Here is a 57,671-nt window from a genome sequence, read left to right as displayed (position 1 = left end):
TTCGGCAAAGCGCTCGCGGATGCCACCCTTGACGATATCCTTCAGATGCACGATGCCGAGCAATTTGCCGTCTTTGGCGACCGCCAGCGGCGTGCCGCCGGCTTTCGAGACCTCGTCGGAAATCGCTTGGATCTCGCGGGCCTCCTCCGAGAGGACGCCCGACACGGCGCGTGCCGCATTCCCGGAAGCGACCGCGCGGATCGCGCCGCCACCATCGACGTAATTCAGGATCGCATCCACCGCGCCCTTGCGCACCGACGATGACCCGGCGTCGATGCCGCTCATGCGCGTCTGCGCGGTGAAGGGAATGAAGCTCGCGTTGAGCTCCTTCATGTCGCGGCCGCGAATGCCGTATTTCTCCTTCGCCAGCACGACGATCGAGCGGCCTTCCGGGGTTTCGTCGGCGAGCGAGGCGAGCTGCGCCGCATCGGCCAGTTCCTGTTCGGTGACACCGCGCAAGGGACGAAACGCCGTGGCCTGCCGGTTGCCGAGCGTGATGGTGCCGGTCTTGTCCAGCAGCAGGGTGTCGACGTCGCCGGCGGCCTCGACCGCGCGGCCGGACATGGCGAGCACGTTGAAACGCACCAGCCGGTCCATGCCGGCGATACCGATCGCCGACAGCAGCGCGCCGATGGTGGTCGGAATCAGCGTGACGAACAGCGCCACCAGCACCACCACCGAAATCGAGCCGCCGGCATAGGCCGCGTAGCTCGGAATCGTCACGGTGGCGAACACGAAGATGATGGTCAGGCCTGCGAGCAGAAAATTGAGCGCGATCTCGTTCGGTGTTTTTTGCCGTTCCGCTCCTTCCACCAGCTTGATCATGCGATCGATGAAGGTCGAGCCTTGCGCCGCCGTGATCCGAACGCGGATCCAGTCCGACAGCACTCGCGTTCCGCCAGTCACCGCCGAACGGTCACCGCCGGATTCGCGGATTACCGGCGCGGATTCACCCGTGATCGCGGCCTCGTTCACGGAAGCCACCCCCTCGATCACCTCGCCATCAGAGGGGATGTTGTCGCCGGCCTCGACCAGGACGATGTCACCCACCTTCAGGCTGGTGCCGGGTACCAGACGATAGTTCTTGCCGGGACCTTCCAGCAATTTTGCCTGGCTCTCGGTGCGGGTCTTCTTCAGCGACTCAGCCTGCGCCTTGCCACGGCCCTCGGCAACGGCCTCGGCGAAATTGGCGAACAGCACGGTGAACCACAGCCACAGGATGATCTGGAAGGTGAAGGCGAGGCTCTCGCCGCCGGTCACCAGATTGCGCAGGAATATCACGGTCGTGAGCGCGGCCACGATTTCGACCACGAACATCACGGGGTTCTTCACCATTAGCCGCGGATCGAGTTTTGCAAAGGCCGCGCGGATTGCCGGGAGCACAATGCTCGGATCGAACATTGCCGACGCCGTCGCCTTTTTCTGCAGTTTCATGGTTTCCATGGACGTAACTCCCGACGGCTTCGATCAGAACAAGGTGTTGGCGTTCATCGCGAGGTGCTCGACGATCGGCCCAAGCGCCAGCGCCGGGAAGAAGGTGAGCCCGCCGATGATCAGGATGACGCCGACGACGAGGCCGACGAACAGGCCGCCGGTGGTCGGCAGCGTGCCGGCCGAGGGCGGGATCGATTTCTTGGCCGCAAGCGATCCCGCCAGCGCCATTGCCGGCACGATCATGAAGAAGCGGCCGACAAACATCGAACTGGCGAGTGTCAGATTGTAGAAGAAGGTGTTGCCGGTCAGGCCGCCGAAGGCCGAGCCGTTATTGCCGGTCGCCGAGGTGAAGGCATAGAGCACCTCGGTAAAGCCATGCGGACCGGCATTGGCCATCGACGCCACCGCCGGAGGGAAGACGACCGCAACGGCCGTCCAGCCCAAAATCATCAGCGGCAGGATCAGGATCGCAAGCATTGCCATCTTGACCTCGCGCGCCTCGATCTTCTTGCCGACGAATTCCGGCGTGCGGCCGACCATCAGGCCGGCGACGAAGATCGCCAGAACGACGAACAACAGCATGCCGTACATGCCGGCGCCGACGCCGCCGACGATGATTTCGCCGAGCTGGATGTTGAGCAGCGGGATCATGCCGCCGAGCGCGGTGAAGGAGTCATGCATGGCATTGACGGCGCCGCAGGAGGCTGCGGTGGTAATGACCGCGAAGAGTGAGGAGGCGACGATGCCGAAGCGGACTTCCTTGCCTTCCATGTTGCCGCCGGAGAGTCCCAGCGCGCTCAGCGTCGAGGTGCCGTTGGCTTCGGCCCAATAGGTGACGGCGACGCCGGACAGGAAGAGAACGCCCATCACGGCGAGGATCGCCCACCCCTGCCGCTGGTTGCCGACCATGCGGCCGAACACGTTGGTGAGCGCCGCGCCGAGCGCAAAGATCGAGATCATCTGCACGAGGTTCGACAGCGCGGTGGGGTTTTCAAATGGATGCGAGGCATTGGCATTGAAGAAGCCTCCGCCATTGGTGCCCAGCATCTTGATCGCGACCTGCGACGCCACGGGACCGACCGCGATGGTCTGCTTGGCGCCTTCCAGCGTGGTGGCCTCGACATAGGCGCCGAGCGTCTGCGGCATGCCCTGCCACACCAGGAACAGCGTATAGACGATGCAGATCGGCAGCAGCACGTAAAGCGTGCAGCGCGTGACGTCGACCCAGAAATTGCCGATCGTGCGCATCGAGGAACGGGAGAAGCCGCGGATCAGCGCCACTGCGAGCGCGATACCGGTCGCGGCCGACAGGAAGTTCTGAGGCGTCAGGCCCAGCATCTGCGTCAGGTACGACAGCGTGCTTTCGCCGCCGTAATTCTGCCAGTTGGTGTTGGTGATGAAGGACATCGCGGTATTGAAGGACAAATCCTGGGCGACGGCGGATTGTCCCGCGGGGTTGAACGGCAGCAGCGCCTGCAGCCGCATCAGGCCGTAGATGATGAGGAAGCCGCCGACATGGAACAGCAACATCGCGACCGTGTAGGTCAGCCAATGCTGCTCGCGCTTTTCATCGACGCCGCCGATCCAGTACAGCCCAGCCTCGACCGGCCGCAGGATCGGCGTGAGGGGTGTGCGCTCGCCGCTGAAGACGCGCGTCATGTACCAGCCGAGCGGCTTTACGAGCGCGACCACGATCGCGCAGTACAATAGAATTTGAATCCAGCCGATGACGGTCATGGGATTACCTCTGGATGTGAGATCAGAACCGCTCGGGGCGCAGCAGCGCGTAGGTCAGGTAAAACAGCAGACCGAGAGAAACGAGACCGGCGAGCGAGTAATCGAAGATCATGGCGCTCTCCCTCACAACCGTTCGCAGACATAGGCATAACCAATGCCCGCCACGAAGAGGCCGAGAGCGAGCGCCAGCATCACAATGTCCAGCATGGGATGTTCCTCTGCAACGTTACCCACGCAGCCGAAGATACGGCTATGCGTTCCGGGCCTGAGGTGCCACCGGGCGCATAGGTTTTCGAGACGGGAAGGATGGCGACGTTATAGGAATCTCATAAAGACGCCTTCCGTCGTCCCTGCGAACGCAGGCGCTGATCGATCTCGAGTTGCCGCAATGGCCGATTCGGCGGATCGCCTATGATGAGGGTGAATGGTACTGCGCACTATCCCGGCAGCGCGAGCTGCCGGACTGCCTCGACCAATCCGCTAGAGCATGATGAAAATTAGATTTGATCGCGACCACGAAGAAGGTGCGCTCCCTCTCCCGCATGCGGGGGAGGGTTGGGGTGGGGGTGTCTCCGCGGGCGACACTGCCCGAGTGGAGAGCCCCCCACCCGGCGCTCCGCGCCGACCTCCCCCGCAAGCGGGAGAGGTGAAGCAAGTCTGCGGCCAATCGATCTAACCAAGAGTCATCATGCTCTAGTCCGATGCGGCAACAGTGTTGGTGAAGTCCCGGATGTCGCTTCGCTCATCCGGGCTACAGGCCGCCTACTCCGCCGCCGACTGTAGCGCCAGCTTTTCTGCGCGCACGGCGCAGAACTTGAATTCGGGGATCTTGCCGAACGGATCAAGCGCCGGGTTGGTCAGCAAGTTCGCCGCCGCTTCCGCGTAGCAGAACGGCATGAACACCATGTTCTCCGGCACGTCGCGGTCGGAGCGAACCTTGACCTCGACGGCGCCGCGGCGGGTTTCCAGCTTGATGAAATCGCCGGGCCAGACGCTGAGCTTGCGCATATCCTTCGGCGACATGAACGCCACCGCCTCGGGTTCTAGCTGATCGAGCACGGATGCGCGGCGGGTCATCGAACCGGTGTGCCAGTGCTCGAGCACGCGCCCCGTGGAGAGCACCATCGGATACTCGGCGTCGGGTATCTCATCCGGCGCGATCACCTTGGCCGGCACGATCTTGCCGCGGCCGCTCTCGGTCGGAAAACCGGTGGTGAAGATGATCTCGTTTCCGGGCTTGTTCGGGTCGTCAACCGGGTAGGTCACCGCGCCCTCGCGCACCAGCCGGTCCCAGGTGATGTTGTTCAGCGACGGCATCACCTGCGTCATTTCGGTGAAGACATCGGCCGGGCCGTTGTAGTTCCAGGGCAGGCCCATGCGCTTGCCGATCTCCTGGATGATCCAGAGATCCTGCCGCGCATCGCCCGGCGGACGGATCACTTCGCGCGCAAGCTGCACGCGGCGGTCGGTATTGGTGAAGGTGCCGCTCTTTTCGGCGAACGCAGACGCCGGCAGGATTACGTCGGCGTGGAACGCGGTTTCCGTGACGAAGAGATCCTGCACCACCAGATGATCGAGCTTGGCCAGCGCCTCGCGCGCGTGCTGCAGGTCGGGATCCGACATCGCGGGGTTTTCGCCCTCGATATACATGCCGTTGATCTGGCCTGCATGGATAGCATTCATGATCTCGACCACGGTGAGGCCGCGCACAGGATCGAGGTCCTGATCCCAGAGCTTCTCGAAAGGCTCGCGCAGATCGGTGCGTCCGACCGGCTGATAATCCGGCAGGAACATCGGGATCAAACCGGCGTCGGAAGCACCCTGCACGTTGTTCTGGCCGCGCAGCGGATGCAGGCCGGTGCCGGGACGGCCGACCTGGCCTGTCGTTAGCGCCAGCGCGATCAGGCAGCGCGCATTGTCGGTGCCATGGATGTGCTGGCTGATGCCCATGCCCCAGAAAATGATCGAGGCCTGCGAGCGCGCGTAAGTTCGCGCCACCTCCTTCAGCGTCTCCGCGGGGATACCGCAGATCGCCTCCATCTTCTCCGGCGGGAATTCCTTGATGCGCTCGGCGAGCTCGTCAAAGCCTTCGGTATAGCCCGCAATATATTGCTGGTCGGTCAGCCCTTCGGTGATGATGGTGTGGAGCATCGCGTTCAGCATCGCGACGTCGCTGCCGGGCTTGAAGGCGAGATGCTTCCACGCGTGGCGCGAGAGCGCCTGCCGGCGCGGGTCCATCACGATCAGCTTGGCACCACGCTTGGCCGCGTTCTTGAGATAGGTCGCGGCGACCGGATGGTTCACGGTCGGATTGGCGCCGATCACGATGATGACTTCGGCATCCATCGCCGCAGCAAACGGCGCGGACACCGCACCGGAATTCAACCCTTCCATCAGCGCCGCGACCGATGAAGCGTGGCAGAGCCGCGTGCAGTGGTCGACATTGTTCGAGCCGAAGCCGGTGCGCACCAGCTTCTGGAACAGATAGGCCTCCTCGTTCGAACCCTTGGCCGAGCCGAAGCCGGCCAGCGCCTTGACGCCCTTCTCGTCGCGAATCTTGACGAGGCCTTTTGCAGCGATATCCAGCGCCTCTTCCCACGTAGCTTCGCGGAAATGGGTGAACGGATTGGCCGGATCGACCTGGTCGTTGGCATCCTTTTTCGCGTTCGGCAGCCGCACCAGCGGCTTTGTCAGCCGATGCGGATGATGGATGTAATCAAAACCAAAACGACCCTTGACGCAGAGCCGGTTATGGTTGGCCGGGCCGTCACGGCCCTCGGCGTAAATGACCTTCTCGTCCTTGACCTGATAGGTGACCTGGCAGCCGACGCCACAGAACGGGCAGAGCGAATCCACCTTCTTGTCGGCATAGGTGACGCGGGTCTGGTTCTCGTCCAGCATCACAGAGGGCATAAGTGCACCGGTCGGACAGGCTTGCACGCACTCGCCGCAGGCGACGCAGGTCGATTCACCCATGGGGTCGTCGAAGTCGAACACGATCTTGGCGCCGGCATTGCGATAGGCCATGCCGATGACGTCGTTGACCTGGACCTCGCGGCAGGCACGCACGCACAGGCCGCACTGGATGCAGGCATCGAGATTGACGCTCATCGCGGGATGGCTGGTATCGCCCTGCCACCGCTCGGCCGCCGGGAAACGGCTCTCGGTCACCTCGACCTTTTCGGCCCAGTGCCAGAATTTCGAATCGGGATCGTGCGAGGTCTCGCGCGCCGGCTGGTCGGCGACCAGCAATTCCATCACCATCTTCTGCGCCGCGACGGCGCGCGCGCTTTCGGTCTTCACCTTCATGCCGACGCTCGGCGTGCGCTTGCAGGATGCGGCCAGCACGCGCTCGCCCTCGATCTCGACCATGCAGGCGCGGCAATTGCCGTCAGGCCGGTAGTCCGGCTCCGGCGAATAACAGAGGTGCGGGATTTCCTTCTGGTGGCGTTTTGCCACCTGCCAGATGGTCTCGCCCGCGTTGGCCTCGACCTGTTGGCCGTCGAGTTCGAACTTGATCTTGGTCATTCCGCGGCCTCTTTCGGCACGAATTCTTCCGGAAAATATTTAATCACTGACGTCAGCGGGTTCGAGGCGGCTTGTCCAAGCCCGCAGATCGAGGCGTCGCGCATCGCCTGGCTCAATTGGTCCAGCAATTCGCGGTTCCAGACCGGCTGCTGCATCAAGAGCGCCGCCTTCTGGGTTCCAACGCGGCACGGCGTGCACTGGCCGCAGCTTTCATCCTCGAAGAATTTCATCAGGTTCAACGCCGCGCCCTTCACACTGTCCTGCTCGGACAGGATGACGACAGCGGCGGAGCCGATGAAGCAGCCGTATTTTTCCAGCGTGCCGAAATCGAGCGGGATGTTGTCCATCGATGCCGGCAGGATGCCGCCCGACGCGCCGCCCGGCAGATAGGCGTGGAAGGTGTGGCCGTCGGCCATGCCGCCGCAGAACTCATCGATCAGTTCGCGCACGGTGACGCCAGCCGGCGCCAGCTTCATGCCGGGATTTTTCACGCGGCCCGAGACCGAATAGCTGCGCAAGCCATGGCGGTCGTTGCGGCCGTGGCTCTTCCACCAGTCGGCGCCTTTCTCGACGATGTCGCGCACCCACCACAGCGTCTCGATATTATTGATCAGCGTCGGCAGGCCGAACAGGCCGACCTGGAACGGATAGGGCGGCTTGTGCCTGGGCAGACCACGCTTGCCCTCGATCGATTCGAGCAGCGAGGATTCCTCGCCGCAGATATAGGCGCCCGCACCGCGGCGCATATGCAGGACAGGACCGCCCGGCGGCAATTTTGCGATTTCGCGCGTGAGGATTTCGCGCGACGCCGGATATTCGTCGCGCAGATAGATATAGACGTCGGTCGCTTCGACGACATGCGCGCCGATCAGCATGCCCTCTATGAAGCGATGCGGATCGGTTTCGAGATAGAAGCGGTCCTTGAACGTGCCGGGTTCGCCCTCGTCGCCGTTGATCGCCATCAGCCGCGGGCCGGGCTCACCCAGCACCGCGCGCCATTTGCGCCCGGTCGGAAAGCCCGCGCCGCCGAGCCCGCGCAGCGAAGCGTCGTCGAGCGACTTCAGGAGATCTTCTTTCGTCATGGCGCCGGAGCGCAGCCGGTTCAGCAGGTTGTAGCCGCCGCCGGCGACGTAGGCGTCATAGCCGGTATATCTGGGTAGATGCGCGTGAGTGTCGCCGGCCTTGGCGGCGGCGAGCACATTCGTCACCGTGGCATGATCGACGAAGTGATGGCCGACTTCGGCGGCGGGCGCGGTGTCGCAGCGGCCAACGCAGGGCGCGCGCACCACGCGGATGCCGGGGCCGGCACTGTCCTGCAGTTCGTGCAGCAGCTTCTCCGCGCCCATCATGGCGCAGGTCAGCGAATCGCAGACCCGGATGGTCAGCGGCGCGATATCGGGCGCACCCTCCTTCACCACGTCGAAATGCGCGTAGAAGGTCGCGGTCTCGAACACTTCCGCAAACGACAGCTTCATTTCGTCGGCAAGCGCTGCAAGATGCGCCGCGGAGATCTGGTGATACTTGTCCTGGATCAGGTGCAGATGCTCGATCAGCAGGTCGCGGCGCCGCGGCCGGCCGCCGAGCAGGAGCTCGATCTCATGGGCTGCGGTGGGGTCGACCTGGCGGCCCTTCGGCGTCGCCTTGGCTCGCTTCCGTCCCGCGCCCGGATGATCGAACGAGCGGACTTTTTGTAGGTCGTGTACGTCGTGATCCATTGAAACGTCTCGTTCCCTGCCAGTCTGCCAGCCAACTCTAGTCAGTGGCATGCCAGATGCCAAGAGATTTATCAGATGTTTAGGGCAACACAGGCCGCGAGCTTTCGATCCTGTCCCGCGCCCGGAACAACCACGTTTGCTTTGCCTGATCACCGGATGAGAACGCGAATTTGGTCGGGAGATCAATAAAGCCGTCTCATGCTGCGATTGCGAAAGCGGATTGATCTGGATTTCCGATTGCTCGATTTCAATTCGACATCGCACCTGAAATGCCGTCGCGGAACGCTCGCCCCGCGACGGCAGAAGAGTCAGAGGATCTTGACGGCGCTTTCCAGCGTCTTCCAGACGCCCCAGGCCAGGGGAATGCCGACGAACGCCCAAAACAGCGCAGCCTTGGCGTCGAGCCCACCGAATCCGATGCCGTAGGATCCTGACGGCCCCGAGCTGCCCGCGCTCGCTGTCGCTGCCTGCAGCTTGGCAACCTCGGCGTCGCTCATGTGCCACTTCGCGTCGACCGGCTTGATCAGGTAGTTGCAGATCAGGCCCGCGATCAGCATCGCGCACAGGATGTACATCGTCGTGTTGTAGAGCTGGTCGCGCGGCACGCCGGCGGCAAGCTGGAACTCGCGGATGTAGTTCACGACTACGGGACCGATGATGCCCGCTGTCGACCACGCCGTCAGCAGACGGCCATGGATGGCGCCGACGAACTGTGTGCCGAACATATCGGCGAGATAGGCCGGCACGGTGGCGAAGCCGCCGCCATACATCGACAGGATGATGCCGAAGCCGAGCACGAACAGAAGTTTTGAGCCCATCGCCGCAAATGTCGGCGCCAGCGCATAGAGCACGATGCCCAGGATGAAGAACGTATAGTAGGTGTTCTTGCGGCCCATCTTGTCCGACAGCGAGGCCCAGAAGAACCGGCCGCCGATGTTGAACAGCGAGAGCAGTCCGGCGAAGCCGGCCGCAATCCCCGCAATGGTCGCCTTCTGCGTGGCGTCAAGTTGGTTGAAGCCGACGTCGGGCAATCCGATCAGCTTGCCGGCGAAGATTTCCTGCAGCATCGGCGAAGCCATGCCGATCACGCCGATGCCCGCGGAGACGTTGAGGCACAGCACCCACCAGATCAGCCAGAACTGCGGTGTCTTGTGCGCGTCCTTCAGGTGGACGTGGTTCTGCGAGATCATCGCATTGGCCTTCGCCGGCGGCGTCCAACCCTCGGGCCGCCAGCCCGCCGGCGGGATGCGATAGCGGAAGGCGCCGATCATCATGAATACGAAATAGATGGCACCCATCGCGATGAAGGTTTCCCAGGCGCCGACCGAGGTCGGGGACTTGAAATAGTTCATCAACAGGTTCGCCAGCGGCGCGCCGATCATGGCGCCGCCGCCAAAACCCATGATGGCCATGCCGGTCGCCATCCCGCGGCGGTCCGGAAACCATTTCACCAGGGTCGACACCGGCGAGATGTAGCCGAGGCCGAGTCCGATGCCGCCGATGACGCCGCTTCCCAGCCACAACAGCCACAATTGATGGGTGATGATGCCGATCGCGCCGAGCACGAGACCACCGCACCAGCACAGCGCCGACACAAAACCCGCCTTGCGCGGTCCGACGCGCTCCAGCCAGCCGCCCCAGATCGCGGCGGAGACGCCGAGCAACACGAAGAACAGCGTGTACATCCAGCCCATGCTGGCGACTTTCCAGTCGCAGGTGGTGGTGAACAACTCCTGTACCAGCGTCATGTCCGGGCAGGCCTTCGGCGCGGTCACGCCGATCGCGCGCGACAGCGGCAGCCAGAACACGCTGAAGCCATAGGCCATGCCGATGCATAGATGAATGCAGAGTGCGGCCGGCGGCACCAGCCAGCGATTGAAGCCGGCGGCCGCAATCGTTCGCTCCTTGTCGAGAATCCCGATCGCACCCGATGGTGCGAGCGTGGCATCGGCTGTCGTCATAGGCGTTTCTCCATTCGCGGCCTTACCGGGCACGTTTGTTGAGAGGTTGGGGGTGTTGGATGGGGACCACGCAGCGCCGACCGTATGCGCGGACGTGCGATGTCCGCGCGACAGATCGGAGTTCAAGTCGAGGCAAAATCATTTTGAGGTTCGGCATGGGCACGTCATGAAGACGGCAAGCGCGCGCAGTCGCCCAGCTTGCGACCGAATATCCGATCATCGCGCCCTCCCCACTCCAACCCTTGAGTGAGAAGTCAGCAATCCGCGTGCCAAATCGCGCGATGCAGAAAATCAATCACTTAACCAAATGCCTGCCGGTGCATCGGACAAAATGTCCTGATAGCCGCTGGACAAAATGTCCGGTCAGGTCACTTCGGGCAGCCACACCCGGAATGTACTCCCGGAGCCGATCCGGCTTTCCACCGTGATCTGGCCACGCTGGCGCTTCACCAACGTCTGACTGATGGAAAGGCCAAGGCCTGTCCCGTCCCTGCGTTTCGTGGTGAAGAAGGGATCGAAGACCTTGTCCAGGACGTCAGCGCTCATGCCGATGCCGGTGTCGGCCACGTCTATTGAGATGCCCGGGTGGCCGTCACGATCGGCGTCAAACGAGCGCAGCGTCAAGGTGCCGCCGTCCGGCATGGCGTGGATCGCGTTGACGATGAGGTTGATCACGACCTGCTGCAGCTCGGTGCGGTTCATCAGGACCAGGCGGCTCGCCCGATCTTCCCGCGCAACCCTGATTTCGGTCTTGTTCAGGAGATGCTGCACCAGCGGCAGGCAGTCCGCCACGACGCTTCCGGGCGCATGACGCTCGACATAGCCGGCATACTCTTCCGGCCGCGCAAACTGCAAGAGCTTGGTGACGATCTGGCTGATGCGATGGATCTGTTCATCGACAAGCCGAAACTCGACCTTGGCTTTCTCGGTGTCAGCGCCGATCACGCTGCGGATGACATCGAGATTGCCCTGCATCACCGCGATCGGGTTGTTGATCTCATGCGCAACGCCCGCGGTGATCTCGCCGATCGCGGCGAGCTTTTCGGACATGATGAGCTGCTTGGTGGTCGCCTCAAGCTTCAGATTGGCAAGTTCGAGGTCCCGGGTGCGCTCGCGCACGCGCGTGTTCAACTCCTCGTTCCACTCGCGCAACTGACGATCGCGCTCCTGGATCTGGTCCAGCAAGGTATCGAGGTGAACCGCCACCCGGCCGATCTCGTCACCCGATGCCGGCAATTTGGTCCGCGCGGAGAGGTTACCGCTCTCGACTTCACCGATCGTCGCCGTGACGCGTTCGAGCGGCATGAAGATCGATTGCGCCCAGCGCAGGAAGATCGGTACGCTTGCCGCCGTGATCGCGATGAACGCAACCGCAATGATCAGAATCGTCTCAAGCTTTGCGTCATTGAACGGCTTCTGCAGAAATCCGACATAAAGCATGCCGACGCGCTTGCCGTAGGTGTCGACGAGCGGCTCGTAGGCCGAGATGTACCAGTCGTTGACGACGAAGGCGCTGTCCAGCCAGGTGCGCCCCTCCCCCATCACCGCAGAGCGCACCGCCGCCGACACCCGCGTTCCCAGCGCACGCCGTCCCTCGAACAGGCGGACATTGGTCGAGATACGCACGTCGTCGAGAAACAGCGTCGCCGTTCCCTGGCTGCCTTCGGGCAGGCTTGCCGCCCGATAGACGAGATCGTTGATCGTGTCGATGAATTCCAGATTCTGGTTCAGCAGTATCCCGCCAACCAGCGCGGCCGGCCCGCCTCCGGGAGCCGTTGCGCGGCTGGCCGCATGCACCACCATGCCATGGGTTTCCGTGCTGCGATCGGTCGGCACTGCGTTTGGCGTCGGCACCAGATCGAGACGCGCACGCTGGGCAAGCGCCGGCGAAATCGTCGCAAGTTCGTCGTTGGTGAAGATATCGATCCCCGTCGACGGGGATTCGCCTGACAACGCCGACGTGATGATCGGCCAATCGGCCCTCGGCGCTCCCTCAAGCGCGGGTGACGAGGCGATGATTTTCCCACCGGCATCCATCAAATAGAGGAAGTCGAGACCCATCTCCTTGCGGGACTGTTCGAGCAAAGTCTCCACCGCAGAGATCGTTTCCCGCTCTTCGACCTCCCGGAAGCGGAACGAAAGGCTCAGGCCGCGGATCTGAACGCCGGTCTTTTCCAGAATGCGGGCCAGGTATTGGTGGGCGATGGTGAGGTCGCCGTTCACCTTGGAGATCAGCGTAGCGTCAAACCGCGCATTCCAGCGATAGATGGCGACCCCAAGCAGAAGCGGCAGGATGACCAGCATCGGCAACAGCGCAATCGCGAGCAGCCGGAAGCGGACGGATGCCCCGCGCACCGGCTCCTCGATGCGGCCTGCCCGGTCAGCCATTCCATAACACGAGTTTGCGGTCGATGGTCTTGCGCGAGATGCCGAGCCGCCGCGCTGCTTCTTCGCGGTTGCCGCCGGTCTCCTTCAAGACCGAAAGAATGTGCCGGCGCTCCAGGTCCGCGAGACTGTCGGCACTGGCGACCTGCCCGTCGTTCCGTGGGCCTGCGAAATCGTCCGGGAACGCGCCGAGGATCAACGTGCGCTCGATCAAATTGCGCAGCTCGCGCACATTGCCGGGCCAGTCGTAACTCGCGAGTGCGGCCCGCACTGCGCTATCGATCGGAACCGGCGGCATGCCGAGCTGGATCGAGAGCTTGTTCATGAAGATGGTGGCGAGTTCCTGCACGTCGTCGCCGCGGTCCTTCAATAGCGGCAGATGTATCTGCATGACGTTCAGGCGGTAATAGAGATCGGCGCGAAAGCGTCCCTTCTCCACTTGCTTCTGCAGATCGGCATTGGTCGCAAAGATGAGACGAAGATCGACCGGTACTTCACGCTCGGAGCCGACGGGACGAACGCGGCGGTCCTCCAGAATACGCAGCAGCTTGCTCTGCATCGGCAACGGCAGTTCGCCGATTTCATCGAGGAACAGCGTGCCGCCATGCGCATAGAGGAACAGGCCCTCGCGGCCGCTATCCGCACCTGTAAAAGCGCCCTTGATGTGCCCGAACAGCTCGGCCTCGATCATATCAGGCGGAATGGCGGCGCAGTTCACCGGCACAAAAGGCTTGTCGGCGCGATCGGAGAGGGAGTGAATCGAGCGCGCCGCGACTTCCTTGCCGGTGCCGGATTCCCCGGTGAGCAGGATCGAGGTCGGCAGGCGGGCGACGCGGGCAATGGTTTCGCGCACGCTGCGGGCCGCGGGCGACTCCCCGATCAGATTGTCGCGCAGGAAGGTGCGATCGGATGAAGCGCGCAGCGCATAACGCAAAACGTAGTTCTCGCGCTGCAGCCGGACCCGGTCGAGGCAGCGTGCAACCGCATTGAGGATCTGGTTAGAGCGGAACGGTTTCAGCACGAAGTCGACTGCGCCGGCGCGCAGCGCCTGGATCGCCGTGTCGAGATCGGCATAGGCTGTAATCAGGATGGCGTCGGCGAAGAAGCCGACGGCCCGCTGCTCCGCCAGCCAGTCGACGCCGTTCTTGCCCGGCATGATGTTGTCGAGAATGACGACGTCGAACCGGCTCTTGTCGAGCTTGCGTGAGGCGTCGTCGGTGTCGGCGGCCTCTTCCACGTGCTTGCAATGCGGCCCCAGCGTGCGCACGAGAAAATTGCGCATCCCTGGCTCGTCATCGACGATCAGGATCGAGGCCTGCGCCAGCGCGCTGAACTCGGGACCGCCGGCCGGCTTGCCTGGTTTGGCCGCCGGTTCATTGACCGTTGCAGGGGATATCGCCGCGCTCGCCTTCGATGTCGGGAAGTTCATGCCGGGATTTGTAGGACCGATTGTCGCACCCGGCAATCGGACGCTGTCGTGAACTCGTCTAATTAACGCGCGAGGGTTTACTCGCGGGACCGCCCAAGCATTCGGCTTTTATATCGTCCCATTTGCTTTTTCTATCAGAAACACGATGCGGCTTGGGCTGCGCTCGGTGATTTCGACCTTGTCGCCGGTCTCCCGAATGAGGTTCGGAATGTCAATCACGGACAGCGGATCGGTGCAGAGCACCTCCAGCCTGTCGCCGGGCGGCAGCGTCTTCAGCGCCTTGCGTGTCTTCAACGCCGGCAACGGACATTTCAGGCCAGCGAGATCGAGTTTTGTCGTCGTCATGCGCCGACCATGGCGAAAAGGGCCTGCATCGTCAACGGACATCAGTTGATCAGGCTTGCATAGGACAGGAACCCGACTGTCTGGCCGGGCGACACCTGCGTGACGTCCTCGCCGAGTTCGACGAGCCCATCGGTGTCCGCCAACGACGACAGCAGCCCAGCGCCTTCGCGCGGGAATTTTACCGCTTCGAGCGCGCCATCGGCACCCTTGCGCAAGCTGACGCGGACATATTCGCGGCGCGAGATCTTCTTCTTATAGCTGAAGGCGGCGCGAACCGGCATCGGCCGAAGCGGCTCCGGCCGGGCACCGGACAGCGCCAGAATGGTCGGCCGCACCACGTGAACGAAAGTGACGAAACTCGCCACCGGATTGCCCGGCAATCCGATGAACGGCGTGCCGCCGATGATGCCCATCGCGACGGGGCGTCCCGGCTTGATTGCCATCCGCCACAGCACCAGCCTGCCGACACTTTCGACGCTTGCCTTGACGTGGTCCTCCTCGCCGGTCGAAACGCCGCCCGTCGTGAGGATCAAATCATGACCGCCGGCGACCTCCTGCAGCGCGCGGGCCAGCGAGGCGCGATCATCCCTGATAATACCGAGATCGCTGACCTCGCAGCCGAGCCGCGACAACATCGCCATCAGCATGAAACGGTTGGAATCGAACAATTGCGCCGCGGCGCGCGCTTCGCCCGGCGAGGCCAGTTCGTTGCCGGTAGAGAACACGGCGACGCGAATCCGCCTTGTGACATCGAGTTGTGTCAGGCCAAAGGCTGCGGCGAGCGCAACGTCCTGCGGCCGCAGCCGCTGGCCGGCCTGCAGCGCCGCAAAACCTGAAGCGATGTCTTCGCCCGCGGGGCGTACATTGGCGCCCGGCTTGAGGCCTGCGGGAAGCACCACCTTGTCGCCCTCGACGCGCACGTCTTCCTGCATGAACACGGTATCTGCGCCTTCGGGCATCGGCGCACCGGTGAAGATGCGCATTGCCTGCCCCGGCTCGAGCGGCGCAGATGCGGAACTGCCCGCCTGAACGCGGCCGGTGACCGGAAACGCTTGCGCTTCCTGCTGCGGCAGGTCGCGGCTCGCAACCGCATAACCGTCGACGGCGGAATTGGTGAAGGGCGGCAACGGCAGCGGAGCCAGGATCTCGTGCGCCAGAATGCGGCCATCGGCGCGGGCGAGCGTAACCGTCTCGATATCCACGACCGGCGTCACACGCGTGGCAATGAGGCCGACGGCCTCATCGACCGACATCATCGGGCCGCCGAAGGCAAAGCAATCGTCGGACAATTGCGCCATGTGCCTGTTCAGCCCTCAGCTTCGCATTTCGCCAGCACGTCTTCGAGCGATATCGCAGACCGCAACATCATCGCCGCCACGGCCTCGATATCGTCGAGATGGGCAGTCGGCAACCTGGTTTCAACCGCCGTATCGGTCGCTAGCCCGACGATACCGGGATCGTCGGGGAACAGCAGCGGTTTTTCATTCGCGGCGCGATAGACCTCGATCTTGCGGTGCGGCTCGCGCTTGAAACCCTCGACCACGACGAGATCGACCGCCGACATCTTCGCCAGCAGTTCCGCCAGACGCGGCTCATGCGCCCCGCGCAGCTCATGCATCAAGGCCCAGCGCCGCCCCGATGACACCAGAACTTCGGCCGCACCAGCCTCGCGGTGCCGCCAGGAATCCTTGCCGGGTACGTCGACGTCGAAGGCGTGGTGGGCGTGCTTGATCACGGACACGCGCAGGCCCTGTTTTGAGAATTGCGGGATCGCCCGCGTCAGCAAGGTGGTCTTGCCGGCACCGCTCCATCCCGCGAGGCCTATCACTTTCATTGCGTTCTCCGGGGCGGCCCCTCCACCGTCATTGCGAGGAGCGAAGCGACGAAGCAATCTATGCTTCCCCCGCTGCAGTATGGATTGCTTCGCTTCGCTCGCAATGACGGCTTGTGGCCGCATTGTTCATGCCCGGAAATGCTTTATATCGGCTGGAAGCCGTTGTCATGCTAACCTGCGTCCTATGATGAAGATGGAAAAAGCCCCGGCACCCCTGATCGTGCCGAACCCCGAGGATCCGCGGCTGACCGAGCGCGTTGCCGGGACCGATCAGACCGGCGCGACGGTCGAGATCCGGGTGCCGGTGGAACGGCCGCTGACGCTGTACCTGAACGCGCAGGAGATCGTCACCATGATGACGATCGGCGACTATCCGGAATATCTGGCGCTCGGCTATCTCCTGAACCAGAACATGCTGAAATACGACGACGTCGTCACCGAGGTCGAATATGACGACGACCTTCAGGTGGTGGTGGTGCGCACCGAGCACCACACCAATTTCGAAGCCAAGCTGAAGAAACGCACGCAGACATCCGGCTGCGCGCAAGGCACTGCGTTCGGCGACCTGCTTGAAGCGGTGGAAAACGTGGCGCTGCCGAAGGCGAAGTTGCGCACGTCCTGGCTCTACGAGATGACGCGCACGATCAACACCATGCCCTCGCTCTATCTGGAGGCCGGCGCGATCCATGGCTGCGTGCTGTGCAAGGAAGGCACGCCCGTCTGCTACACCGAGGACGTCGGCCGTCACAACGCGGTCGACAAGATCGCCGGCTGGATCTATCGCCACGGCGTCGATCCCGCCGACAAGATCCTCTACACCACGGGCCGGCTCACCTCGGAGATGGTGATCAAGACGGTACGGATGGGCATTCCCATCCTGGTCTCGCGCTCCGGCTTCACCGCATGGGGCGTCGAACTGGCGCGGCAGGTCGGGCTGACGCTGGTTGGCCGCACGCGCGGCAAGCGCTTCATTGCGCTGTCAGGACAGGAGCGGATCGTGTTCGACCAGGACCTCGACTATGTCGAGGAAGAATCCGCGCGGCACAAGCGCAAGGGCGAAGAGCGTGACGAGTAAAATTCCTGGCGTTCTGCTCGCCGGCGGATTGGCGCGGCGGATGGGTGGCGGCGACAAGCCGATGCGCACGATCGCCGGCCGCACCATCCTCGACCGCGTGATCGCGCGCCTTGCGCCGCAATGCGACGGCCTGATCCTCAACGCCAATGGTGACCCGGCACGCTTCGCAGCATTCGGCCTTCCCGTCGTTGCCGACAGCGTCGCCGATTTTCCTGGCCCGCTCGCCGGTATTCTCGCAGCGCTCGACTGGGCTGCGGCCAACCGGCCCGATGTTTCGTTTGTGCTTAGCGCCGCGGCCGATTGCCCATTCCTGCCGCGCGATCTGGTGTCGCGGCTCTATGGCGCGGTGGAAGCGGAGAATGCCGAGCTGGCCGTTGCCGCCTCCGATGGCCAATCACATCCGGTAGTCGGACTCTGGAGCGTCAGCTTGCGCGAACAACTGCGCCACGCGCTGGTCGTCGAGGACATCAGGAAGATCGACCGCTGGACGGCGCGCTACAGGCTCGCCACGGTGACATGGCCGGTCACGCCGCTCGATCCGTTCTTCAATGCCAACACCATGGACGACATCGCGGAAGCGGAACGGCTGGCGGCGCTGGATGGGGGGTAGGTTTCGTGCCCCGGACGCAGCGCAGCATGCAATGCTGCGCTGCTGAGCCGGGGCCCATGCCTCCTGGACGAACATTGGGTCCCGGCTCTGCGGAGCAGCGTTACACGCTGCACCGCGTCCGGGACACGCGCCATCATCGAAAGTTTACGCCGCCAGCGGCACGGTCCAGGCGTCATAACCTTCAGGCCGGCCGGAAACCTGCCTGCAGCAGTGCCGCGCGCGCCCCGTCCGATGCGAGCGCGTCGAGAAACGCCTGCACCGCCGGGCGCTGCTTGCGCGCCGTCACCAGCGCGAAATCATAATGCTCTTCGGCAAAGGGAATGAAACCCAGGTTTGACGCAAGCGCGACCGGCGCAATGGTCATGCCCCAGTCGGCACGGTGCTGCGCGACGGCCGCAGCCACCGCATTGTGCGAGCGCGGCTGATTCCAGTAGCCGTCCGGGCGCGCACCGCCGAGCAGCCGGTCGATCAGGATGCGCGTGCCGGCGCCCTGGTTGCGATTGACCATGATGCAGGCTGGGTCGGCCAGCGCGGCGCGCACCGCCTCCTCCGCGCTCAGGCCCTCGAAGCGCTTGTCACCTTTGCGGAAGACGATGCCTTGCATGCGACGCCATCCCGGCACCAGTTCGAGCCCGTCGCTGAGATACGGCGTGTTGTAGGTCTCGGTCTTCTCGTCGAACAAATGAATTGGGGCAAAGTCGCATTCGCCGCGCTTGGCGGCCGAGAGGCCGCCGAGGCTGCCGACGGCGATCGAGCGCACGGTGAGCCCGGCATGTGCCAGCGGCGCCGTAACGAGATCTAGCCCGGTGCAATGGCTGCCGACGATGACGAGATCGGGCACCCGCACATGCGGCGTGAACAGCGTCACCTCGGCCTCGCTGCCCGCCGGCATCTGGTCCGCCAGCGCATCGATGCGCAGAAAGCCATCGGCCTGGGCAAAGGAGGTGATGGCGCCGGAGCCCTTGCCTGTAGGATACGCGATCAGCCCATCCGCGCCTTCAACCAGCGACACCATGACGAATTCGGCGCGGCCGAGTTCGGACGGGATCCGCACCGGAACGCGCGCGGCCACCTTGGCGTCCGAACGCGGCGGCAGGCCGGCCATCCGCCGCAGCACCGGCACGATCATGTCGTGGAAGGTGAACATCGCCGAGGTCGGAAATCCCGGCAGGATGATCACAGGCTTGCCGTCGCATACCGCAAGGCACAGCGGCTTGCCGGGCTTCAGCGCGACGCCATGGGCGATGATGCCGGGCTTGCCGAGCCGGCCGATGATGCGGTGAGACACGTCGCCCGCGCCCTTAGACGTTCCGCCTGACAGCACCAGCATGTCGCTGCTCGCGAGTGCCTCACGCATCGCGGATTCGAGTTGCGCCTCATCATCGGCGATGGCGCCGAGAAACCTCGCCTCGCTGCCATTCTCCGTGATCGCCGCCGTGACGATCGCGCCGTTGGTGTCGTAGATCGCGGCCGGCCGCAGGGAATGACCAGGCTGCACCAGTTCATCGCCGGTGGAAATGATCGCAACGCGCGGCCGCCGCGCGACGGTCACCTCCGCGATGCCGCAGGCCGCCAGCATGCCGATCTCGCGCGAGCCGATGATGGTCCCGGCGCGCAGCAGCGCCTCGCCACGGGCGATATCGGAGCCGGCATAGGATACGAACTGCCCGGGCGAAGCGGCGCGGCGGATGTCGATCGCACGATGCCCCGCCGGCTGGGTATGCTCGACCATGACGACGGCGTCCGCCCCGCGCGGCACCGGACCGCCGGTCGCGATCGGCGTGGCTGTTCCCGACAGCACCGGCCGCGTCGGGGCGGTGCCGCACGCGATCACTTCGTCGTTCAGCATCACGCGCACCGGCGAAGCCTCGCCGGCCGAAGCAAGGTCGGTGGAACGCACCGCAAAGCCATCGACATTGGAGCGATCGAATGGCGGCACGTCGATCGGCGCCACGACGTCCTCGGCGAGCGCGCAGCCGAGCGCGTCCGCAAGCGAGCGTTTCTCGCTCGCGACCGCACGCGGAAACAACGCGGCTTCAAATCGTGCCAGCGCATCCTCACGCGACAGGATGGTCAGGAATTGATCCTGATCGATATTGTCGCGGCCTTTCGGCGAGGGCGTCTTCGTCATTCCCGAACCCATATCACTCCCGCAGCATATAGGCATCGACCGGGGTGCCCGCCGCAAATCCTTCCGAGCCGGCGGGCACCGCGAGCCAGGCTTCGGCGCGCGCGATCGCATCGAGCGACAATTCGCCCACCGCCAGCGGGACCCAGGCATCCTGCTTTCGTTCCAGCAGCACGATCTCGGCAATGCCGACGCTTGAAGCAATCTTGCGCGCCAGCGGCAGATTGAGCGTCCTGCGCTGCCGGCGGCCCGATAAACGATCGAGCGCGGGAAGGGCCAGCGTCCACCACGCCGCCAAGGCCTGGTCGGGCGCGCCTGGCAACACCACGACCGGCGTCTTGCCTGCACGACCAACGGCCGAAGTGCGGCCTGGTTGCAGGGCAATGCCATGTGCGAGAACCTTCCCGCGCGCCCCCAATGCCGTCACCGCCGTGTCGGTGCGGCCGACACCGGAGCCGCCGACGATCAGCAGCAGATCGCACGCACCGTCATCGATCGCCGCGGCAATCGATGCGGCATCGCGACCTGCAGCCGCGACCAGGACGACCTCACCCCCCGCGGCCCGCGCGCCCTCGGCAACCAGATTCCCGGTTACCGTGCCGCCGGGAATATTGACGATGCGCAGGCGCGGACGGCGCACGCTCAATCGCGTCATTCCTGCGGCGCGGGCGATCATGAGATGGCGCGGCATTACGCGCCGCCCGGCTTCAACGAGACGGCTGCCCGCGGCGATATCGCTGCCGGCGCGGCGCACGCCCTGCCCCGGGATCGCCTCCGCCAGCACCTGCACGAGCGGACCGGACATTTCGACGGAATCGGAATCCAGCACGCAGTCGCAGTTGTCAGGAATGATCTCGCCGGCCTCGACCCACACCGGCGCCGCCGTCAATGGCAGCGGCGAATAGGAGGATGCGCCGACAAGGTCGCGCGCGCGAAATGCATAGCCGTCCGCGGCAGCGATATCGCGCGGCGGGTGGGCATCGAGCCCCGGGATGTCCGCGGCAATACAGCGCAGCGCTTCCGCCAATACCAGTTCCACCGGCGCGACGGGGCTCACGCCCTCCAGCAACGTGGCAAGCGCCACATCGAGCGGCGTCAGCGAAGTCGGCATGCGCTGGTTCGAAGTCATTGGAGCCCGCCTATGCCCTGAATCGGGCGGAAAATAAATAGAACCGGACACCGCGCGCGTGGTTTAGCCCATCCGACCCACGTTGACGCCGGCGCGAAATAGTTGCAAATGAGACCAATTGGCGGAACCAACCGCCTGAAAACACCAACGGCCAATGTGCTGATTCCTAGGGAGAAGACAGGATGTTCGCCAGGAAACTATCCAGGCTTGCCGTGCTCATGGCCGCGATGCTGGCGTCGACCACGGCGCTCGCGCAAATTTCAGACGATATGGTCAAGATCGGCGTTCTCACCGACATGAACGGCCCCGCGGCGACGCCGACCGGCCAGGGCTCGGTCACCGCGGCGCAAATGGCGATCGACGATTTCGGCGGCAAGGTGCTGGGCAAGCCGATCAGCATCGTCGTCGGCGACCATCAGCTCAAGCCTGATATCGGCGGCGGCATCGCGCGGCGCTGGTACGACGTCGAGCAGGTCGACTTGATCGCCGACGTGCCGGTATCTGCAGTGGGGCTGGCGGTGCAAGGCATCGCCAATGAGAAGAAGAAGCTGTTCATCACGCATTCGACCCTCACCGCGGACTTCCACGGCAAATCCTGTTCGCCCTACGCGATGCAGTGGGTGATCGACACCCGTTCGCTCGCGGTCGGCACCGCGCAGGCCGTGGTCAAGCGCGGCGGCGATAGCTGGTTCTTCATCACCGACGACTATGCGTTCGGCCATTCGCTCGAACGCGACGCTTCCACCGTCGTCACCGCCAATGGCGGCAAGGTGCTTGGTTCGGTGCGGCCGCCGCTCGCAACGCCTGATCTGTCGTCCTTCGTGCTGCAGGCCCAGGCCTCAAAAGCCAAGATCATCGGCATCGCCGCCGGTCCTCCGAACAACATGAACGAAATCAAGACCGCGGCCGAGTTCGGCGTGTTCAAGGGCGGCCAGCAGATGGCCGCGCTGCTCGCGTTGATCACCGACATCCATTCGCTTGGGTTACCTGCAGCGCAGGGGCTGTTGCTGACGACGTCGTTCTATTGGGACATGGACGACAAGACCCGCGAATGGTCGAAGCGCTACTTCGCCAAGATGAACCGGATGCCGACGATGTGGCAGGCCGGCGTCTATTCCTCGGTCATGAGTTATCTCAACGCCATCAAGGAAGCCGGTACCGACGAGCCGCTGAAGGTAGCGGCGAAGATGCGCGAAAAGCCGATCGAGGATTTCTTCTCCCGCAACGGCAAACTGCGCGAGGACAATCTGATGGTCCACGACCTGTGGCTGGTGCAGGTCAAGAAGCCGGATGAATCGAAATATCCGTGGGACTACTATCAGATCCTCGCCAAGATCCCCGGCGACGAAGCGTTCGGCCCGCCCGATCCGGCGTGCGCGATGGCGAAGAAGTGACGACCGAAGGTCGTCATTCCGGGATGGTCCGAAGGACCAGACCCGGAATCTCGAGATCCGGGTTCGCTCGCTTTGCGCGCGCCCCGGGATGACCGTTGCGTTGCCTCGCGCTGATGCGCGAGCCAAGGCAACGGTCATTTCGCCACCCCCGCCTCCCTGAAATATTTCATCACGCCGGGATGGATCAGCGCCGCGTTCGGCGTCGCCGCAACCGTGTTTGCCGCCGTGGTCTCGCAGGCCTGCGGCAGCTTCTTGCACAGCGCGGCCTCCTGCCCATGCAGCGTGCGCGCCAACCGGTAGGCGACGTCGTCCGGCAGGCTTTCACGCGCCAGCACAAAGCTCCAGGAGCCTATGGAATCGATCGCGGTCGGCTGGTTCGGATAGCTGTTGGCAGGCACAGTCAGCGGTTTAAGGAACGTGTGCTTGGCGCGGACGCGCGCGATCTCGCCGGCGTCGGGTGCGATAAATCGCGCACCGCCGGCAGCTTGCGCCATCGCCGCAAAGCCGGGCCAGCCGACGCCCGCGCCCCACAGCGCGACGGCGCGACCGTCCTGGACCATGGCGGGGCCGTCGCCGGCGCGGTCGAGATAGATCGACTTGAAGTCCTCGTCCTGCTTCAGCCCGATGCCGTCGAGGATATAGCGCGACAGGATCGGCAGGCCCGAGCCCTTCGCGCCGAACGCAACCGGCTGGCCGACCAGATCCCTGATCGTCTTGTAGGGACTGTCCGCCCGCACCACGAACATGCCGGGGCTGGAATACATCGCGGTGAGGATTTTCAGCTTCGTCGCCGGCCGGCCGATGCCCATGAAGGCCTCGTAGGCGGGCTCGCCCGCCACCAGGGCGATATCGAGCTGACCGGATTCCAGCAGCGGGATGTTTTCGTTGGAGCCCTTGGTGTTGCGCGCCTCGATCGACAGCGCCGGATCGGCCGCATTCATCACTTCCGCAAATGCATTGCCATAAACCGGAAAGCCGCCGCCCGGCGTCGCGGTTCCCAAGCTGATCGTGCTCTTGATAATGGCTTTGCCTCCCTCCTGCGCCCCGGCGCTGCCCGCAAGCAGCAGCAGGCCGGCACAGGCGATCCCAGCGAGTTTCATTCTTGGCCTCAAACGTTCGGTGACGATGATGCACGGAGGGTTGTAGGCAAGCGCGAGCGCTTGTGAAAGCGCGTTTTCGGCCCAGAAGGTCGGCATTGCCGTATCGCTGTCATGCCTGTAAACGATGGCGGCACCGTTGCCGGCCGCCTCCCCCGCGGCCGCTCCGCGGCGGGGCCTGTAGCTCAATGGTTAGAGCCGGCCGCTCATAACGGTCTGGTTGCAGGTTCGAGTCCTGCCGGGCCCACCAAAAAATCAATCACCACTTAGCTGTCTTTCATTTCACAGCCTGTTGGCCACCGCACCAGAAATGCCTCGCCTTCGTTGCTCCCAGTGGTGCTTCAGAGTCCGCAAGCTACTTCTCCAACCTCGATCCAGCTACGATTTCCCCACGCGATCGGAAAGCAGCCTAACTCGGGTTGTTGCGGCTCGATAGTCCGCCAAAGGCCGTCGTTCTTGCGCTATTCATCGCCTCTCAAGATATTCGCCAAGTAGGAAACCTGGCCCCAACATTCGAATTCTTGCGGAATGGGGGTTGCTTTCCCAATGTCGCCGGCGGCGGTAGTTGTCGAGGGCTCCAGCACCTATTCATTCACCGAATAGGAAATTCCGAGACTCGTGGTGGGATCAGGCCCAAACCCGTGCCCGACCCAAGTAGGCGTAGGGTACGCGTTGTCTGTATTGAGGTTTCAGTCCCCCGCCTCAATCAAAGACACGCCCGCGGTTGAGGATGGCTTTCGGATCCAGCGCGGTCTTCAACCCGCGCATCGCCGCAATCTCGGCCTGGCTACGGCACAGATGCAGCCACGGCTTCTTGTCGAAGCCGATGCCATGCTCGGCCGAGATCGAGCCGCCATGTTCGGCGACCAGGCGATAGGCCTTCTCGGCGGCTTCCTCGCCCTTCGGCGTCCTGATGACGTAATGGAGATTGCCATCACCCAGGTGGCCGAACACGATGAACTCAATCGAGGGATCAATGGCCCGGAGCGCTGTCCGGGCAGCTTCCAGAAACTCTGCTATCCGATGCGTCGGAACGCTGATGTCGCAGCCGACAACATGAGCGCGGCTGCGGACAAAGTCGGCGCACGAATCGCGCATGGTCCAGAGCGCCTGAAACTCGCGAGGCGACTGCGAAACCACCGCATCGAGTGCGACACCATCCTCCAGCGCCTGCATCAGGCAGGAGGCGAACGTCTCAACGGGAACGTCGTCCCTCAACGCCTGAACTTCGGCTAGAACGTAGAGCGAAGCCTCCGTGCCGAGCGGCCTGGGCATGCCGAGAAACGCAACGACGCCCTCGTAGGCTTCCGGATACATCAATTCGTACGCGGACAGCGAAGGGCCCAGCGTCTCCTGCAACCGCCTAAGGAGCTGCAAAGCCGCCTCGAGCGACGGCACGGCCAGAAAGGCGTTGGCCTCCGAGAAAGGCTTAGGGTGCAGGCGCAACCGAGCGCGCGTGACCACGCCGAGCGTTCCCTCACTGCCGACGAAAAGCTGGTTCAGGTCGTAGCCGGTGTTGTCCTTGTCCAGTCCGCGCAGCGAGGACAATATCGTGCCATCTGCAAGCACGGTCTCCAGGCCCGCGACCTGGGCGCGGAACATGCCGTAGCGGAGCACGCGGATGCCGCCGGCATTTGTTGCGATGTTACCGCCAATCGTCGCGGTGCCTCTGGATCCGATGTCGACGCCAAAGAGAAAGCCGGCCCGGTCGGCGGCTTCCTGTACCGTCTGCAGCGGCGTGCCAGCAGACGCCATGATCGTCGCGCTCTGACCGTGCACCTCGTCGAGCGCCATCATCCGCTCCAACGACAGCACCGCCTCGCCCTCGACGATGCGATGGCCGCCCGAGAGGCCGGTGCGCCCGCCATGCACCACGAGCGGCTGCGCAAAATCGTTGCAGGCGGCAAGACAAGCAGACACCTCCTCAGTCGATCCTGGCCGCATCACGAAACGCGGTGGCGCGGAGTATTTCCCCCTCCGATCCTCCCGATATCGGGCGTCGATCGCGTCCCCGATCAGGAGGGCGTTGCGAGGCAACACGCTGGATAGCCGATTGAGCAGTTCTGGATCGGTACCAACAGGAGGCTGCTTCGCGCCGGCCGGGAACAGGCTCATCCTACAGCGACCCCGCAGACAACTCGGCCACGACTCATAGCGTACCTCGCACCAATCTCCCCCGAGAGTGCCTCTGGCCGTGTGAGGCGAGCGCGTCACTGCCTCGGCGGTAGCCGAGCGCTGCGCTGATCGTGCGGGCCGCCTCCATGACATGGACGGAATATTCCTTGATCTGATTGCGCTTGATGCGCGAGTCGGGCCCGGACATGCCGATCGCCCCGACCAGTTCGCCGGACCGGCCGAGAATCGCGCAGGCGCAGGCTGCGATGCCCTCGCGCCACTCGCCATGCAGCACGGAAGAAAAGCCCTGCGCTCTCGCGAGTTCGATGTCCTTGCGAAGGTCCTTGATCGTCGTGCGCGTCGTAGCGGTGTAACGCCTGAGATGCGGTCGGAACTTTTCGAGATATTCATCGGGCAGATGCGCCAGCATGGCCTTCCCCGTCGCCATGGTGAAGGCCGGCGCGCGCATGCCCACGCTGGTATGGGCGCGGATATGATGGGCGCTCTCGATCTTGTCTACATAGACGACGTCGGTCCCTTCCAGCACCGAAAGATGGATCGTCTCGCCGGTTCTCTCGGCAAGCTTCTCCATTGCGGGGCGGGCGACCTTGACGAGGTCCATTCGGTGAATGACGTGACTGCCGAGCGCCCAGATCTTGGTCGTAAGCTCATATGTGCTGTTCTGCGGAATCTGCCGCACGTATCCCTGAGCCTGCAGTGTAGTCAACAGACGGTGAACGTTGCTCTTGGTGAATCTCAGCTCGGTGGCGAGATCAGTGACGCCACGGGGCTGCTCACTCAATGCCAGCGTCTCCAGCAAGCGAAGTCCCTTGATAAAAGCTTTGTCCATCGACAGCCAAACCGAATGATACTCTTCGCTCTAGCATAGCCCGACGAAGAGCCATAGCCTCGGGCAGAAGGCGGCCGCCGTCCTGCACAGGTCCGCGGCCGCCCGCCCGATCGACGCTATTGGGCCAGCAATGCGTTCAGCTTTTCCTGCCCGTATTCCTCGTTGGTCGACTTGCCGGCCGGCGATGGTGCGCCCCAATAGTCAGGGCTCCACTCGATCGCCTTCGAGACGTTTGCGGGATTGTTCGCCCAGTAGCGGCTGATCTTGCGGTCTGCGGCTTCGAACACGACGGGAGACGGGAGCGCAACCGGAAACGTCGAGGTAAGCTGCGCAGCGCGCTGCGGATCCAGACGCCACGAGAGCAGTTTCAGCGCGTTCTCATAGTGTGGCGCCCCCTTCGGGATTGAGAAGAAGTCGTAATAAACGAAGCCCTGGTTCCACTCCAGTTCGATCGGCGCGCCCTCGAGAGCCAGCTTGCTCATGGAGCCGGTGTAGGCCATGCACATGTCCGCCTCGCCATCGAGCATGAGCTGTGGCGGCTGGGCGGAAGTGGTCCACCACTTCGCGACGCTGGGCTTGATCTCCTTGACCTTCTTCAGGGCGCGTTCCACGTCAAGCGGGTACAGCTTGCTCTTCTCGACGCCGTCAGCCATCAAAGCTGCCTCGAAGACGAAACGCGGCCACGCCGGCATGCAACGCCGGCCGGGAAATTTCTTCACGTCCCAGAAATCAGCCCAGCTCTTCGGAATATTGTCGCCCTTGTACTTCTCCTTGTTGTAGACGAGACCGACACCGATCACCTGCAGCGCGACGCCCTTTGGCCGCTTGAGGTTGTCCGGCATCGCGGCAAGCGTCCTCTGCGCAGGCGCGGACAATTTCGAATAGTCGATGTTCTCGAGACAGCAATCGCCGAGCAGCTTGGTCTCCTGATCGAAGATGAAGGTGAGATCCCACTGCGCCTTGCCGGCTTCCGCCTGCGCCTTGATGCGCGGGCCGCTGCGGGCCTCCTGGACGGTGACCACCTTGATTCCGGTGTCTTTCTCGAAGGAGTCATACATCACCTTGCGCAGCGCCTCGCCATAGCCGCCGCCGGGATCCTGCATGATCACGACATTGCCCTGCGCCGCGGCGAAGCCGGTACTCGCCGCGACGAGCACGGTCGAGGCCAATAGAGACGCCGAACGTCCAAAGAGCTTCATTCCCAACATGTTAGATTTCCTCCAGTTTGCTTTTCTCATACGGCCTCGCGCGACCTTGCCAACACCGGCCTCGCAAGGACGATTCCCCCCACCACCAGCAGCACCTCGAGCGTCGAGACCACTGCCAGCACTGGATTGAGCCGATAGTTGACGTCCGCCCACAGCATCAGTGGGAGGGTCTTCAGTTGTGCGCTCGACAGGAACAGCGACAACACGAGTTCGTCGAACGAATGCAGGAAGGCAAAGAACGCCGCCGCCGCGAGCCCCGGCGCGATCGCCGGAAGGATGACGGTGCGAAAGACCGTCAGGGATGATGCGCCATGAACGGCGGCAGCCTGTTCGAGTTTGGGATCAACAGCCTGCAGCGCGGCCGACAGGATGACCACGACGATGGGCAGCCCCCCGATCGCATGGGCCGCTGCGAGACCAAATATCGTGCCGACAAGGTCAAAGCGCAGGAACAGACTGTAAAGCGACAGGCCAAGCACGACCGGCGGCACAATGACGGGGCTTACGAGCAGGAGCATGATCGTGGACTTGCCGCGAATGCTGCTCCTGACGATGCCCATGGCAGCGGCGGTGCCGAGCGCAACTGCGATGCACGCCGACATGGCCGCGACCACCAGCGAGTTCGAGAACGCCAGCATCCAGTTTGAGTCGGCGAAGAACGTTTCGTACCAGCGAAGCGAGAAGCCGGGTGGCGGGAAGGTCAGGTAGCTGGCGCTGCTGAAGGAGATGATCATCACAACGATGATCGGCAGGGTGAGCACGGCAATCACCAGGCCGCCCATCACGCGCACGGTCCAGACGCCGCAACTGGCCGGCAGACGTCCGAACAGCCTCAGCAAAGGCCAACCGAGGAGATCGGCGAGCAAGGTGCCGAGCGTGCGACGGCCGAACCCTGCCCTCCTTCCCGTCGTTTCGGGCTTTGCGGGTGCCGCATCGGACAGCTTGCTGCCGCCCCAGATGAATTCGAAACCGAGGAAGCGGCCGGCCACGGCAACAACCGCCAGGGTTATTCCAAGGAGAACCACACCAAGCGCCTGGAGAAAGCCCTCCGAAGTGACCGAGTCGGCCTGCTGCGTGATGTGCATGGCGAACATCTGATCGCCTGGGCCACCGAGCAACGTCGGCGTGATGAAGAAGCCGAGCGCCGCGACGAAGACCAGAAGGAAGCCGGCACCCATGCCCGGCAAAGTCAGCGGCAGCAGCACCCGCCAGAACACGGCAATCGGGCCGGCACCACTCGCCAGCGCAGCACGCGTGAGGCTTTCATCAAGCCGCGCCACGCTGGAGTAAATGCTCAGCACCATCAGCGGCAGAAGCACCGCCGTCATGCCCAGAAGCACGGTGCCGCGGGTGAAAAGAAGCTGCACCGGCTCATTGATTATGCCGATCGCAATCAGGAGCTTGTTGACCGGACCGTTGCGGCCAAGCAGGACCATCCATGCATAGGTGCGGATCAGGATGGCGATAAAGTACGGCAGCACGATCGCCGTGGCGATCAGGATCTGGACGATGCCACGGCTGCGATGGATGAGGAGCGCAGTGGGATACCCGAACAGCAGGCAGAGAAAGGCGACGGTGACCGAGATCTGCATCGTTCGCACGAGCGAATCCCAGTAGAGCGGAATGGCGAAGACGCGCTCGAAATAGATCGACCAGGTCGGCCCGCCAAGGCTGATGCGGATCAGATCGATGAGCGGCAGAAGGTAGATGAACGCAAGAAAGGCCGCAGCCGGCAGCAGCAGGAGCGCCGGATCCGTCAGCCGCCGGGCGAGACCAGAGCTCGCAAAGCGCCCCGGCTGCACGCCGATCGACGCGGAGGTCATGCCAGCACCCAGCAGTCTTCGGCGCCCCAATTCACATGAAGGCGATCGCCGACGACCGGCAGCGGTCGGTTTGCAGTGTCGGTGCAGCGGATCAGCAGCGTTTCGCCGCTCTCCATGCGCGCCTCGATACGCAGGATCTCGCCGAGAAAGATCGCCGATGTAACGGTGACCGGTATCGAGTTCGCGCCCATCTCGTTCGAAATCGCGATGCGCTCGGGGCGCACCAACACGGTGGCGCGGCCGACATCGATCGCGTCGCGGCTTTCAGCGTTGAACACGTATCCGGCGCGATTCCGCAGCGTCATGGTCGATCCGCGTTTCTGCACTATCTCCGCCTCGATCAGATTGCTCTCGCCCACGAACGACGCCACGAAACGGTTGACGGGGTGGCGGTAGATCTCGAGGGGACGGCCGACCTGAACGATCTTGCCGGCATCCAGCACCGCGATGCGGTCACTCATCGTCAGCGCCTCGCCCTGGTCGTGCGTGACGAATAGGATCGTGCTGCCAATCGTCTGATGCAGATCGCGGATCTCGATCTGGATCGACTCGCGCAGCCGCCGGTCGAGCGCGCTGAGCGGTTCGTCCATCAAGACCACCTTGGGTCTCATGACGATGGCGCGCGCGATCGCCACCCGCTGCTGCTGTCCGCCGGACATCTGCGAGGGCGACTTCCTCGCATGCTCCGACAGACGCATGATCTCCAGCGTTTCAGCAACGCGTCGCTCGGTGGTCGCCCGGTCGACGCCCGCCATGCGCAGCGGGAAGGCGACGTTCTGCGTCACTGTCATGTTCGGGAACAATGCATAGCTCTGGAACACCATGCCGAAGCCGCGCTTGTGCGTGGGAACATGGTGGATCGGCTTGCCATCGACGAGGATTTCGCCGCTGTCGAGCTTCTGGAAGCCAGCCAGTAGGTTGAGCAGCGTCGTCTTGCCGCTGCCCGACGGCCCGAGCAGCGTGATGAATTCGCCGGGCTCGATGTCGAGACTGATCCGATCGACGGCGTAGAAGTTTCCGTAGTGCTTCACAGCCTCCCGGATGGCGATGCTCGATCCGATTGCGCTTCGCACCCGAGCGCGACCGCCTTGCGCTGCAAGGGCGCTCGCCGCGCCGGAACGCCCGGCGCGCAACGCCAGAGGCTCACCCATTCGCTTCTCCCTATGTTCTATATTGTAGAACGCTATTCTGAATTATTGTTGGCCCGACGCGAAGGCTTGTCAAGAGACGGCGGCAAATGCGCCCACGCGACGTAACGCCATCGGAATTTTCGAGCCCTTCCGCATCCAATTCCGCTCGCGGTGAAAGTGGATTGACAGGCTCGCCATGCTCCGACTACGTTCAATTTAGAATAATGTTCTACATTGTGGAACATTGATCGATCTCCTCCGGATCGCGCCGAAGCGGCCGCTGGAGAACAACCCGGACTGGGAGGAGAATGGTGCTGAGCGAACTTCGCGCGATGGCGAAGCATGTCGAAGCGGGCATGCGCGTCGCTCTGCCGGTCGACTATGCCGGCGTTTCCATGGCCATGACCCTCCCCCTCATCGAACGCGGCGCAGGCAATCTCGATCTCGTCTGCGTGCCCACCGGCGGATTGCAAGTCGACCAGCTCGTCGGCGCCGGGCTAGTTCGAACGGTCGAAACCAGCGCAGTCTCGCTGGGCGAGGCCGGCGGCGCACCGCGCTTCAATGCGGCCGTCAAGGAAGGCACGATCAAGCTCAGGGACGCGACGTGTCCGGCGATCCATGCCGGTCTGATGGCCGCGCAGAAGGGCAGTCCATTCGTTCCGATGAGAGGCCTGATCGGCACCGACCTGCTGCGCCATCGGGATGACTGGCGCGTGATCGATAATCCTCTTGCCGACAAGGGCGACCCGATCGTGCTGATCCCCGCGATCAAGCCCGACGTCACGATCTTCCACGCCCCGATGGCCGATCGTTTCGGCAATGTCTGGATCGGACGGCGGCGCGAGCTCGCGGCAATGGCTTATGCCTCTATCACCGTGCTCGTGACGGTGGAGCGCATCCTCGAGGAAAGCCTGCTCAACAACGAGATGAGCGCCGCCGGTGTCCTGCCAGCGCTCTACGTCACCGCGGTCGCTCACGCACCAAAGGGCGCGTGGCCATACGGCCTGTGGGGCGAGTATTCGACGGACACAGTGGAAATCCTGCGCTATGCGAAGGCCGCGCGCACGGCGGAGGGTTTCGCAGACTACATGGCGCAGATGGAACCGGCGTGATGGTTGAAGTTCACCCTCGCGAGGTGCTGATCTGCACCATCGCGCGACTGCTCGACGGGGTCCGGCACGTGGCCGTCGGTGCCTCCTCCCCGATCCCTGCTGCCGGCGCCATCCTGCTGCGCGCATTGAAGGAGAAAGCCGGCGCGATCGGCCCGCGCATTTCCATCCTCGGGTCCGTCGACCACAATTTCTTCACCAACGGCTCGGCCGAGCTGTTCGACTGCGCCGGTCAGGGGCGCATCGATGCGTTCTTTCTCGGCGGCGGCCAGATCGACGGTTTCGGCAACGTCAATCTCGTGGGCGCCGGAGACTATCCGCAATCCAGCGTGCGCTGGCCCGGCTCGTTCGGCTCCGCCTATCTCTATTTCGTCGTGCCGCGCGTCATCCTGTTTCGCGAAGAGCACACCTCGCGCGTTTTCGTGGAGAAGGTCGACTTCGTCAGCGCCCCCGGCATCAGCGAAGACGGCGTCTTCAGAACCGGCGGGCCCTACGCGCTGCTGACGGGGAAAGGACTGTTCCGGTTCGACAAGTCGCGTCCAGGCTTCGAGCTCGAGAGCGTGCATCCCGGACACGATCTCGCCGAGATCAAGGCGGCGACCGGTTTCCGGTTCGCACATGGCGAACGGCCGCTGCAGACGAAGCTGCCGGACCGCGCGACCCTCGACCTGCTCCGCGGCCGCGTACTGGACGAGTTGGCGGGAACCTATCCCGAGTTCGCCGTCCAGATGCAGCGCGAGCTCGCGCAGCGCGGCGCCCTGGTGTCCTGATCAAAAAGAGAGCCTGAAACCACCATGAACATGATCTCCGACGTCAAAACGCTGACCATCGGCATCATCGGCGACGGCTTCATGCAGCCGGCCTTCTTCGAGGAGGCGCTGGCGAAGGTCCTGGCCGGACGCCCCGTGCGGTTCAAGCACATGGAGCTTGGTTGGCCCCTGAAAGTCCAATCGACCAAGCACGATCCGTCGCTTCCTGTCGCGGAATTCGTCGGCCGGCCGGAGGCCTATTTCGACTTTCTCGGCGACCTCGACATTCTCGTCACGCATCTGGCACCGATCACAGCGGAAAGCCTGAGGCATGCGCCGAAGCTGAAGATCATTGCGGTGTCGCGGGGCGGCCCGGTCAACATCGAGATGCCGGCGGCGCGCGATCGCGGGGTGACGGTCATCAACACGCCGGGCCGCAACGCCTCAGCCGTAGCCGAGTTCACGGTCGCCTCGCTGCTCGCGGAGACACGCAACCTCATTCGCGGCCATCTATCGGTCGCCAGCGGTGAATTTCGCCGTGACTTTTATCATTACGATCACACCGGGCCAGAGCTCTGCGAGCTCACGGTCGGCATCATCGGCTATGGCGACATCGGCACGCGCGTGGCGCGGCTGCTCCAGCCCTTCGGCTGCAGCATCCTGGTTTCTGATCCCTTCAAGCAATTGACCGATGAGGACCGCGCCGCCGGCGTCCAGAAAGTCGAGCTCGACGACCTTACCCGCCAGGCCGACGTGGTTACTCTTCATCCGCGCGTCACGTCCCAAACCAAAGGTATGATCGGCCGCGACCGGATCAACGCCATGAAGCCGGGCGCCTATATCGTCAACACCACGCGCGGACAGGTGCTGGACTACGCGGCGCTTTACGACGCGCTCGTATCGGGTCACCTCAGGGGTGCAGCGCTGGACACATTCGATCCGGAGCCACCGCCGGCCGACTGGCCGCTCCTCAAGCTTGCCAACGTAACGCTATCGCCGCACATCGCGGGCGCCTCGCGCTTCTCCGTCACCAAAGCGGCCAACATGATCGCCACGGACATCGGCCTGATCCTGGACGGCAGGCCGCCTCTCTATCCGACCAAATGAACAGGGAAAACGTTCATGACCAAAGAAGAATTGGCTCTCCGTTCCGAGCTCATCGAGGCCTGCCGCAGCATGAACCGGCTGGGGATCAATAAGGGTACGTCCGGCAATATCAGCGTCAGATACGGCAACGGCTTCCTGATCTCTCCCACTGGCATTCCCTACGACAAGTTGACGCCAGATCACGTCGTGGCGATGAACTGGGATGCGACCTTTGCAGGCGACGTGCTTCCATCGAGCGAATGGCGCTTCCACCGCGATATTCTAAAGGCGCGAAGCGACCTCAATGCCGTGGTCCACACCCACTCGACGCATGCGACGGCACTCTCGATCATGGGCAAGGACATCCCGGCAATCCACTACGTGATCGCCGGAGCGGGCGGATCGACCATCCGATGCGCGCCCTATGAAATTTTCGGTTCGCAAGAGCTTGCGGACCGGGTCATCGAGGCCCTCGACGGACGCAGGGCCTGTCTGATGGCGCATCATGGTGTCATCACTGCGCATGTATCGATCGCGCGCGCCCTGTCGCTCGCGGTCACGGTCGAGGAGCTGGCCCAGCAGTACCTGCTCTGTCTGCCCCACGGTGAACCGCCAGTGCTCTCTGAACGGCAGATCGCCGAGGTCATGGAGAAATTCAAGACCTATGGACAACAGCCGGCAACCACCCTCGAGAAGCTTCGTCAGGCTTCATGACGGTTTCGAATTCCGTCCTGCTCTGTCTCGACTCCGGCACGACGGCGGTGAAAGCAGCCGCCTTCGATCGGCAGGGACAGATGCTGTGCGCGGTTCAGCGCGAGAATCGGGGGCTCCGGCGCGGCGGTATCCAAGTCGAGCAGGACATGGAGATCGCGCGCGAGGATGCTCTAGCCGTGCTCGGTGCCTGTGCAGCAAGGGCGAATAGCATCGTCGATGGCATTCTGCTGACGGGTCAGGGCGACGGACTGTGGCCGATCGATCAGAACAGAGAACCCGTCGGTTCCGCGATCACCTGGCTCGACGGACGGGTTCGGTCCCTGATTGCAGAGCCGGACCTGCAGGGCTCGCTGCAGGAGATTGAGACGGTCACGGGCTCACGGCCGACAGCCGCCTCGCAAAGCCTGCACCTACTCTGGCTACAGCGGCACGATCCGGAACGGCTGAAGCAGATCCGGCACGTGCTGCGCCTGAAGGAGTGGCTCTTCTATTCCCTCACCGAAAGGCTGCTGGGCGAACCGAGCGCAGCTCTTCCGGTTTGGGGCGATTGGCGCACGGGTGAGACTTCCCGCCGTGTCGAAAGTGCCCTCGGCTTGGAGCGCGGCCTGGAGCTACTGCCCGAACTCGTGCCGGTGGGCGCGTGCCGCGCCACACTCTCGCCACAGGCCGCCGCGGCGCTGCGCCTTCCCTCAAACGTGCCGGTCCTGCTCGGTCCGGGCGACGTCCACGCATCATTGATCGGCCTCGGCCTCGGCACGCGTCCCGGCGTTACGCGGGCCTCGATTTTCGGCACCAGTGCGATCCATGGCTGCCATTTGCAGGACCCCGCGGCTATGCGCGAGAAGCCTGCCGGAGCCATCATCCAGAAGTTCGTGCTGGGCTCGGGCTACCTTTGCACCCACCCGAGCTTCAATGGCGCCACACTGCTGCAGCACGTCAGGAAACTGATCGCGGGCGTGCCCGAGCGGATCGAGCCGTGCCATTCCGAGCTGTTGTTGCATCCCTTCTTCGAGCCGGGCGGCGAGCGCGCGCCTTACACCACGCCGCATGCGAGCGGCGCGATATTCGGCCTAACCGCAGCAGCAACGCCTGCGCAGGTCGCGTGGGCAGCGTGCGAAGCGCTGGCTTTCATTGCGCGCAGGAGCCACGAGATGATGAGCGCTCCGGCCGGCGCTCTCTCGCTGGGTGGCGGCCTTGCGGGAGATCCCCACTTCGCGCGCTTCCTTGCGACCGTGACGGGATCGACCGTCCAACGCTCGACCGATGGCCACGCGGGCCTGCGCGGACTTGGTGCCATCGGCGCGAAGTTCCTGTATGGCGAGCCGCCTTCCACGGTGGCAGCGAACTGGATCGGCGCGCCTGACGAAACGATGCAGCCGCAACAGGGCGAGATCGCGGACTATGCGAACCGGAAGTTCGTGCTGTTCTCTCGCCTTGTGGACGCGGTTTCTCCGCTTTGGGAAACCATGTCCGGCATCAGAAGCTCCGTCGAAGTGCCGACGCAGTCCCGGTCTGCGAACCGCGCGGCCGTTGGAGACTATGGATGAGCAGAATCAGACGGGTTCCACACTGTAGCCATTGGGGCGCCTACACGATCCTCGTCGAGGACGGGCAGATTGTCGGCGTCGAACCGTTCGAGCATGATCCGGCTCCCTCACCGATCATCAACTCGATCAGGGAATGGGCAAACCCCGCACGACGCGTGCTGCGGCCGATGGTTCGTTCCGGATGGCTCGACAAGCGCGAGAAGAGCGATCGCCGCGGGCGCGGACGAGAGAAATTCGTGCCGGTCGGCTGGGACGAGGCGACGACGCTGGTCGCCGACGAGATTCGGCGCGTCTCGGACGCCTTCGGCAATGCCTCAATCTTTGCCGGCTCCTACGGCTGGACGAATAGCGGGCGATTCCACCATGCGTCCTCGCTGCTGAAGCGCATGCTCAATCTGGTGGGCGGCTTCACCGGGCATGTCGACACCTATTCGATCGCGGCGGGTCCCGTGATCCTGCGCCACACGCTGGGTGACGACACAGCCTGCGGCGGGCGGGCCAACACGCTCGATACGATCGCCCGGCATACCGATACTCTGGTCGTGTTCGGCGCGATCTCGCCGCGGACCGCGCAGAATGAAGCCGGTGGAATCGGCAGCCATATGGTGGAGACCCATCTCAAGAGGATCGTGGAACGCGGCACCAGGATCATCCTCGTCTCGCCGCTAGAGGACGACATACCGGAATGGGTGAACGCCGAATGGTGGCCGATCCGCCCGAACACCGACACTGCGTTGATGCTTGGATTGGCCGGCGAGATCGTCAAAGCCGATCGGCACGACAAGGCCTTCCTCGAACGTTGCACGAGCGGCGCCGACCGCCTCCTCCGCTATCTGGATGGCACGCAGGATGGCGAGGGCAAGGACGCGGCCTGGGCGGCGGGGATCACCGGGCTCGACCAGCAGAGGATCGTAGAACTCGCCAAGCGCCTCGTCGAGACGCGGAGCATGCTGACGGTGAGTTGGAGCCTGCAGCGTGCCCATCATGGCGAGCAGCCGTTCTGGGCGGCGCTTGGCCTTGCATCGATCATCGGCCAGATCGGTTTGCCGGGCGGCGGCGTCGGCTATGGTTACGGTTCTCTGGGAGGCGTGGGGTCGACGATCAACATTGGCAGATCGCCAGCCATGTCGCAGTTCGCAAAGCCAATCGACAGCTTCATTCCCGTGGCGCGCATCAGCGACATGCTGCTGAACCCCGGCGGACCCTTCACCTACCAGGGCTCGACCCGCTTCTACCCGGACACGCGACTTGTGTATTGGGCCGGAGGCAATCCGTACCATCACCACCAGGATCTCAACCGTCTGGCGGAAGCATGGACGCGCCCCGAAACGATCATCGTACAGGATCCGATGTTCACCGCGACGGCGCAGCGCGCCGACATCGTGCTGCCGGCCACGACCTCGATCGAGCGCAACGACCTGGCAGGCAACAAGCGATCCGACTTCATCCTAGCCATGCAGAAGGCGATCGAGCCCCTGGGTGAATCCCGCGCAGATTTCGACATCTTCAACGCCATTGCCGAAAAGCTCGGTGCGGCGGACCGCTTCAACGAAGGCCGCGACGAAATGGGCTGGCTGCGCCATCTCTACGAGACAAGTCGCGACGACGCCGCAACCCGCTTGGGTTTCGAGATGCCGGACTTCGATACGTTCTGGAAAGCCGGCTACGCCCGGTGTCCGGTCAAGGCCGAGCACACCTATCTGGCCGAATTCCGCGACCAGCCGGAAACGTCGCCGCTCAAAACCGAGAGGGGCAAGATCGTGCTCGGCAGCGAGACGCTGGCCAAACTCAATTATTCCGACTGTGGCCCGCACCCCGCCTGGATCGAGCCGGCGGAGTGGCTCGGCAGGAGCGATCCGGATCAATTGCATCTAATCTCGCATCAGCCCGCTGGCCGGCTCCACAGCCAGCTCGAGACCGGCGCTGCGAGCCGCGCGATGAAGCGCAATGGCCGCGAGCGGGCCCGCGTCAATCCCAGTGACGCTACCGCGTTCGGGATCAACGATGGCCAGACGATCCGCATTTGGAACGACCGCGGCGCTTGCCTTGCGACGGCCCAGGTCACAGACACCGTTCGCCAAGGGGTCATCGTGCTGCCGACCGGCGCCTGGTTCACGACGGCCGGCGACAGCGGCATCGAGATCGCCGGCAATCCGAACGTGCTGACACTCGATGTCGGCACCTCACAGTTCGGTCAGGGCTGCTCGGCACACACCTGTCTCGTCAGGATCGAGCCGTATGCCACTGACCCGGGCGACGCGATCGAAAAGTATCAGGAGAAACTGGCCGCGCTCGCGGCCGTCTAGACGGAGTCTCAATATGATCTCTCACGCCATCAGCCGTTTCCCGGTCCCGAAGATCTCGGACCTGCCGGAGGATATCCGCAGCCGAATTCTTGCGGTTCAGGAGAAGTCAGGCTTCGTTCCCAACGTCTTCCTGACGCTCGCCCATCGGCCGGACGAGTTTCGCGCGTTCTTCGCCTATCACGACGCACTGATGGACAAGCCTGGCCCGATCAGCAAGGCCGAGCGCGAGATGATCGTGGTCGCGACGAGCAACGCCAACCAGTGCCAATACTGCGTGGTGGCCCACGGCGCGATCCTGCGCGTCCGCGCGAAGAATCCCCTGATCGCCGACCAGATCGCGATCAACTACCGCAAGGCGGACATCACCGAACGGCAGCGGGCGATGCTTGATTTCGCCATGAAAGTCTCGGCACGCGCCTTCGAGGTGGGAGAGGCGGACATCGTAGCGCTAAAGTCTCACGGTTTCACAGATGAAGATATCTGGGATATCGCGGCGATCGCGGCTTTCTTCGGCATGTCCAACCGTCTGGCGAACGTCACCAGCATGCGACCGAACGACGAGTTCTATATGATGGGTCGGTCAAGTTGAGGCGAACGCGGACCTGCCCTCGCGCGCTCGATCGGATAATATCACAGTGTGTCGCGCAAAATTACGCATGGTAGCGGGGCAGTGCTACCGCCTTTCCCCACACCCGACTGAGTTGCGTTACCTCACGATTCAAGTGCCGGGGCTGCACCTGCAGCGCGCGCCCCCTGCCGTCATTTCGTCAACGCGGCGAACGACTGGCTTTCGCAACGGTCGACAATTACCGACATTCGGGTCGTTACGTGCTCATTGCCTTTATAGAAGACCGCTAACGGGCGTCTTCTTGAGAGCTCCGTAGCGCCGCTCCGAAGACATATGATCCACGGGACCGAGGATATTGGATGGGCTCGGATGGGAGCCGAAACCTCATGGGGCTCCTCAAGCTTGGCTTCTGCGGCAGCCTTCTTCAGCGACTCCATGACCTTCGATGGCTCCGGCGCACTGATCGGGGCGTCAGGCAGACGCGCCGAGTTCGAGAAACACGCCGCCAGGAGAACACACAACGGCGCCCACGAAAGTCGTATCCACCCCTTCGGTCGATGGCCGGTGTTTGGTGGCCGCTTCAATCTGAATACATCGCTCCAATGGCGCCGTTGCTCGCTGGAGGCTGCGGACTCATCGGGAATCTCGAAGAAGATCAATCGAGACCTGTGAAACCCACGCCCCCGGCGATTCCATGGTGAACGATTGGCGGTTCTCCTTTGTGCGAACGGCCAGCAACGCCGTGATCGTATCGCTCTCGATTTTCGCATCGATGAGATCACCGGCATTTTGACCCGAAATCTTGCCTCCCTGGCGGTACTCGCTTTCAAACCAGTTACCCGAAAGCTCCGATCCCCTTTGGTCAATATTGGCACTCAGCTCCATCTTGTAGGCATCGCTTGCGCAGCGGACATTCATCTTCACGGACTGTCCCTCGTTCTTAACGACGTAGTTGACCTTGCAGCGGACGCGTTCGCGTGGCCCGTCCTTGGGCTTCATCGACCCCACACCCGACCATGAGCCGGCCAGATTATCGAAGCTCTGCTGCGCGCGAGACGGTGTGATGGTTACGATTGCCATCAAGAGCAGCCATCCCGGAATCCGCAAGATGAGCATCCCTTGCCTAAACATGATCTTGATCCTTTCCTCGTTGCGTCGAGATCAGAGAGCCTTTGTCCCTTTCCGGCAAGACACTGAACGCGAGTCGCGCACGCCGTTCTCGAAGATTCGCGGGGACGAGACTTGCAATTCAATTGTCATCAAGCCATTTGCGTGTTGCTTCTCCCAAGGCGCTTGGCGATACAGCGCTGTAGATCGTCCATGACCGTAAAGAAGGCAGGGACGTACACCAGACTGAGGACTGTTGAACTGAACAGCCCTCCGATTACGGCAATTGCCATGGGTGCGCGCCTTTCGGCGTCCGCCCCCATGCCGAGAGCAATCGGCAACATGCCCGCGCTCATCGCGAGCGTCGTCATAACGATCGGTCGAGCTCGCTTGCGAGCCGCATCCAGAAGGGCGTGCACACGATCCAGCCCCCTATCGCGCCCGGCGACGATCGCGTACTCGACCAGAAGGATCGAATTCTTTGCTGCGATCCCCATCAGCATCAGAATGCCGATCAGTACCGGCATCGATATCGACGTGCGTGTCAGAAGCAGTAGACCCAGCGCCCCGCCAATGGACAAGGGCAGCGCGGTCAGGATCGTGACGGGTTGAACGAATCCATTGAACAGGAGGGCAAGAACGACAAAGAGCAGAGCGATGGCGGAACCCATCGCGAGCTTGAAGCTGTCGAACAACTCCTGCATGCGTTCGGAGTCGCCCGCCGGCTTGTAGGTTACCCCCGCAGGCAAGTGCCGGATCGATGGCAAGTTCTCCACCAGACGTTCGGCCTCTCCGACCGTGAGCCCGCTCAATTCCGCTTCCACCGTCTCGCTTCGTGTTCGGTCCGTTCGCTCGATCTGGATCGGACCCGAACCGAAGATGATATCGGCAACCGACGATAACGGCACCGAATTCTCGAAAGCCGGAACCTGAAGACTCGACAGGCGGGAAAGATCCGTGCGCGCATCCTCGTTCAGCAGCACACGGATCGGAATCTGTCTGGCGCCCAGACTGAATTTTGAGAGATTTTGTTCGATGTCACCTACGGTCGCGATGTTAACGGTTTTCGCGAGCGTCGTTGTGGAAACCCCAAGGAGCGCCGCTTTATCCACTTTGGGGACGATTTGCAGCTCGGGTCTGGCGAAGCTGCTCGTCACCCTCGCGCGATGAAAGCCGGGCAGTCTACGCATGTCTTGCGCCAATTGCCGGGCCGAATCGGCGAGCGCTGCGGGATCGTCGCTCAATAGCGATAGCTGTATCTTCGCGCCGGAAGATCCATCCTCGCCGAGGCGTATCCGAACGCCGGGAACTGTCGATAGCTGCCGGCCGATCGAGGCCTCGAACGCCTGCTGTGAAAGCGCTCTTTCGCTCCTTGGTACCAGGTTGACCGTGACAGTGGCCCTTCTAACCTCTCCGACCGATGTCGAGAGATCGCCGGGGCCGGATAGTGTCAACGTCTCGGTTCCGAGCGCCGAGTAGACGGACACCACTTCAGGCCGCGCCCTTAGCAGGAAGATGACCTTCTGTGTCGCCAGATCCGTTTCCTGCAACGTCGCGCCCGGCTCCAATTCGACGGTGAGTATCGTGCGGCCCCGGTCGGCAGCGGGCATGAAGTCGGTGGGAAGAGATGGAACAAGTGACAGCGAGGCTACGAAGAATACCATGCCCGCGACAATCGTGATCCATCGATGGCGCAAGGTCCAGCTCAGCATTACGGTGTAGTATCGCACCCATGCCGGTTCACGGTGCTGCCTGCCGGTGTCCTTCAGGAGGTATGCTGCCATCAAAGGTGTTAGAAGACGCGCCGTGACCAGGGAAAAGAACACCGAACTGCAGACCGCGATCGAGAAGGCCTTGAAGAACCGGCCCGGAATGCCCGGCATCAGTCCGACGGGCGCGAAGACCACGATGATCGCGAATGTCGTCGCCACGACAGCGAGGCCAATTTCGTCGGCTGCATCGATCGCGGCATCGTAGACGCTTTTTCCGGACTGCCGGATATGCCGGACGATGTTCTCGATCTCCACGATAGCGTCGTCGACGAGGATGCCGACGACGAGAGCGATCGCGAGCAAAGTGATGTTGTTCAGAGATTGGTTCAGCCCATACATCACCGCAAATGTCGGGATCAGCGACAGTGGCAGCGCGGCGCTGGAAATCAATGTTGCACGGACATCCCGCAGGAACAGCCAGACGACCAGAACAGCCAGCAGCGCCCCCAACGCAAGCGCCTCGATAGTCGCGCTATATCCCTCGACCACCGCATCGGTCGACGAAGTTACTTCGAAAATGCGCACGCCGGGATGGGCGGCGGAAAATTCCACGATCTTCTTCCGGACATCGCGAGTTACGGAGAACTCGCCGCTTCCGACCGCGCGATAGACGCTCAAGCCGACGACCTCTCGCTCGTTCAACCGCGCCCGCTGACGCGGTTCCGCCCAGAACCGCTCGACAGTGCCCAGTTCGGAAAGTTTGGCGCTCCGTCCGTCACTGAAGGCGATGCGCATCTCGCTCAGACGCGCGACGTCGGTGACGCTCCCCACGGTGCGGATGGCTTGTTCGGCCCCGCCGAGCATCACGCGGCCACCTGGCTGAGTGATGTTCTGGCTCCTGATGAGGTCGGAAATCTCGACGGCCGTGAGTCCGAGTGCCATCAGCCGGTCGGGGTCGAGCTTGATCGCAATCTCGGCTTCGACGCCGCCGGATCTCGAAATCCTGGACACACCTGGCACCGCAAGCAACGCCTTGGCGATGTCGTTGTCGATGAACCAGCTCAGATCGTCGGGAGCCATCGCCGGCGCCTCGACGACGAATGTGAGGATGGACTGCCCCGTCGCCTCGACACGCCGAATCGTGGGATCGAGGGCACCCTGCGGCAGTTTTGAACGTATCGACGCGACAGCATCCCGAACGTCGTTCGTTGCCCGGTCGATGTCGGTCCCGAGCGCGAACTCGACCGTGGTCATGGAGAGGCCCTCGTTGACGATCGACCGCGTGCGATTGACGGTTCCCAGTCCGGCAACGCTGTTTTCGATAAAGCGCGTAATCTGCGTTTCGATCTCGGTCGGGGCAGCTCCAGGCCAGGCGACGCTGACGGTCACCGTCGGGATGTCCATGTCCGGCATATTGTTGAGCCGAAGCTTCGAGAACGCGACCACGCCCGACAGCGTCAGCAGCAGGAACAGGATCGTAGTTGCAACCGGGTTGCGGATTGCCCAACTGGAAATGTTGTTCACCGCACGGCGCTACCGTTAGCGGATGCGGTCTTGACGTTCACCGCGTCGCCGTCGTTCAGAAGGCCGGCGCCTTGGGTCACGATGCGATCACCCGCGTCCAGGCCCCGTATAATCTCGACGTTTTCGGCGGCCCCGGAGCCGATCCCCACTTCGGTAAGCGACACCAGATTGTCGCGTCCGACCTTGAACACGTGCACCCTCGCGTCGCGCCAGACCAATGCCTTGAGCGGAACGGTCAATGCGAGCTTGCTCTCGACCGCGACCTCCACGCGTGCGAACATGCCGGGCTTCAGTTGCGTGTCGCCGGACAGCGCGATGCGGACCGTACCCAAGCGAGTCTTGGGGTCGACGATCGGCGAAATGATCCGGACGGTTCCCTTCTCGGACGTACCGGCAGGTCCGAAAATAGTTGCGGGTTGCCTAGCCCCCGCAGCGAGAAGATCCGACTCGAGCACGCGCGCATCGACCTCGACGCGGTTGTCCTGAATGAGACGGAACATCTCGACTCCCGTCTGGACCACCTGGCCTATCGCCACGGATCGGGATGCGATCATGCCCGCGGCAGGAGCGACGATGACGGTCTGCCGGTCCCGCGCTTCGGCTTCCTCGAACTGCGCCTGTGCGGCCTTCAGCTTTGCTTCCGTCGTCTTGACGAGCGTCTCGCGCTGCTCGATCACCTGCGCACTGATCACTCCTGACGAGACGGAATGCGCCCGCGCAGCATCGGACCTGGCGATTGCAAGGCTCGCCTGCAGTTCGTCGACTGCCGCCTTGTGCTTCGATATTGCCGCGACCGTAAGATCCCGAGTGAGACGCGCCAATAACTGCCCCTTCGCGACGAAGTCGCCCTCATCGACCGCGATCTCGGTCACGGTCAGTCCGCCGACCTCCGAGCTGACCGATATCTCGCGCCAGGCGACGACGTTTCCGGTGGCGGCAATGCGCCTCGTGACCTCAGATTTCTCGACCGATGCGGCGATGACCGTCATTGCCGCGGAGGTGTCCTGCCCGTGGGCCGCGGAATGGAGAAACAGGAAGGCCGCGATGGCAGCGATCCGCATGCGCCTGCGTTCGGTAACGGCAATCATTCTGCACTTTCCCCTGCGCTCTCTCAGCCGGAGCGCTGTTTCTTTTTCGGCGATCGGCCGGCACATATCCGGTTAGAACGATAGCTTTGCTCGGGTAGAACAATTCGTGTCGGAGTGTCTCGGCGGGAAGCCGATTCATGTCGAAAGATTGCTGGATCGGCCGGAAGCCGGAATTTGCTACGATTTGCGGCTTTCTTCGACCTGGCTTCGCTGTAGAACATACTTTCCGAGCCATCCACGAACGACGGTCCATGAGTGAACAAACGCCTCAGATTCTTGTGGTCGATGACGATCCCGAGATTCGAAAACTGCTCGCCCGTTATGTCGAAGGACAGGCATTTCGTGTTCTACTGGCGTCGAGCTGCAGCGAACTCCGCGAGCGCCTGGCAGCCGATCGGATCGATCTTGTCGTTCTGGACGTGATGCTGCCGGACGGGTCGGGTCTCGATGCATGCAGAGACCTGCGGGCGAAACGGAACACGATCCCGGTCATTCTTCTGACGGCCCTCAAGGAAGATGTCGATCGCATTCTTGGTCTCGAGATGGGAGCCGATGACTACCTCGGTAAGCCATTCAATCCGCGAGAACTGGTAGCGCGGATTCGCGCCGTATTACGGCGCCGCTCGGAGACGGCTTCTCTTCGCGAGAACGCGAAGAAGTATCGGTTCGAAGGGCTCATCGCAGACCCGCAACTGCGCAGCGTGACCGACGCTCAAGGCAACGCGATCGAATTGACCGGCGCGGAATTCGATCTGTTGCAGGTGTTCCTGGACCGGCCCGGACGCGTGCTTTCGCGGGACCAGCTTCTGGATCTCACGCGTGGCCGTGACGGGGACGTATTCGATCGGTCGATCGACGTGCTGGTCAGCCGCTTGAGGCGCAAGCTGGACAGCTCGGGGACCACACGTCTACTGAAGACGGTTCGCAACGGCGGTTATCAGTTCGCCGTGAAGGTCGAGCTCCAGGACCTTCCATCGTGAACACGTTGCGGGCCAAACTCGCCATGCTCATCGCGGTGGTCATCATTTCCGTGGTCAGCGTTTCAACGGGGCTCCTAGTGTACCTGTTCAACCCGCCGGACGAACGGCAAGCGATCGGTCCTATGGCCGAGCAGGTCGATTTTCTCGAGCAGGTCGTGCGCGTCGCGCCAACGCTGGTTACGGTTCAGCAGGAGCCAGCCGGCGGAAAAATCGCGGCCGATCTCACGGCTTGGCTGCGCGATGAGCTGAAGGCTCGAGGACTGTCGCGCAATGTCGTGGTGTCTCGGAAGAACGACCTGCCTCTGTTGTCGATACCCGTGGACCAAGGGTGGATCATCATACAGATACCCGACCTGCCTCCGCCGGGAGGAATCTTCAATCTACTTCTCATGTGGCATTCGCTCATCGCGCTTGGTTCGCTGGCAGTCGCCCTTTTCTTTGCGAACCGCATGGTCAAACCTCTCGTTGTGCTTGAGCGTGCGATCGAGTCGGTCGGGCCGGATGCCCTGCTGCCCGAACTTCCCATGGCAGGTCCAGCAGAAGTCCGCGTCACCGCCAAGGCACTCAACTCCCTGTCCTCCCGGCTCAAGGTAGCAATGGAAAGTCGGATGCGCCTCGTTGCCGCCGCCGGACATGATCTGCGGACACCAATTACGCGCATGCGTCTGAGGGCAGAGTTCGTCGAAGACGACGATGACCGTGCGATGTGGCTGAAGGATATCGACGAGCTCGGTCGAATTGCGGATAGTGCAATCCTGCTCGTGAGAGAAGAATCTGGAAAATCGGCGCCCGAACCTCTCCGAATCGACGTATTGGTTTCCGAAATCGTGAACGAATTGCGGACGCTGTCGTACGACGTCACGCTCACGCGCTCCACGGCCGGGGTCGTGCGCGCAAATCGGACCGGTCTCAGTCGCGCGTTTCGAAATCTGATCATCAACGCCGCCACCCACGGAAAGCGGGCGCGCGTCGCCGTCGAGAACACACCGTCGGCGATGATTGTCGTCATAGCCGATGATGGCCCAGGGATCCCGCCCGATATGATTGGGCAGGTCTTCGAGCCATTCTTCCGCGCCAACCGCGCGCGTACGAAGCATTTCGATGGTGCAGGACTTGGTCTAACGATCGCAAACGAGATCGTGCAACGAGCTGGAGGCAGCATCACGATAGAAAATGGCCCCTTGCGAGGATTGCTTCAGACCGTGAAGCTGCCGGCTGAGCCTATGGAACCATCGGCGTCCAACTAGCCCATGCATTCATGAAACGACGTGCTTGCGTTGGGCGATGTCCAATTCTGCAGTTACAGAAGCAAAGCCCTTCAGTCCGGCAACGACACGGCCAAATCCGACGTTTGCCCATGCAGCGGCGCGGGATGGAGAGCGTTCCTGGTTAATCCCGGAGGGCCTTTCATCCAGGGATAGCCTCGGAAACCGGCTCGATAGCCCTCGTCGTAGAGGGCCTGCATGTACCTTAATTCGAACAGTTCCTCTCTCGTGACGCTGAACTCTGACGGAATCGCCGCCAGGTTGAAGTCGGTACCGTCGATCTGTGTCTTGGCATAGATGCGGTAAAGATCTCCAATTCCCTGGTTCTTGATGAGAGTGGAGATCGAACGCCGCGAGATCGAGAAGATACCCGCCTCGACGGCTTCCCATTCCGGACTGATTTTTCCATTTCGGATAATGAAGAGGCGCGTTGCAGTTCGCTTCGACCAGGGATCGCCGTCGCGGATGGCCAGTGAAGGACGCGGCACGAAGACCTGCTGTGTCACTCCACCATCCACGTGCAGCTCTTCATAGGTCCGGCCCCCGACCCGAACCGTGATGCGCACGGGAGGAAAAGCGCCTGGTATCGACGCAGAAGCGAGGAGAATCTTGCGGAAAAGGTTGAGGGCCTGCGGGTGGCCGCTCGTCGCGATCCTTCCCATGTCCCAGAGGACCGGCCGCTGCGCGTCCAGGTTCGTTGTCCCGATGAGCAGTACCCGTCCCTTCCTGCGCTCAATGGCGATGTCGCGTAGGAAGCGGTCGTCGACATGTTTGGCGATCAGATGCTCGAGCGGGGAACTGTCGAACAGGCCGGATCCCAACAGCGGCGACACGATCCCGGGATCGTAGATGTCACTCCGCTTGTACTTCGTGAATACTTCCCTCAGCTCCGCATCCCGGTTCCGTCCCAGGTAGACGAATGGAGCGGTGAGCGCGCCGGCGCTGACGCCGGTGACGAGATCGAAATCGGGTCTGCTCCCGGTATCGCCCCAGCCAACCAGGAGACCGGCCCCGAATGCACCATTGTCTCCCCCGCCCGAGATAGCGAGGATATTGACCTCCGGCGATTGCCGCTCCCGCCGTCTTCGCGTCGCGGCCAACACGTCGGTCTTTGGCTTTTCGGTCCTGGAGAGGACGGCAAAAGATTCAGCCGACGCGTCTCCCCAGACGCGGATATTCGGCATGCCGGCAAGGTGGGCTTCGTCGGCAAGCCACTCCGGTACGACTTCGCGGGAAATCATGGTTGCGCATCCAGCGCCCGCCACGGCAAACACAAGCAGAGCTGCAATACGAAGCAGGCTCTCCCGCCTGAATGCCGCGATCACGAGCGTTGAGCGCGCGGCAATCGTCCAATCACCGAATGCCAATTGTTACGGCTTTCGAGCTACTTTCGGCCCGTCATCGGTCCATTCCGGCGGCAGCCCGAGCTTGCCACCGACCAGACCGGCGATGCCTGGAGCGCGGCCGTAGTTCTCACACGCCGCATACTTCGGCGCGAGGCCCATCTTCGAGCCGATTTTGTCCCAGGAAGGAATATCGATGCCTACACCCTCGAAAGGACTCTCGCCCTTGTTGAGCAGGTTTGCGAAGTCATCGCCGAATGCTCCGGCCAAGTCGTACGCGTCGCTCGCTTTCGATGCCCTGGGTGTGCTGAAAAAGGCGGTCGCACCTCTTCCCCAGACCATGGCCGCCTGCTGTTTGCCCGAGCGGTCGACTGCTTCAGCCTCGATGGAGAGATCTCCCAGGCCGATCGGAATGCGCGGGACTGGGATCGGAACGCTGGTATCCACAAAGCTTACACCTATCGAAGTCGCGGCCGAGATGCCGGCAGCAACCTCGTCTGTCTCTGTTGCACGAGTAACGGCGGCGCGCACAGTGATGTCCGCTGCGACGTCCGGCGTAACAACTTTGTAGCGGTCGCTGAGGCTTACACACAGGGCGCGGTTCACCGCGTTCGCCACCAGCACCCGCTGCTCGTTTGACAGCGTCGGCGCGACGTTAGGAGGGAAGACTGTCGGCGCTATGTTGATGGTCTTCGCCGCCGCCAATTGCTCCTTTCTTACCTGAAGGCGCGACTTCGTGACCTTGCCATCGGATGGTTTCAGTCCATCGTAGGACGATAGACCGCCACCTTGCACAAGCGGGGCAGTCGCGCAGCCTGGCAGCAGGCTAACAATGGCCAACATCGGGAGAAACATTGAACAATGCGGCTGGCGGGCCTCGATTCCATTCAAGGGCCGGTACTTTGATGCGGAGAAGCGCCCGATCTCGCAGTCCAGCCCCCGCTTCGATGGCGACCTTGAGAGCCTCACGGCGAAAAAAATCTGAACGAGCGCTGCTGCCGAGCCTCCGCCCGCAAAAGGTGCTAATCGTACTGCAGCAACCAACGTCAAGGCAGCCATCACACCCGACAACTGCTGATACGTGCTGGAAAAGCATCTTCTCCGTACAAGCCGGATCAAGCGCGACGGGCGATACTTGACCCGACATGGGCGGTAGAAAGGAAAAGTAGCATAGGACCTGGATCGATTGAGAGTGGCCGCGGAGCGCATTCAGACCCCCTGATAGTTGAACCTGCGCCCTTGATAGACGGCTCACATGGCTCGGAATCTGGCCCCACATGGCCGAATGTTGCTGCCCCACCCCCATTTGTGTCGAAAGATGTCCAAGCGACTTGAGGACAGCCTTTGTTACAAATATCTCCCTCGAACCTGCCTCGATGTGACTAAACCGGCCCCCATGCACGCACCGCAAATTCTCGTTGTCGATGATGACCTTGAGATTCGAAAGCTTCTGGCACGCTACATGAAGGAGCAAGGATTTCGCGTGCAGCTCGCTTCGAGGTGTGCCGAAGTACGCGAACGGATTGCGACCAACCAGATCGATCTCATCGTCCTCGATGTCATGCTGCCCGATGGATCCGGGCTCGATCTTTGTAGGGACCTACGCTCGAAGCGATCGAACGTCCCGATCATTCTGCTCACGGCGCTGAAGGAAGACGTAGACCGGATCATCGGTCTCGAGTTCGGCGCCGACGACTACCTTGGAAAGCCATTCAATCCGCGCGAGCTTGTCGCTCGCATCCGCGCGGTCCTTCGCCGCGGCCAAGATGACCGTTCCGCGCAGGACGGGAGGGGCCGCTATCTTTTTGAAGGCTTCGTAGCCGACCCATTTGCCCGTTCGGTGCTCGATCCGGAGGGTGGCAACATCGAGCTCACGGGTGCCGAGTTTGATCTGCTCCTGACCTTTCTCACTCGTCCCGGCCGCGTGCTCTCACGGGACCAGTTGCTCGATCTGACACGGGGGCGCGATGAAGACGTCCTGGACCGCTCGATCGATGTGCTGGTCAGCCGCCTACGGCGCAAACTTGCAGCCGGCGGCACAGCTCAAATGTTCAAGACTGTCCGTAATGGCGGCTACCAGTTTGTTGCCAAGGTTACTCATTTGGATGAACGGATATGAACACTCCTGGCGACGTTGAGTCGCCCATCGCGTAGTTCGGCTCGGCAAGAAGATGACCTCTCACTTGGCCGACTGTTCTTCGAAAACTTTGACGGATACGTTCGCCACTTGCCGCAACGCTTCGCGATCGGCGCCTGATGACGCCATCACGCCCATACCGGCGGACACCGCCGACAGATAGCGCGCCAGCGCGGCAGCGTCGGCGGACGGCTTCAGATCGCCCTCCTTTTTCGCCCTGACGAAGCGTTCGCGGAGCTGATCTTCGGTTAGTGCACGGCGCGCTGCGAGCTCGAAGGGAACGTTCTCCGAACCGGTACCGCAGGCGAGGCCGCCTTGCACGAGCAGGCAACCGGGCGGATTGTCGGGATCGGTTTGGCTGTCTGCGGTACCCATGAGCATCCGCTCCGCGACGTCGCGGGCGGTTGGCGCGCTCAAAACCTCCTCCATCCAGGCCGCACGTTTGGCCGTGTATCGGTCGAGGGCAGCCTTCAGAAGACCTTCCTTATTTCCAAATGCCGCATAGAGGCTCGGCGGGTTAATGCCCATCGCCTCGGTAAGCTGCGCAATGGTGGCGCCCTCATAGCCATGTCTCCAGAAGACTTCCATCGCCTGATCCAATGCGGCATCGGCGTCGAATTCTCTTGGGCGTCCCATCGCCATTCGCGTTACTCCCTCGAAGCCGACGCCGTTTTCCGTTCGGCGTTCATTCCTCTAACCTTCTGATTTATCGCGATTCTTTTATTTGATTTCCAGTGTTGCGGCTTGCGACATAAGATTTTCGTAGTGGATGGTACATAAGTATCTTGCAGACTGCCGTCCAGCTCCACATCTGTAGCGAACACTACATTTATGGAGCGCAAATGCCCCCATCCGCAAATACCTTCCATTCCGGCCGTTTCCGACGCGTTGTCGGCGGCGTTGCCATCATCGGCGCCCTCGTGGCGGCCGGCTCGATCGCGAGCGGCCGCTATTTTCATGCGGCCCAGGCGACCACCGGGACCGCACCCGAGCAAGCCGTCTCCGTCACGATCTCGGTAATCGAGCCGCGTCGGACCGCGCTGTGGGATGACTTCTCTGGACGTCTCGAAGCCGTCAACCGCGTCGAGCTCCGCCCCCGCGTCGCCGGCGCGATCCTGTCGGCCAATTTTGTCGAGGGCGCGCTCGTGAAAGCCGGCGATGTCCTGTTCAAGATTGATCCGGCGCCCTACGCCGCCGAAGTGGATAAGGCCAGCGCACAGCTCGAGGCAGCAAGGGCGCGGGCGATCTTCACTGCCAGCGAAGTCGAGCGCGGCGCGCAGCTCGTCGGCAACGCCGTCGTCACGCGGCGCGATTTCGATCAGCGCGACAACGCCAATCGCGAAGCGATCGCCAATGTGAAGGCGGCCGAGGCGACGCTGCAGACTGCAAAGCTCAATCTGAACTACACCGAGGTCCGCGCACCCATCGATGGCCGTGTCGGCAAGATCGAGGTGACCGTCGGAAATCTCGTGGCCGCAGGGACTGCCTCCCCGGTCCTGACCTCTCTGGTTTCTGTCAATCCGATCTATGCGAGTTTCGATGCGGACGAGGAGATCGTGCTGCGGGCGCTGAGTTCCATTGCAGATAGTTCGGGCAAGCGCGGCAATCTTGATCAAATACCCGTCGAGATGACCACTTCTGGCGGCACATCGGCCAAGGGCCATATCCAGTTGATCGACAACCAGGTCAATGGCCAGAGCGGCACGATACGCGTCCGCGCGGTATTCCAGAACGAGGATGGACGCCTCATCCCCGGCCAGTTCGCGCGGGTGCGGATGGGCCAGCCTCAGCAACAGACGCTGGTGATGATCGACGAGCGAGCCATCGGTACCGATCAGGATAAGAAGTTCGTTATGGTGGTCAGCGACGACAACCGCGCGGTCTATCGCGGAATAACGCTCGGCGGCGCCGTCGACGGGCTCCGCATCGTGACGGGTGGTCTAAAATCCGGTGACCGCATCGTCGTGAACGGCCTGCAGCGGGTACGCCCGGGGGCGCTCCTGAAGACCGAAATCGCGGCGATGGGCTCGCGCGGACCGCAGCAGGCCTCGAACGCCGGCAGCCGGCAAATCGTGCAGCGCTAACGACCGTCAGCGCTTGGGGCATAGCAATGAATCTCTCAAAGTTCTTCATCGATCGGCCGATCTTTGCCGGCGTGCTTTCGATCGTGATCTTCCTGGCCGGCCTGATCTCGCTCTTTGCCATGCCGATCTCGGAGTATCCGGACGTCGTGCCGCCCTCCGTGGTGGTGCGCGCGACCTACCCTGGCGCCAACCCGAAGGTGATCGCGGAAACAGTGGCAACGCCGATCGAGGAGCAGATCAACGGCGTCGAGAACATGCTCTACATGAGCAGCCAGGCAACCACCGACGGGGCGATGACGCTGACAGTGACGTTCCGCCTCGGCACCGATCCCGACAAGGCGACGCAGCTCGTGCAGAACCGCGTGCAGCAGGCAGCGCCGCGCCTGCCGGCGGTGGTTCGCCAGCTCGGCATTATCACCAAGAAGAGCTCGCCCGACCTCACCATGGTCGTGCACCTGCTGTCGCCGAACAATCGCTACGATATGACGTATCTCCGCAACTACGCGGTGCTGAACGTCAAGGACCGCCTGGCGCGGATCGACGGCGTCGGTGATGTCCAGCTCTACGGTGCCGGCGACTACTCGATGCGTGTCTGGATCGACCCGCAGAAGGCCGCCGAGCATAGCCTCACCGCAAGCGACATCGTGAGGGCGATCCAGGCGCAGAACGTCGAGGCCGCCGCCGGCGTGGTCGGCTCCTCGCCGAGCGTCAAGGGCATTGACCTCCAGATGTCGGTCAACGCCGAAGGTCGGCTCGCGAGTGAAGAACAGTTCGGCGACATCGTGGTCAAGACCGGTTCGCGTGGCGAGGTGGTGCGGCTGCGCGACGTCGCGCGCATCGAATTAGGTGCGTCCGAATACGGCCTGCGCTCGCTGCTCGACAACAAACAGGCGGTGGCGATCCCGATCTTCCAGGCGCCGGGCTCCAACGCGCTCCAGATCTCCGACCACGTCCGCGCCACCATGGCCGAGATCAAGAAGAACATGCCCGAGGGCGTATCCTACCAGATCGTCTACGATCCCACGCAGTTCGTGCGCTCGTCGATCGAGGCGGTGATCCACACGCTGCTGGAGGCGATCGCGCTGGTGGTACTGGTGGTCATCCTGTTCCTCCAGACCTGGCGGGCTTCCATCATTCCGCTCCTGGCCGTGCCGGTGTCGATCGTCGGCACATTCGCCGTGATGCACGTGTTCGGCTTCTCCATTAATGCGCTCAGCCTGTTCGGCCTGGTGCTCGCGATCGGCATCGTCGTCGACGACGCTATCGTCGTGGTCGAGAATGTCGAGCGCAACATCGAGGCCGGGCTGTCGCCGCGAGACGCCACCTACCAGGCAATGCGGGAGGTCTCCGGCCCCATCATCGCGATCGCACTGGTCTTGATTGCCGTATTCGTTCCCCTCGCCTTCATCTCCGGCCTCACCGGGCAATTCTACAAGCAGTTCGCGCTGACGATCGCGATCTCGACCGTGATCTCCGCGGTCAACTCCCTGACGCTGTCGCCGGCATTGTCGGCGTTGCTGCTCAAGGGCCACAATGAGCCCAAGGACAGGCTGACCCTCATCATGGAAAAAGGGCTCGGCTGGTTCTTCCGCGGCTTCAACCGCGCCTTCGCGCGCTCCTCGGAGAATTATAGCGGCAGCGTGTCCAAAGTGATCTCCGGCAAGGCGGCGGTGATGGGCGTCTATGTACTCCTGATTGGCCTGACCGCCCTGCTCTTCCAGCAGGTGCCGAGCGGCTTCGTCCCGGGTCAGGACAAGCAGTACCTCGTCGGCTTCGCACGCCTGCCCGACGGCGCCACGCTCGACCGCACCGAAGAGGTCATCCGCAAGATGAGCGACATTGCGTTGACGCAGCCCGGCGTCGAGAGCTCGGTGGCGTTCCCCGGCCTGTCGATCTCCGGTTTCACCAACTCCTCCAACGCCGGAATCGTGTTCTCTACCTTGAAGCCGTTCGACGAGCGCAAGGATGCCGCGTTGAGCGGCCCCGCGATCGCGGCCGAGCTGAACAAGAAATATGCCGGGATCCAGGAAGCCTTCATCGCCATGTTCCCGCCGCCGCCGGTCAACGGGCTCGGCACCATCGGCGGCTTCAAGCTCCAGATCGAGGACCGCGCCGGCCTCGGCTATGACGCGCTGAACGAGGCGACCAAGGCGTTCATGGCCGCGATGCAGAAGGCACCGGAAATCGCCGGCGTCTTCTCGAGCTTCCAGGTCAACGTGCCACAGTTGTTCGCCGACATTGACCGCACCAAGGCCTTGCAGCTCGGCGTGCCCGTGACAGAAGTCTTCAACACGCTGCAGATCTATCTGGGCTCGTACTACGTCAACGACTTCAACAAGTTCGGGCGCACCTATTCGGTCTATGTCCAGGCTGACGCGCCGTTCCGTGCGCGGGCCGACGACATCCGGCAGTTGAAGGTGCGCTCTGCGTCCGGCGACATGATCCCGCTCTCGGCGCTCTTGAAGATTCGCCAGAGCGCCGGGCCTGAACGCGCGATCCGTTACAACGGTTTTTTGTCCTCCGACATCAACGCCGCGGCAGCGCCCGGCTATTCCTCCGGTCAGGCCCAGGAAGCGGCCACACGCATCGCCGCCGAAGTGCTACCGCCTGGCTTCGCCTTTGAATGGACCGACCTGACCTATCAGGAGTTCATCGCCGGCAACTCCGGCATCTGGGTTTTTCCACTGGCGATTCTGCTGGTGTTCCTGGTGCTGGCTGCGCTCTATGAGAGCCTGACCCTGCCCCTGTCGATCATCATGATCGTGCCAATGGGGTTGCTTGCCGCGATGTTCGGCGTCTGGATGTCGAAGGGCGACAACAACGTCTTCACCCAGATCGGATTGATCGTGCTGGTGGGATTGTCGGCCAAGAACGCGATCCTTATCGTCGAATTCGCGCGCGAACTGGAGTTCGCGGGCCGTTCGCCGATCCGGGCAGCGATCGAGGCAAGCCGCCTGCGGCTGCGTCCGATCCTGATGACCTCGATGGCATTCATCATGGGCGTTTTGCCCCTGGTGCTCTCGACCGGTGCCGGTTCGGAAATGCGCCGAGCCATGGGCGTCGCCGTCTTCTCTGGCATGATCGGCGTCACGGTGTTTGGCCTGTTCCTGACACCCGTGTTCTATGTTCTGTTGCGCACCGTCACGGGACTGAAGCCGCTGACCAACCATTCCGCCAGTGTAGCGACCGGTCATGCGCCGGAGGCCGGCCGCTAATGCGGAGCGCTCTGATCGAACGACGGACCGTGGTGGCCGGTCAAACGTCGAGCGCCCATAGGCCGCGGAACGCATGCGAGCCGCGGCCCTTCGGCGCGCGGCAGAACGAGCCGCGCACGATCGACGAATAGATCAATCTCGACGAGTACGACCGGCGCTGGTCTCGTCCCAACCAAAATATCGAAAACAACCCCATGCAAAGTAGCACGATAGCGGCACCGGATACCGAAGACATTGACCCGTCGGGGAAATCAGTGGTTCAAATCCATCATCGCGCCCACGATTGAGTTTCGGCGGCGGCAAACTACTGCTGGACGTTTGATCTGACTAGGCTCTCCGCCCTTCAATCGTAGATTCGGCGACGGCGCATCGCTTGCCGAGTTGTCGAGCTTTTGATGCCGGCACCCTTCCAACGTAACAACCGCGCGTTCTCCTGCGTAGTAACCTAGGCAGGCGCACCCTCGACGCTCGCGCGGGCGGTGCGCTCGTCAGCTAACCGATACGCCGAATAGCTGTTCAATCCTTTGGAGCACGCGCCCATGCCCAAAAATCCCTTTACCGATGTCTGGCAGTTCCTGACCGCGACTACAGGCGATTATCTCAGTCTGGGAAACTGGCGCTTTCTGATCCTGGCGCTGTTCTGGGCGCTGCTGCTCGCCGGTATTGCCGTGGCCTTCCGGAATTGGCGGGAGGATCCGGCGCAACGCACCGGCCGACATCTTGGAATCTGGCTGGTCCGGGTCCTGATCGGCTGTATGTGGTTCGAGGGCATGTTGTGGAAACTGCCGCTGCCCGTGTCCGGCGGTCTGCAATACTGGACCGAACAGGAAACGACCCGTGCGGCGTTCGAGTTTCACAGCACCTTCCTGAAGGAGATCGTGCTGCCCAACATGAAGATCTTTGGGCCAATCGTTTTTCTTGGCGAGCTTGCGTTCGCCACTTCGATGATCCTCGGGCTTGCGGTGCGGTTTGTCGGCGTGCTGGCCATTGCCTATGTGCTGCAACTCTGGCTCGGCATCTATCGGCCGGGCGATCCGGCCGAGTGGCCGTGGTCGTACATGTTCCTGGCCATGCTGATGTTCCTGTTTGCGCTCGAGGGAGCCGGCCGCAGTCTCGGCCTTGATGCCTGGTTGCGCCGCAACGTGCCCGCCGTGCGGGATGGAAAGGGACTTATTGGCCGGTTCTTCAACATCGCCGGTTAGTCGTTATCGTTTTGCGTGGGAGACGAGTAGATGATGGCACTAGCCCGCGCGGTGACGCTTCTTGTGGGCCTGAGCGCAAGTTGCGGATACGCCGCTGACATTGGCTATCTGGCTCCGCCGGGTGTCCCTGCAAAGGAGTTTCCCGCGCCTCAGCGCGCAGTTGCGCAGATCGTGAGCCCAACCCGTGCCTCTGAGGAGCACCGCGATTCACTGAATGAGGCCGCTGAGATCGCCCGCCTTCTTGAACTCAAGGCTGGCATGACAGTCGGCGACATTGGTGCCGGCGCTGGCTACCACACGGTCCGTCTCTCCCGTCTCGTCGGTCCTACTGGCTCCGTCATCGCCCAGGACGTCACGCGACGTTACCTGACCGCGCTAGGCAGGAGAACGCAACGCCTGAAGCTGACAAACGTCAGATTCGCCCTGGGCGAACCACACGACCCGCGCCTGCCCGCCTCCTCGCTGGATGCCGCCATTCTCGTGCACATGTATCACGAGATAACCCGACCCTATGCCTTCCTCTACAATCTCGCGCCCGCCCTGAAGCGGGGCGCGCGGGTGGGAATTGTCGACATCGAGCGTCCGACGTCGGAGCATGGCACGCCAATCAAGCTATTACGTTGCGAACTGACCGCCGTTGGCTATCGCGAGGTGACCACATATCAGCTCGCAGGCGACGGCGGATACCTGGCGGTGTTTTCGCCACCGGAGAATCGAAAATCTCCCCGGAATATCGTTGCTTGCGGGGATCGTGCCGGCGCTCGCTGATCACCTGGTGGAGGCCGATGCCTATCCCAACCAGAATGAAGATAAGATAGCGCGATTAGTTAGCACTACTTTGGCAGATTTTGAGCGGCATAGGATTCCCAAATCAGTTTCCCATGATTCATGGGTAGTCGGCCTTTGGAGGGGCCGACCATGGTTGGCAACACGCTGGATTGGAATGAAGAGCTTGGACGCTGGCTCAAGCCATTTCTGGATCGGTTGGGTCATAAAGCGCGGCGACAA

43 protein-coding genes and 1 tRNA gene (1 of these 44 running past the window's edge) are annotated in these 57,671 nt (G+C 62.7%); 19 read left to right on the top strand and 25 right to left on the bottom strand.

Features of this window, described 5'->3' with window-relative positions:
• From kdpB to mobB, 11 genes are all read right to left on the bottom strand, one after another.
• Positions 1-1,443: the 5' portion of a potassium-transporting ATPase subunit KdpB gene (kdpB, locus tag LMTR3_RS07060; RefSeq protein ID WP_065744375.1), read on the bottom strand. It extends 672 nt beyond the left edge of the window; only the first 1,443 of its 2,115 coding nucleotides appear in the window; the start codon lies at positions 1,441-1,443; its stop codon lies off the left edge, out of view.
• A gap of 24 nt (positions 1,444-1,467) precedes the next feature.
• Positions 1,468-3,171 (bottom strand): potassium-transporting ATPase subunit KdpA, encoded by a 1,704-nt coding sequence (kdpA, locus tag LMTR3_RS07055; protein ID WP_065744374.1) that lies wholly within the window; start codon positions 3,169-3,171, stop codon positions 1,468-1,470.
• A gap of 22 nt (positions 3,172-3,193) precedes the next feature.
• Positions 3,194-3,283: a K(+)-transporting ATPase subunit F gene (locus LMTR3_RS07050; RefSeq protein WP_016846764.1), complete on the bottom strand. Its 90-nt coding sequence runs from the start codon at positions 3,281-3,283 to the stop codon at positions 3,194-3,196.
• A 650-nt stretch (positions 3,284-3,933) separates the two neighbouring features.
• Complete coding sequence (fdhF, locus tag LMTR3_RS07045; protein WP_065744373.1) at positions 3,934-6,699, bottom strand: formate dehydrogenase subunit alpha; 2,766 nt, start codon at positions 6,697-6,699, stop codon at positions 3,934-3,936.
• Positions 6,696-8,414, bottom strand: a complete 1,719-nt coding sequence (locus LMTR3_RS07040) for an NADH-ubiquinone oxidoreductase-F iron-sulfur binding region domain-containing protein (protein ID WP_065744372.1) — start codon at positions 8,412-8,414, stop codon at positions 6,696-6,698. The genes fdhF and LMTR3_RS07040 overlap by 4 nt, the downstream gene beginning before the upstream one ends.
• 308 nt (positions 8,415-8,722) lie before the next feature.
• Entirely contained in the window at positions 8,723-10,375 is a 1,653-nt protein-coding gene (locus LMTR3_RS07035) for an OFA family MFS transporter (protein WP_065744371.1), read from the bottom strand.
• A 363-nt stretch (positions 10,376-10,738) separates the two neighbouring features.
• Positions 10,739-12,763 carry a sensor histidine kinase gene (locus LMTR3_RS07030; protein ID WP_065744370.1) on the bottom strand — a complete coding sequence of 675 codons (2,025 nt, stop codon included), beginning with the start codon at positions 12,761-12,763 and terminating at the stop codon, positions 10,739-10,741.
• Positions 12,756-14,189 carry a sigma-54-dependent transcriptional regulator gene (locus tag LMTR3_RS07025; RefSeq protein ID WP_065744369.1) on the bottom strand — a complete coding sequence of 478 codons (1,434 nt, stop codon included), beginning with the start codon at positions 14,187-14,189 and terminating at the stop codon, positions 12,756-12,758. Before LMTR3_RS07025 ends, LMTR3_RS07030 begins: the two co-directional genes overlap by 8 nt.
• A 108-nt stretch (positions 14,190-14,297) precedes the next feature.
• Complete coding sequence (locus LMTR3_RS07020) at positions 14,298-14,534, bottom strand: sulfurtransferase TusA family protein (protein ID WP_065744462.1); 237 nt, start codon at positions 14,532-14,534, stop codon at positions 14,298-14,300.
• 41 nt (positions 14,535-14,575) lie between these two features.
• Positions 14,576-15,832 (bottom strand): molybdopterin molybdotransferase MoeA, encoded by a 1,257-nt coding sequence (locus tag LMTR3_RS07015; protein WP_065744368.1) that lies wholly within the window; start codon positions 15,830-15,832, stop codon positions 14,576-14,578.
• A gap of 8 nt (positions 15,833-15,840) precedes the next feature.
• A complete protein-coding gene (mobB, locus tag LMTR3_RS07010) occupies positions 15,841-16,368 on the bottom strand; it encodes a molybdopterin-guanine dinucleotide biosynthesis protein B (protein WP_065744367.1) in 528 nt (175 codons plus the stop codon).
• A 184-nt stretch (positions 16,369-16,552) separates the two neighbouring features.
• Between mobB and fdhD the strand changes: the two genes are divergently transcribed.
• Positions 16,553-17,443: a formate dehydrogenase accessory sulfurtransferase FdhD gene (fdhD, locus tag LMTR3_RS07005; protein ID WP_065744366.1), complete on the top strand. Its 891-nt coding sequence runs from the start codon at positions 16,553-16,555 to the stop codon at positions 17,441-17,443.
• Entirely contained in the window at positions 17,388-18,053 is a 666-nt protein-coding gene (gene mobA / locus LMTR3_RS07000) for a molybdenum cofactor guanylyltransferase MobA (protein ID WP_065744365.1), read from the top strand. The genes fdhD and mobA overlap by 56 nt, the downstream gene beginning before the upstream one ends.
• 181 nt (positions 18,054-18,234) lie before the next feature.
• Here the strand turns inward: mobA and LMTR3_RS06995 are convergent, their stop codons facing one another.
• Together LMTR3_RS06995 and LMTR3_RS06990 are read right to left on the bottom strand one after the other, a co-directional pair.
• On the bottom strand, positions 18,235-20,196 hold the full coding sequence (locus LMTR3_RS06995; RefSeq protein ID WP_141686499.1) for a molybdopterin biosynthesis protein: 1,962 nt from the start codon (positions 20,194-20,196) through the stop codon (positions 18,235-18,237).
• Position 20,197: 1 nt separating this feature from the next.
• Complete coding sequence (locus LMTR3_RS06990) at positions 20,198-21,310, bottom strand: molybdopterin-binding protein (protein WP_065744363.1); 1,113 nt, start codon at positions 21,308-21,310, stop codon at positions 20,198-20,200.
• Positions 21,311-21,492: 182 nt separating this feature from the next.
• Here LMTR3_RS06990 and LMTR3_RS06985 point away from each other — a divergent pair, with 182 nt between their 5' ends.
• Complete coding sequence (locus LMTR3_RS06985) at positions 21,493-22,704, top strand: ABC transporter substrate-binding protein (RefSeq protein ID WP_065744362.1); 1,212 nt, start codon at positions 21,493-21,495, stop codon at positions 22,702-22,704.
• A gap of 134 nt (positions 22,705-22,838) precedes the next feature.
• On the opposite strand, the gene LMTR3_RS06980 is transcribed toward LMTR3_RS06985, so the two are convergent.
• Entirely contained in the window at positions 22,839-23,804 is a 966-nt protein-coding gene (locus tag LMTR3_RS06980) for a TAXI family TRAP transporter solute-binding subunit (RefSeq protein ID WP_065744461.1), read from the bottom strand.
• 171 nt (positions 23,805-23,975) lie between these two features.
• On the opposite strand from LMTR3_RS06980, the gene LMTR3_RS06975 reads away from it, so the two are divergent.
• Positions 23,976-24,051, top strand: a tRNA-Ile gene (locus LMTR3_RS06975).
• 452 nt (positions 24,052-24,503) lie between these two features.
• Here the strand turns inward: LMTR3_RS06975 and LMTR3_RS06970 are convergent.
• From LMTR3_RS06970 to LMTR3_RS06950, 5 genes are all read right to left on the bottom strand, one after another.
• The gene (locus LMTR3_RS06970) at positions 24,504-25,916 is read right to left on the bottom strand and encodes an FAD-binding oxidoreductase (protein WP_065744361.1); all 1,413 of its coding nucleotides are present in this window, start codon (positions 25,914-25,916) and stop codon (positions 24,504-24,506) included.
• A gap of 34 nt (positions 25,917-25,950) precedes the next feature.
• On the bottom strand, positions 25,951-26,766 hold the full coding sequence (locus LMTR3_RS06965; RefSeq protein ID WP_065744360.1) for an IclR family transcriptional regulator: 816 nt from the start codon (positions 26,764-26,766) through the stop codon (positions 25,951-25,953).
• A 116-nt stretch (positions 26,767-26,882) separates the two neighbouring features.
• A complete protein-coding gene (locus LMTR3_RS06960; RefSeq protein ID WP_065744359.1) occupies positions 26,883-27,974 on the bottom strand; it encodes an extracellular solute-binding protein in 1,092 nt (363 codons plus the stop codon).
• A 26-nt stretch (positions 27,975-28,000) separates the two neighbouring features.
• A complete protein-coding gene (locus tag LMTR3_RS06955) occupies positions 28,001-29,797 on the bottom strand; it encodes an ABC transporter permease subunit (RefSeq protein ID WP_065744358.1) in 1,797 nt (598 codons plus the stop codon).
• Complete coding sequence (locus LMTR3_RS06950; protein WP_065744357.1) at positions 29,794-30,948, bottom strand: ABC transporter ATP-binding protein; 1,155 nt, start codon at positions 30,946-30,948, stop codon at positions 29,794-29,796. Before LMTR3_RS06950 ends, LMTR3_RS06955 begins: the two co-directional genes overlap by 4 nt.
• A 287-nt stretch (positions 30,949-31,235) precedes the next feature.
• Between LMTR3_RS06950 and LMTR3_RS06945 the strand changes: the two genes are divergently transcribed.
• From LMTR3_RS06945 to LMTR3_RS06915, 7 genes are read left to right on the top strand one after another with little or no spacing between them, the layout of a single operon-like run.
• Positions 31,236-32,039, top strand: a complete 804-nt coding sequence (locus tag LMTR3_RS06945; protein ID WP_065744356.1) for a CoA transferase subunit A — start codon at positions 31,236-31,238, stop codon at positions 32,037-32,039.
• Positions 32,039-32,806, top strand: coding sequence for a CoA transferase (locus LMTR3_RS06940; protein ID WP_065744355.1), 768 nt, complete (start codon positions 32,039-32,041; stop codon positions 32,804-32,806). Before LMTR3_RS06945 ends, LMTR3_RS06940 begins: the two co-directional genes overlap by 1 nt.
• A gap of 24 nt (positions 32,807-32,830) precedes the next feature.
• Positions 32,831-33,892, top strand: a complete 1,062-nt coding sequence (locus tag LMTR3_RS06935) for a 2-hydroxyacid dehydrogenase (RefSeq protein WP_141686497.1) — start codon at positions 32,831-32,833, stop codon at positions 33,890-33,892.
• A 15-nt stretch (positions 33,893-33,907) separates the two neighbouring features.
• Positions 33,908-34,585, top strand: a complete 678-nt coding sequence (locus tag LMTR3_RS06930) for a class II aldolase/adducin family protein (protein WP_065744354.1) — start codon at positions 33,908-33,910, stop codon at positions 34,583-34,585.
• Entirely contained in the window at positions 34,582-36,132 is a 1,551-nt protein-coding gene (locus tag LMTR3_RS06925) for an FGGY family carbohydrate kinase (RefSeq protein WP_065744353.1), read from the top strand. Before LMTR3_RS06930 ends, LMTR3_RS06925 begins: the two co-directional genes overlap by 4 nt.
• Positions 36,129-38,438, top strand: a complete 2,310-nt coding sequence (locus LMTR3_RS06920; RefSeq protein ID WP_065744352.1) for a molybdopterin-dependent oxidoreductase — start codon at positions 36,129-36,131, stop codon at positions 38,436-38,438. The genes LMTR3_RS06925 and LMTR3_RS06920 overlap by 4 nt, the downstream gene beginning before the upstream one ends.
• Before the next feature lie 13 nt (positions 38,439-38,451).
• Positions 38,452-39,027, top strand: coding sequence for a peroxidase-related enzyme (locus LMTR3_RS06915; protein ID WP_065744351.1), 576 nt, complete (start codon positions 38,452-38,454; stop codon positions 39,025-39,027).
• A 612-nt stretch (positions 39,028-39,639) separates the two neighbouring features.
• On the opposite strand, the gene LMTR3_RS06910 is transcribed toward LMTR3_RS06915, so the two are convergent.
• The 3 genes from LMTR3_RS06910 to LMTR3_RS06900 form a co-directional block, all read right to left on the bottom strand.
• On the bottom strand, positions 39,640-40,137 hold the full coding sequence (locus tag LMTR3_RS06910) for a hypothetical protein (protein ID WP_245319798.1): 498 nt from the start codon (positions 40,135-40,137) through the stop codon (positions 39,640-39,642).
• Positions 40,138-40,265: 128 nt separating this feature from the next.
• The gene (locus LMTR3_RS06905; protein ID WP_065744349.1) at positions 40,266-43,349 is read right to left on the bottom strand and encodes an efflux RND transporter permease subunit; all 3,084 of its coding nucleotides are present in this window, start codon (positions 43,347-43,349) and stop codon (positions 40,266-40,268) included.
• Positions 43,346-44,437 carry an efflux RND transporter periplasmic adaptor subunit gene (locus LMTR3_RS06900; RefSeq protein ID WP_065744348.1) on the bottom strand — a complete coding sequence of 364 codons (1,092 nt, stop codon included), beginning with the start codon at positions 44,435-44,437 and terminating at the stop codon, positions 43,346-43,348. The genes LMTR3_RS06905 and LMTR3_RS06900 overlap by 4 nt, the downstream gene beginning before the upstream one ends.
• A gap of 251 nt (positions 44,438-44,688) precedes the next feature.
• Between LMTR3_RS06900 and LMTR3_RS06895 the strand changes: the two genes are divergently transcribed.
• Both LMTR3_RS06895 and LMTR3_RS06890 read left to right on the top strand, forming a co-directional pair.
• Positions 44,689-45,417 (top strand): response regulator, encoded by a 729-nt coding sequence (locus tag LMTR3_RS06895; RefSeq protein WP_065744347.1) that lies wholly within the window; start codon positions 44,689-44,691, stop codon positions 45,415-45,417.
• Positions 45,414-46,664, top strand: coding sequence for a sensor histidine kinase (locus LMTR3_RS06890; RefSeq protein WP_065744346.1), 1,251 nt, complete (start codon positions 45,414-45,416; stop codon positions 46,662-46,664). Before LMTR3_RS06895 ends, LMTR3_RS06890 begins: the two co-directional genes overlap by 4 nt.
• Positions 46,665-46,735: 71 nt before the next feature.
• On the opposite strand, the gene LMTR3_RS06885 is transcribed toward LMTR3_RS06890, so the two are convergent.
• The gene (locus LMTR3_RS06885; RefSeq protein WP_245319796.1) at positions 46,736-48,049 is read right to left on the bottom strand and encodes a patatin-like phospholipase family protein; all 1,314 of its coding nucleotides are present in this window, start codon (positions 48,047-48,049) and stop codon (positions 46,736-46,738) included.
• A 3-nt stretch (positions 48,050-48,052) separates the two neighbouring features.
• The gene (locus LMTR3_RS06880) at positions 48,053-48,868 is read right to left on the bottom strand and encodes a DUF3313 domain-containing protein (RefSeq protein ID WP_245319795.1); all 816 of its coding nucleotides are present in this window, start codon (positions 48,866-48,868) and stop codon (positions 48,053-48,055) included.
• Here LMTR3_RS06880 and LMTR3_RS39060 point away from each other — a divergent pair.
• The gene (locus LMTR3_RS39060) at positions 48,858-49,010 is read left to right on the top strand and encodes a hypothetical protein (protein ID WP_245319793.1); all 153 of its coding nucleotides are present in this window, start codon (positions 48,858-48,860) and stop codon (positions 49,008-49,010) included. The two genes, LMTR3_RS06880 and LMTR3_RS39060, sit on opposite strands and share 11 nt — an antisense overlap.
• A 411-nt stretch (positions 49,011-49,421) precedes the next feature.
• A complete protein-coding gene (locus LMTR3_RS06875; RefSeq protein ID WP_065744344.1) occupies positions 49,422-50,144 on the top strand; it encodes a response regulator transcription factor in 723 nt (240 codons plus the stop codon).
• 60 nt (positions 50,145-50,204) lie between these two features.
• On the opposite strand, the gene LMTR3_RS06870 is transcribed toward LMTR3_RS06875, so the two are convergent.
• Positions 50,205-50,804 (bottom strand): TetR/AcrR family transcriptional regulator, encoded by a 600-nt coding sequence (locus LMTR3_RS06870; RefSeq protein ID WP_065744343.1) that lies wholly within the window; start codon positions 50,802-50,804, stop codon positions 50,205-50,207.
• Between the two features lie 200 nt (positions 50,805-51,004).
• Between LMTR3_RS06870 and LMTR3_RS06865 the strand changes: the two genes are divergently transcribed.
• From LMTR3_RS06865 to LMTR3_RS06850, 4 genes are all read left to right on the top strand, one after another.
• Complete coding sequence (locus LMTR3_RS06865) at positions 51,005-52,246, top strand: efflux RND transporter periplasmic adaptor subunit (RefSeq protein WP_065744342.1); 1,242 nt, start codon at positions 51,005-51,007, stop codon at positions 52,244-52,246.
• 26 nt (positions 52,247-52,272) lie between these two features.
• Positions 52,273-55,461: an efflux RND transporter permease subunit gene (locus LMTR3_RS06860; protein ID WP_065744341.1), complete on the top strand. Its 3,189-nt coding sequence runs from the start codon at positions 52,273-52,275 to the stop codon at positions 55,459-55,461.
• Between the two features lie 539 nt (positions 55,462-56,000).
• Positions 56,001-56,663 (top strand): DoxX family protein, encoded by a 663-nt coding sequence (locus LMTR3_RS06855; protein ID WP_065744340.1) that lies wholly within the window; start codon positions 56,001-56,003, stop codon positions 56,661-56,663.
• Between the two features lie 30 nt (positions 56,664-56,693).
• Entirely contained in the window at positions 56,694-57,431 is a 738-nt protein-coding gene (locus tag LMTR3_RS06850; RefSeq protein WP_065744339.1) for a class I SAM-dependent methyltransferase, read from the top strand.
• Positions 57,432-57,671 lie beyond the last annotated feature (240 nt).

The organism is Bradyrhizobium sp. LMTR 3 (assembly GCF_001693485.1).
Classification (GTDB): Bacteria; Pseudomonadota; Alphaproteobacteria; order Rhizobiales; family Xanthobacteraceae; genus Bradyrhizobium.
This window is presented reverse-complemented; position numbering and strand designations above follow the sequence as displayed.

Bases quoted from the DNA above. Each gene is read 5' to 3' on its own strand.
- kdpA (WP_065744374.1), bottom strand. From the start codon at position 3,171: ATGACCGTCATCGGCTGGATTCAAATTCTATTGTACTGCGCGATCGTG.
- LMTR3_RS07050 (WP_016846764.1), bottom strand. From the start codon at position 3,283: ATGATCTTCGATTACTCGCTCGCCGGTCTCGTTTCTCTCGGTCTGCTG.
- fdhF (WP_065744373.1), bottom strand. From the start codon at position 6,699: ATGACCAAGATCAAGTTCGAACTCGACGGCCAACAGGTCGAGGCCAAC.
- LMTR3_RS07040 (WP_065744372.1), bottom strand. From the start codon at position 8,414: ATGGATCACGACGTACACGACCTACAAAAAGTCCGCTCGTTCGATCAT.
- LMTR3_RS07035 (WP_065744371.1), bottom strand. From the start codon at position 10,375: ATGACGACAGCCGATGCCACGCTCGCACCATCGGGTGCGATCGGGATT.
- LMTR3_RS07030 (WP_065744370.1), bottom strand. From the start codon at position 12,763: ATGGCTGACCGGGCAGGCCGCATCGAGGAGCCGGTGCGCGGGGCATCC.
- LMTR3_RS07025 (WP_065744369.1), bottom strand. From the start codon at position 14,189: ATGAACTTCCCGACATCGAAGGCGAGCGCGGCGATATCCCCTGCAACG.
- LMTR3_RS07020 (WP_065744462.1), bottom strand. From the start codon at position 14,534: ATGACGACGACAAAACTCGATCTCGCTGGCCTGAAATGTCCGTTGCCG.
- LMTR3_RS07015 (WP_065744368.1), bottom strand. From the start codon at position 15,832: ATGGCGCAATTGTCCGACGATTGCTTTGCCTTCGGCGGCCCGATGATG.
- mobB (WP_065744367.1), bottom strand. From the start codon at position 16,368: ATGAAAGTGATAGGCCTCGCGGGATGGAGCGGTGCCGGCAAGACCACC.
- fdhD (WP_065744366.1), top strand. From the start codon at position 16,553: ATGATGAAGATGGAAAAAGCCCCGGCACCCCTGATCGTGCCGAACCCC.
- mobA (WP_065744365.1), top strand. From the start codon at position 17,388: ATGTCGAGGAAGAATCCGCGCGGCACAAGCGCAAGGGCGAAGAGCGTG.
- LMTR3_RS06995 (WP_141686499.1), bottom strand. From the start codon at position 20,196: ATGGGTTCGGGAATGACGAAGACGCCCTCGCCGAAAGGCCGCGACAAT.
- LMTR3_RS06990 (WP_065744363.1), bottom strand. From the start codon at position 21,310: ATGACTTCGAACCAGCGCATGCCGACTTCGCTGACGCCGCTCGATGTG.
- LMTR3_RS06985 (WP_065744362.1), top strand. From the start codon at position 21,493: ATGTTCGCCAGGAAACTATCCAGGCTTGCCGTGCTCATGGCCGCGATG.
- LMTR3_RS06980 (WP_065744461.1), bottom strand. From the start codon at position 23,804: ATGAAACTCGCTGGGATCGCCTGTGCCGGCCTGCTGCTGCTTGCGGGC.
- LMTR3_RS06970 (WP_065744361.1), bottom strand. From the start codon at position 25,916: ATGAGCCTGTTCCCGGCCGGCGCGAAGCAGCCTCCTGTTGGTACCGAT.
- LMTR3_RS06965 (WP_065744360.1), bottom strand. From the start codon at position 26,766: ATGGACAAAGCTTTTATCAAGGGACTTCGCTTGCTGGAGACGCTGGCA.
- LMTR3_RS06960 (WP_065744359.1), bottom strand. From the start codon at position 27,974: ATGTTGGGAATGAAGCTCTTTGGACGTTCGGCGTCTCTATTGGCCTCG.
- LMTR3_RS06955 (WP_065744358.1), bottom strand. From the start codon at position 29,797: ATGACCTCCGCGTCGATCGGCGTGCAGCCGGGGCGCTTTGCGAGCTCT.
- LMTR3_RS06950 (WP_065744357.1), bottom strand. From the start codon at position 30,948: ATGGGTGAGCCTCTGGCGTTGCGCGCCGGGCGTTCCGGCGCGGCGAGC.
- LMTR3_RS06945 (WP_065744356.1), top strand. From the start codon at position 31,236: ATGGTGCTGAGCGAACTTCGCGCGATGGCGAAGCATGTCGAAGCGGGC.
- LMTR3_RS06940 (WP_065744355.1), top strand. From the start codon at position 32,039: ATGGTTGAAGTTCACCCTCGCGAGGTGCTGATCTGCACCATCGCGCGA.
- LMTR3_RS06935 (WP_141686497.1), top strand. From the start codon at position 32,831: ATGAACATGATCTCCGACGTCAAAACGCTGACCATCGGCATCATCGGC.
- LMTR3_RS06930 (WP_065744354.1), top strand. From the start codon at position 33,908: ATGACCAAAGAAGAATTGGCTCTCCGTTCCGAGCTCATCGAGGCCTGC.
- LMTR3_RS06925 (WP_065744353.1), top strand. From the start codon at position 34,582: ATGACGGTTTCGAATTCCGTCCTGCTCTGTCTCGACTCCGGCACGACG.
- LMTR3_RS06920 (WP_065744352.1), top strand. From the start codon at position 36,129: ATGAGCAGAATCAGACGGGTTCCACACTGTAGCCATTGGGGCGCCTAC.
- LMTR3_RS06915 (WP_065744351.1), top strand. From the start codon at position 38,452: ATGATCTCTCACGCCATCAGCCGTTTCCCGGTCCCGAAGATCTCGGAC.
- LMTR3_RS06910 (WP_245319798.1), bottom strand. From the start codon at position 40,137: ATGTTTAGGCAAGGGATGCTCATCTTGCGGATTCCGGGATGGCTGCTC.
- LMTR3_RS06900 (WP_065744348.1), bottom strand. From the start codon at position 44,437: ATGATTGCCGTTACCGAACGCAGGCGCATGCGGATCGCTGCCATCGCG.
- LMTR3_RS06895 (WP_065744347.1), top strand. From the start codon at position 44,689: ATGAGTGAACAAACGCCTCAGATTCTTGTGGTCGATGACGATCCCGAG.
- LMTR3_RS39060 (WP_245319793.1), top strand. From the start codon at position 48,858: ATGGCCAACATCGGGAGAAACATTGAACAATGCGGCTGGCGGGCCTCG.
- LMTR3_RS06880 (WP_245319795.1), bottom strand. From the start codon at position 48,868: ATGTTGGCCATTGTTAGCCTGCTGCCAGGCTGCGCGACTGCCCCGCTT.
- LMTR3_RS06875 (WP_065744344.1), top strand. From the start codon at position 49,422: ATGCACGCACCGCAAATTCTCGTTGTCGATGATGACCTTGAGATTCGA.
- LMTR3_RS06870 (WP_065744343.1), bottom strand. From the start codon at position 50,804: ATGGCGATGGGACGCCCAAGAGAATTCGACGCCGATGCCGCATTGGAT.
- LMTR3_RS06865 (WP_065744342.1), top strand. From the start codon at position 51,005: ATGCCCCCATCCGCAAATACCTTCCATTCCGGCCGTTTCCGACGCGTT.
- LMTR3_RS06860 (WP_065744341.1), top strand. From the start codon at position 52,273: ATGAATCTCTCAAAGTTCTTCATCGATCGGCCGATCTTTGCCGGCGTG.
- LMTR3_RS06855 (WP_065744340.1), top strand. From the start codon at position 56,001: ATGCCCAAAAATCCCTTTACCGATGTCTGGCAGTTCCTGACCGCGACT.
- LMTR3_RS06850 (WP_065744339.1), top strand. From the start codon at position 56,694: ATGATGGCACTAGCCCGCGCGGTGACGCTTCTTGTGGGCCTGAGCGCA.